This window comes from Pseudomonas sp. GM60 (assembly GCF_000282415.1).
Taxonomy (GTDB): domain Bacteria; phylum Pseudomonadota; class Gammaproteobacteria; order Pseudomonadales; family Pseudomonadaceae; genus Aquipseudomonas; species Aquipseudomonas migulae.
Genome location: NZ_AKJI01000030.1, coordinates 1 through 57,671, shown reverse-complemented (window position 1 = coordinate 57,671; position 57,671 = coordinate 1). Strand labels below are relative to the sequence as shown.

The 57,671-nt window shown below is 60.2% G+C and carries 42 protein-coding genes (1 of these 42 running past the window's edge); 20 read left to right on the top strand and 22 right to left on the bottom strand.

The genetic code is table 11. From position 1 onward, the window contains the following. From PMI32_RS22335 to PMI32_RS22345, 3 genes are all read right to left on the bottom strand, one after another. Positions 1-90: the 5' end (the start) of a zeta toxin family protein gene (locus PMI32_RS22335; RefSeq protein WP_008026333.1), read on the bottom strand. Its footprint begins 819 nt before the window's first position; the window shows 90 of its 909 coding nt (coding positions 1-90); the start codon lies at positions 88-90; its stop codon lies beyond the left edge, outside the window. A gap of 128 nt (positions 91-218) precedes the next feature. Beyond that, on the bottom strand, positions 219-2,498 hold the full coding sequence (locus PMI32_RS22340) for an ATP-dependent DNA helicase (RefSeq protein WP_008026332.1): 2,280 nt from the start codon (positions 2,496-2,498) through the stop codon (positions 219-221). Further along, positions 2,495-4,147: a VRR-NUC domain-containing protein gene (locus PMI32_RS22345; protein ID WP_008026330.1), complete on the bottom strand. Its 1,653-nt coding sequence runs from the start codon at positions 4,145-4,147 to the stop codon at positions 2,495-2,497. Before PMI32_RS22345 ends, PMI32_RS22340 begins: the two co-directional genes overlap by 4 nt. A gap of 221 nt (positions 4,148-4,368) precedes the next feature. On the opposite strand from PMI32_RS22345, the gene PMI32_RS22350 reads away from it, so the two are divergent. Beyond that, a complete protein-coding gene (locus PMI32_RS22350; protein ID WP_008026328.1) occupies positions 4,369-4,593 on the top strand; it encodes a YgdI/YgdR family lipoprotein in 225 nt (74 codons plus the stop codon). 99 nt (positions 4,594-4,692) lie between these two features. On the opposite strand, the gene PMI32_RS22355 is transcribed toward PMI32_RS22350, so the two are convergent. The 6 genes from PMI32_RS22355 to PMI32_RS22375 form a co-directional block, all read right to left on the bottom strand. After that, positions 4,693-6,540 carry a polyurethane esterase gene (locus tag PMI32_RS22355; protein ID WP_008026326.1) on the bottom strand — a complete coding sequence of 616 codons (1,848 nt, stop codon included), beginning with the start codon at positions 6,538-6,540 and terminating at the stop codon, positions 4,693-4,695. Positions 6,541-6,567: 27 nt separating this feature from the next. After that, the gene (locus PMI32_RS22360; protein ID WP_008026325.1) at positions 6,568-7,944 is read right to left on the bottom strand and encodes a TolC family outer membrane protein; all 1,377 of its coding nucleotides are present in this window, start codon (positions 7,942-7,944) and stop codon (positions 6,568-6,570) included. Positions 7,945-7,946: 2 nt separating this feature from the next. Beyond that, a complete protein-coding gene (locus PMI32_RS22365) occupies positions 7,947-9,281 on the bottom strand; it encodes an HlyD family type I secretion periplasmic adaptor subunit (RefSeq protein WP_008026322.1) in 1,335 nt (444 codons plus the stop codon). Then, positions 9,278-11,044: a type I secretion system permease/ATPase gene (locus PMI32_RS22370; protein ID WP_008026320.1), complete on the bottom strand. Its 1,767-nt coding sequence runs from the start codon at positions 11,042-11,044 to the stop codon at positions 9,278-9,280. Before PMI32_RS22370 ends, PMI32_RS22365 begins: the two co-directional genes overlap by 4 nt. An 80-nt stretch (positions 11,045-11,124) precedes the next feature. After that, positions 11,125-11,511 (bottom strand): AprI/Inh family metalloprotease inhibitor, encoded by a 387-nt coding sequence (locus tag PMI32_RS0128700; RefSeq protein ID WP_032828618.1) that lies wholly within the window; start codon positions 11,509-11,511, stop codon positions 11,125-11,127. 73 nt (positions 11,512-11,584) lie between these two features. Further along, the gene (locus tag PMI32_RS22375) at positions 11,585-13,042 is read right to left on the bottom strand and encodes a serralysin family metalloprotease (protein ID WP_008026316.1); all 1,458 of its coding nucleotides are present in this window, start codon (positions 13,040-13,042) and stop codon (positions 11,585-11,587) included. 410 nt (positions 13,043-13,452) lie between these two features. Here PMI32_RS22375 and PMI32_RS22380 point away from each other — a divergent pair, with 410 nt between their 5' ends. Continuing rightward, the gene (locus PMI32_RS22380) at positions 13,453-14,109 is read left to right on the top strand and encodes a lysozyme inhibitor LprI family protein (RefSeq protein ID WP_032828617.1); all 657 of its coding nucleotides are present in this window, start codon (positions 13,453-13,455) and stop codon (positions 14,107-14,109) included. A gap of 43 nt (positions 14,110-14,152) precedes the next feature. Here the strand turns inward: PMI32_RS22380 and PMI32_RS22385 are convergent, their stop codons facing one another. From PMI32_RS22385 to PMI32_RS22400, 4 genes are read right to left on the bottom strand one after another with little or no spacing between them, the layout of a single operon-like run. Further along, complete coding sequence (locus PMI32_RS22385; protein ID WP_008026313.1) at positions 14,153-15,238, bottom strand: polyamine ABC transporter substrate-binding protein; 1,086 nt, start codon at positions 15,236-15,238, stop codon at positions 14,153-14,155. Positions 15,239-15,282: 44 nt separating this feature from the next. Continuing rightward, positions 15,283-15,624: a cupin domain-containing protein gene (locus PMI32_RS22390; RefSeq protein WP_008026311.1), complete on the bottom strand. Its 342-nt coding sequence runs from the start codon at positions 15,622-15,624 to the stop codon at positions 15,283-15,285. Between the two features lie 30 nt (positions 15,625-15,654). Further along, entirely contained in the window at positions 15,655-17,061 is a 1,407-nt protein-coding gene (locus PMI32_RS22395) for an NAD(P)/FAD-dependent oxidoreductase (protein WP_008026308.1), read from the bottom strand. A gap of 50 nt (positions 17,062-17,111) precedes the next feature. After that, a complete protein-coding gene (locus PMI32_RS22400) occupies positions 17,112-17,927 on the bottom strand; it encodes a helix-turn-helix transcriptional regulator (protein WP_008026304.1) in 816 nt (271 codons plus the stop codon). 262 nt (positions 17,928-18,189) lie between these two features. Here PMI32_RS22400 and PMI32_RS22405 point away from each other — a divergent pair, with 262 nt between their 5' ends. Next, on the top strand, positions 18,190-18,462 hold the full coding sequence (locus tag PMI32_RS22405) for a DUF1652 domain-containing protein (protein ID WP_008026301.1): 273 nt from the start codon (positions 18,190-18,192) through the stop codon (positions 18,460-18,462). 64 nt (positions 18,463-18,526) lie between these two features. Here PMI32_RS22405 and PMI32_RS22410 read toward each other — a convergent pair whose 3' ends face one another. Beyond that, positions 18,527-20,998, bottom strand: coding sequence for a UvrD-helicase domain-containing protein (locus tag PMI32_RS22410; RefSeq protein WP_008026299.1), 2,472 nt, complete (start codon positions 20,996-20,998; stop codon positions 18,527-18,529). A 238-nt stretch (positions 20,999-21,236) separates the two neighbouring features. On the opposite strand from PMI32_RS22410, the gene PMI32_RS22415 reads away from it, so the two are divergent. Further along, the gene (locus PMI32_RS22415) at positions 21,237-21,932 is read left to right on the top strand and encodes a pirin family protein (protein WP_008026298.1); all 696 of its coding nucleotides are present in this window, start codon (positions 21,237-21,239) and stop codon (positions 21,930-21,932) included. Positions 21,933-22,075: 143 nt separating this feature from the next. Here the strand turns inward: PMI32_RS22415 and pgm are convergent, their stop codons facing one another. From pgm to PMI32_RS22435, 4 genes are all read right to left on the bottom strand, one after another. Beyond that, positions 22,076-23,722 carry a phosphoglucomutase (alpha-D-glucose-1,6-bisphosphate-dependent) gene (gene pgm, locus PMI32_RS22420; RefSeq protein ID WP_008026296.1) on the bottom strand — a complete coding sequence of 549 codons (1,647 nt, stop codon included), beginning with the start codon at positions 23,720-23,722 and terminating at the stop codon, positions 22,076-22,078. 110 nt (positions 23,723-23,832) lie between these two features. Continuing rightward, on the bottom strand, positions 23,833-25,233 hold the full coding sequence (locus tag PMI32_RS22425) for an aminotransferase-like domain-containing protein (RefSeq protein ID WP_008026294.1): 1,401 nt from the start codon (positions 25,231-25,233) through the stop codon (positions 23,833-23,835). Further along, positions 25,230-26,720, bottom strand: coding sequence for a hypothetical protein (locus tag PMI32_RS22430; protein WP_008026292.1), 1,491 nt, complete (start codon positions 26,718-26,720; stop codon positions 25,230-25,232). The genes PMI32_RS22425 and PMI32_RS22430 overlap by 4 nt, the downstream gene beginning before the upstream one ends. 563 nt (positions 26,721-27,283) lie before the next feature. Further along, on the bottom strand, positions 27,284-28,306 hold the full coding sequence (locus PMI32_RS22435) for a zinc-dependent alcohol dehydrogenase family protein (protein ID WP_008026289.1): 1,023 nt from the start codon (positions 28,304-28,306) through the stop codon (positions 27,284-27,286). Between the two features lie 269 nt (positions 28,307-28,575). Between PMI32_RS22435 and PMI32_RS22440 the strand changes: the two genes are divergently transcribed. The 5 genes from PMI32_RS22440 to PMI32_RS22460 all read left to right on the top strand — a co-directional run bounded on the left by PMI32_RS22440 (position 28,576) and on the right by PMI32_RS22460 (position 37,076). Then, positions 28,576-29,493, top strand: coding sequence for a LysR family transcriptional regulator (locus PMI32_RS22440; protein ID WP_008026287.1), 918 nt, complete (start codon positions 28,576-28,578; stop codon positions 29,491-29,493). 311 nt (positions 29,494-29,804) lie between these two features. After that, positions 29,805-31,058: a multidrug efflux RND transporter periplasmic adaptor subunit MexE gene (gene mexE / locus PMI32_RS22445; RefSeq protein ID WP_008026285.1), complete on the top strand. Its 1,254-nt coding sequence runs from the start codon at positions 29,805-29,807 to the stop codon at positions 31,056-31,058. A gap of 15 nt (positions 31,059-31,073) precedes the next feature. Beyond that, entirely contained in the window at positions 31,074-34,253 is a 3,180-nt protein-coding gene (locus PMI32_RS22450) for an efflux RND transporter permease subunit (protein WP_008026283.1), read from the top strand. Next, complete coding sequence (locus PMI32_RS22455; RefSeq protein WP_008026281.1) at positions 34,250-35,671, top strand: efflux transporter outer membrane subunit; 1,422 nt, start codon at positions 34,250-34,252, stop codon at positions 35,669-35,671. The genes PMI32_RS22450 and PMI32_RS22455 overlap by 4 nt, the downstream gene beginning before the upstream one ends. 226 nt (positions 35,672-35,897) lie before the next feature. Beyond that, the gene (locus PMI32_RS22460) at positions 35,898-37,076 is read left to right on the top strand and encodes an MFS transporter (RefSeq protein WP_008026279.1); all 1,179 of its coding nucleotides are present in this window, start codon (positions 35,898-35,900) and stop codon (positions 37,074-37,076) included. On the opposite strand, the gene pssA is transcribed toward PMI32_RS22460, so the two are convergent. After that, positions 37,071-38,414, bottom strand: a complete 1,344-nt coding sequence (gene pssA / locus PMI32_RS22465; protein ID WP_008026277.1) for a CDP-diacylglycerol--serine O-phosphatidyltransferase — start codon at positions 38,412-38,414, stop codon at positions 37,071-37,073. The two genes, PMI32_RS22460 and pssA, sit on opposite strands and share 6 nt — an antisense overlap. 217 nt (positions 38,415-38,631) lie before the next feature. Here pssA and PMI32_RS22470 point away from each other — a divergent pair, with 217 nt between their 5' ends. Both PMI32_RS22470 and PMI32_RS22475 read left to right on the top strand, forming a co-directional pair. Then, the gene (locus PMI32_RS22470; RefSeq protein ID WP_008026275.1) at positions 38,632-39,195 is read left to right on the top strand and encodes a TetR/AcrR family transcriptional regulator; all 564 of its coding nucleotides are present in this window, start codon (positions 38,632-38,634) and stop codon (positions 39,193-39,195) included. A gap of 56 nt (positions 39,196-39,251) precedes the next feature. Further along, positions 39,252-39,728: a nuclear transport factor 2 family protein gene (locus tag PMI32_RS22475; protein ID WP_008026274.1), complete on the top strand. Its 477-nt coding sequence runs from the start codon at positions 39,252-39,254 to the stop codon at positions 39,726-39,728. A gap of 117 nt (positions 39,729-39,845) precedes the next feature. Here PMI32_RS22475 and sfnG read toward each other — a convergent pair whose 3' ends face one another. Next, positions 39,846-40,937, bottom strand: a complete 1,092-nt coding sequence (sfnG, locus tag PMI32_RS22480) for a dimethylsulfone monooxygenase SfnG (protein WP_008026272.1) — start codon at positions 40,935-40,937, stop codon at positions 39,846-39,848. A gap of 346 nt (positions 40,938-41,283) precedes the next feature. On the opposite strand from sfnG, the gene PMI32_RS22485 reads away from it, so the two are divergent. Next, a complete protein-coding gene (locus PMI32_RS22485; protein WP_008026269.1) occupies positions 41,284-42,522 on the top strand; it encodes an acyl-CoA dehydrogenase family protein in 1,239 nt (412 codons plus the stop codon). 182 nt (positions 42,523-42,704) lie between these two features. After that, positions 42,705-43,484 carry a TSUP family transporter gene (locus PMI32_RS22490; protein ID WP_008026267.1) on the top strand — a complete coding sequence of 260 codons (780 nt, stop codon included), beginning with the start codon at positions 42,705-42,707 and terminating at the stop codon, positions 43,482-43,484. Here PMI32_RS22490 and nudC read toward each other — a convergent pair. Together nudC and PMI32_RS22500 are read right to left on the bottom strand one after the other, a co-directional pair. Further along, positions 43,452-44,282, bottom strand: coding sequence for an NAD(+) diphosphatase (gene nudC, locus PMI32_RS22495; protein WP_008026265.1), 831 nt, complete (start codon positions 44,280-44,282; stop codon positions 43,452-43,454). The genes PMI32_RS22490 and nudC overlap by 33 nt on opposite strands. Before the next feature lie 7 nt (positions 44,283-44,289). Continuing rightward, positions 44,290-45,102 (bottom strand): crotonase/enoyl-CoA hydratase family protein, encoded by an 813-nt coding sequence (locus tag PMI32_RS22500; protein WP_008026262.1) that lies wholly within the window; start codon positions 45,100-45,102, stop codon positions 44,290-44,292. A gap of 555 nt (positions 45,103-45,657) precedes the next feature. On the opposite strand from PMI32_RS22500, the gene glgA reads away from it, so the two are divergent. The 7 genes from glgA (at position 45,658) to PMI32_RS22535 (ending at position 57,587) form a co-directional block, all read left to right on the top strand. Continuing rightward, positions 45,658-47,244: a glycogen synthase GlgA gene (gene glgA, locus PMI32_RS22505; RefSeq protein WP_008026261.1), complete on the top strand. Its 1,587-nt coding sequence runs from the start codon at positions 45,658-45,660 to the stop codon at positions 47,242-47,244. A gap of 13 nt (positions 47,245-47,257) precedes the next feature. After that, positions 47,258-49,054, top strand: coding sequence for a malto-oligosyltrehalose trehalohydrolase (gene treZ / locus PMI32_RS22510; RefSeq protein ID WP_008026258.1), 1,797 nt, complete (start codon positions 47,258-47,260; stop codon positions 49,052-49,054). Next, entirely contained in the window at positions 49,051-51,129 is a 2,079-nt protein-coding gene (malQ, locus tag PMI32_RS22515) for a 4-alpha-glucanotransferase (RefSeq protein WP_008026256.1), read from the top strand. Before treZ ends, malQ begins: the two co-directional genes overlap by 4 nt. Continuing rightward, the gene (locus PMI32_RS22520) at positions 51,126-53,897 is read left to right on the top strand and encodes a malto-oligosyltrehalose synthase (RefSeq protein ID WP_008026254.1); all 2,772 of its coding nucleotides are present in this window, start codon (positions 51,126-51,128) and stop codon (positions 53,895-53,897) included. The genes malQ and PMI32_RS22520 overlap by 4 nt, the downstream gene beginning before the upstream one ends. Positions 53,898-53,899: 2 nt before the next feature. After that, complete coding sequence (locus tag PMI32_RS22525; RefSeq protein ID WP_008026252.1) at positions 53,900-54,226, top strand: DUF2934 domain-containing protein; 327 nt, start codon at positions 53,900-53,902, stop codon at positions 54,224-54,226. Positions 54,227-54,453: 227 nt separating this feature from the next. Next, on the top strand, positions 54,454-56,613 hold the full coding sequence (gene glgX / locus PMI32_RS22530) for a glycogen debranching protein GlgX (RefSeq protein WP_008026249.1): 2,160 nt from the start codon (positions 54,454-54,456) through the stop codon (positions 56,611-56,613). 215 nt (positions 56,614-56,828) lie between these two features. Then, positions 56,829-57,587, top strand: coding sequence for a PIG-L deacetylase family protein (locus PMI32_RS22535; RefSeq protein ID WP_008026247.1), 759 nt, complete (start codon positions 56,829-56,831; stop codon positions 57,585-57,587). Positions 57,588-57,671: the final 84 nt, after the last annotated feature.

The window sequence follows — 57,671 nt, the reverse complement described above, 5'->3', positions numbered from 1 at the left end:
CGTGATGCTGCTGAACAGCGTCGCTTTTATTTCATCGAATGCGGCCGTGACCTGCTCTTGGGTGTACGTATAGTTCGGTGCTGCTGACATACCTTGATTTCCTTATCAAAGACTGGCTTGAAAGTGATGATTGCCTCTATGAATAAAGCGGGCATTCGCCACTTGTTCAAATGGCTGTGTTTTTCAAGGTATGTCGATGTTTTTAAAGGTAAAAAATCCTACTCAGCCGAGAGCGAAATCGCCGGAGCAACCGACCACCAGCGCGGCAGCAGTTGCTTGACCTTGCTGTCGCCAAACCGGTCATCAATCAACATCACCACCCCCTCATCCTGCTGGGTGCGGATCACTCGCCCTGCGGCCTGCACCACTTTCTGCACGCCGGGAAACAGGTAGGTGTAGTCATAACCGGCACCGAAAATCGCGGCCATGCGATGTTTCAACTGTTCATTGACCGGGTTGAGTTGCGCCAGGCCCAAGGTGGCGATGAATGCACCGATCAACCGCGCGCCGGGCAAGTCGATGCCTTCGCCAAATGCCCCGCCCAGCACTGCGAAGCCAACTCCCTGGCTGTGGGCGGTGAATTGATCGAGAAAGTCCTGGCGCCGGGCTTCTCCCATACCCCGGGATTGCGCCCACACCGTGATGTGTGGGTGTTTTTCGGCGAGCAATTGCGCGACTTGCTGCAAGTAATCGAAGCTGCTGAAAAACGCCAGGTAGTTGCCGGGGCGTTGACTGAACTGCCGGGCAATCAGCTCGACGATCGGCGCCAGGGACGACTGTCGATGGACGAACCGCGTGGATATCTGACTGACGATATGGACCTTCAACTGGTCAGCGTGAAACGGTGATTCGACATCGATCCACACCGTGTTCGCCGGCGTCCCGAGGAGATCCCCATAGTAATGACGCGGGCTCAACGTCGCGGAAAACAGCACGGTACTGCGTGCAGCCGTCAGGCGCGGGCGGATGAAACCGGCAGGCACCACGTTGCGCAGGCACAGTAGCGAGAGCGGTTTTTTACGCTCGAGGTCCCGCTTGCTGATGTCGAACAGAAACTGTTCGTCGAAGAGTTCGGCAATGCGGCAGAATTGCAGCATGTCGAAATAAAACGTCTGCAAGGCGCTGTCCAGGCCCTGCGGGTGATCATTGAGGTAATCGCCGATGCTTGCACTGCACGAGGACAGCGCCTGAAGCAATTTTTCCGGAAGCTTGTCGTAGGCCTGATACGCACCAAGTTGCAGGTTATGCAGGGCGTTCCACTCACGATTGACCCGTTGCAGGGATTTCTTCAATGGCTCGGGCGCGGTTTTACGCACGCCGTTGAGGGCCGACTGGTCGAGACCGGCGCTGTACATCTGCCGGCCGCGCTCCACCAGGTTGTGGGCTTCGTCCACCAGCACCGCGACTTTCCAGTTATTGGCCTGGGCCAGCCCGAACAGCAGCGCACTGAAATCGAAATAGTAGTTGTAGTCGGCGACCACCACGTCTGACCAACGGGCCATTTCCTGGCTCAGGTAATACGGGCACACCGCATGTTTCACGGCCACCTCGCGCAAGGCATTCTGGTTCAACAGTGACAGCTCGCTGGCGGCCTGGCGCGCGGCCGGCAAGCGATCATAGAAGCCTTGGGCCAACGGGCAGGATTCGCCGTGGCAGGCTTTGTCCGGATGTTCGCAGGCCTTGTCCCGGGCGATCATCTCCAGAACCCGCAGCGGCGGCGCATCCGCGCTGTCGAGGATCACCTGCGCAGCATCGAGCGCCAGCTTGCGCCCCGGCGTTTTTGCCGTGAGGAAGAACACCTTGTCCAGTTGCTGCGGCGCCAGCGCCTTGAGCATCGGAAACAGCGTGCCGAGCGTCTTGCCGATGCCGGTCGGCGCCTGCGCCATCAGGCAGCGGCCGGTGCTGACCGCCTTGAACACCGACTCGGCCAAATGCCGTTGGCCTGGACGAAAACCGGCATGGGGAAACGCCAGTTGCTGCGCCGCGCCGTTGCGCGCCTCGCGATGGGCCATTTCCTGTTCGGCCCAATGCAGGAACAGTTGGCAATGGTGTTCAAAGAACACCTGCAGTTCCTCAGCGCTGAAGGCCTCGACCAGGCAGGTTTCCTTTTCGCTGACGATGTCGAAATACACCAGCGCCAAGTTGATCTGCGCCAGGCCCAGTTTCTGGCACATCAACCAGCCATAGACCTTGGCCTGCGCCCAATGCAGTTGACGATGGTTGGCCGGTTGTTTGCTCAAGTCCCCGCGATAGGTTTTGACTTCTTCCAGGCAGTTTTGCGCCGGGTCGTAGCCGTCCGCCCGGCCCTTGACCTTCAACGTCTGGTACAGACCTTCAAGCGCGACCTCACTCTGGTAACCCTCGCTACGCCGGGACGCCACCGTACGGTGGCCGACGATCCCTTCCAGTGCCGTCGGCGAGGGCGTGAAGCGCAGGTCGAGGTCCCCGACCTTGGCGGTGAATTCACACAACGCCCGCACCGCGATGCTGTAGCTCAAGCGTCCTGCTCCGCCCACTGCACGTAGCAAACAGCAATCGGCATCTGGTGTTCATGGCAGAACTCGAGCCAGCGCAACTGGTTGTCCTGCAGGCGATCACCGGGGCCTTTGACTTCGATCATGCGGTAGGTCTTGTGCTGCGGCCAGAACTGGATCAGGTCCGGCATGCCGGCGCGGTTGGCCTTGATGTCCAGCAGCAGGCGGTTGAACCAGTGTTTGAGGTGCTCGGCGGGCAGGCAATCGAGGGCCTGTTCAAGCAGTGGTTCGCTCAACGCGCCCCAGAACACGAAAGGCGACTGCACGCCCCACTTGGCGGCGTACCGCTCATGGATGGTCTGGCGGTAACGCCCGTCATCCAGTTCGGCGAGGCAGGCCTGAAACAGGTCGGCCCGGCGCGCCTGGAAGTCTTCATTGAGCAAATCCGCCGGCCCGCGCTGGAACGGGTGGAAAAACGCCCCCGGTAACGGCGCAAAGATTGCCGGCCAGCACAGCAACCCGAACAACGAGTTGATCAGGCTGTTTTCGACGTAATGCACCGGCGCCGACGCCTCCGCCAGATGCGCCTGAACGTAAAACTCCACCGACAGCGTCGGGTCGGTTCTGGGCAGTTGCAGATCGAGACGCTGCATTTCCCGTGGGGAGGATCGTTTCACTGCCGGCCCGCCGAGTTTGCGCCGCAGCCTGGGCACCACTCGCAGTAATTGCTGTTGTTCGGCGGCGCTTTCCGGCGATTGCCCGGCTGCAACGGCCAGGTCCATGGCCAATTGATACTCGCCGCAGCGCTCCAGCACACGAATCAATCGCGACCGTGCGCCAGGCCAGGCGCACTCGTGGTATATGCCCAGGGCATTGGCGAAATCCGCCACGCGTTCGCAGTGCTGACCGATCTGGAACAGCAATTTACTGCGCCGTTTTTGCAGCCAGGGATTGCTCAGCGCCAGCCCGTTGATCTGCTCGACAACCGTCGGCACCGCTTCACCGGCCTCGAACTGCTGCTGACAGTCATGGAGAAACAGGCAGGCATCCACGTCCTCGCGACTGCGCAAACCGCGTGATTCCGCGCAGAACTCGACTTTTTCATAGGTAAAGATGCCGAGGTCGGCAAGCACGAATTCCGACCAGTCCTGGTAAAGATTGCCGAAAAACATCAGGCGCAGGCGATCGCACAAGCCCATGATAGTCAGGCTGAACAACCGATCATTCAGTGGCGCGCACCACTGATTGAAGGGTTGTACCTCGGGAAACCGTTCGCTCAATGCAGGCAGCCAGTCGGACTTTTTCCCTTTGGGCTGATCGATGGCTGCGCCGAAACATTGAAGGATTTCGGCCTTGAGCAACGCCTCGAACACCACGTCGAGCGGCAGCGGCGCCTGCTCATCGATCCAACCCTGGGCCAACAATGGCTCAGCGGCCATGGCAATGTCGCCGATCTCGACGTAATGCAGTTTGCTCGCCCGGAAGTGAACGCCCTTGCGCATGACCATCCGGACCAGGAGCGCACGGGGTTCCCGGGGCAGTCGATTGAACTCACGGATGAAGCATTGCTCCTCGACACTCAATACATCGGCATAACGATGTTCAAGCCAATCAAGCACTTGCATGAAGTTATTCAAGTAATAGAACGGATCGTCGAGGGGATTTGTGGTCACAGGGAAACAGGGCCGTGGCGAACGAGTACTGGTTATGCGTACAGATACCAGCTACGACCCGTCCGGTGCAAACGGAAAAGGATAAGCGGCGGCGCGATCCGGTTTTTTTGGGTGGCCCGTCGAACTTTCCGGGGATCCGTCGCACCAACGGCGGTAGAAGTGCAGCGGCGATTGAAGGATTTGAAGCAGTCGCGCTGATTTTTGGAGGATGAGAGGTGGCTATGAATATCAAGACACTGGGTTTGCCACTGGTAGCGGCAGCCCTTCTGGCCCTGGCCGGTTGCTCGACGCCAACGGTGGTGACGCTGCAGAACGGCACTCAATATTTGACCAAGGACATGCCAAAAGCCAATACCAAAGAAGGCTTTTACGAGTTCGAAGATATTTCCGGGGCGAAAGTGAAGGTCAAGGTTAATGACGTGGCCACGGTTCGCAAGGAAGACTGAAGACCGCGTTATCGTTCATCGCCGGCAAGCCAGCTCCTACAGAAATCTTGTAGGAGCCGGCTTGCCGGCGAAGAGGCCCTTACAGGCGCCACATCACCTTCAGGCAATGACGACATTGGCCAGGCTATCCAGCCCAACCCCGACCAGCGTCACCGAATCACCACCAAACGTCAGCACCGTGTCTTGCCCCACAACCGTGGCATGGGCGCGTACGTCATCATTCGGCGCCCCCCCCTGAACCCCGAGAAACACCAGTTTGTCGTTCGCCTGATAACCGACGATCCGATCCTGGCCAAACGCGCCACTGAACAGGAACGTATCGATCCCGCCACCCGCCTCCATCAGGTCATTTCCTGCCCCGCCCACCAACACGTCGTTGCCTTGGCCGCCCACCAGATGGTCGTTGCCGTCCAGACCAAACACCCAATCACCGCCGGGATGCGCCTTCAACGTATCGGCCCCCGCTCCGCCCTTCAGCGTGGACGCGTACTGCGTCAGGTCATTGCCCGTCGCAAGGCCGTTGGCGGTGACCTTGTGGGTCACGTCATCCTTGAACAGCCCCCAGAGAAACCCCGGCTCCTTCGTGACAATGCTGCCGATATCGCGGGTGATGCTGATGCCGCCCTGCGCATCGCGGATGTACAAATTCCCCGCGCCGTCATTGGCGAAATCGAAGTTTTTCACTGACTGCTGCAGATCCAGCACGTTACTGCCCTTGCCACCCAGCACGATGTTGTAGCCGCCGCCGTCGCGGAAAGTGTCATTGCCGTCGCGGCCTTCCAGGTAATCGTTGCCCTTGCCGCCCTGAATCAGGTCGTTGCCGTCGCTGCCAATGATAAAGGTGCTGCCCTTGTGGGTTACGGCGTTGCGGTTGAGGTCCTGAACCCAGGTGGTGCTGCGCGCCGGGTCAGAGAGGTTGGCAACAATGACGGTCGAGTCCTTGCTGGTGAGGTCGTAGAACTTCGACTCCAGCACCCGCGTCATGCCATCGCCATACCCCGTGGGCAGGTGGGAAATCCAGGTCGGTATATTGAGAATGGAATACGGCAGCACATTCCACACCGTCGAGGCGTAATGATCGTTGAAGCTGACAATGTTGTTGGTCGCCGAGTCCTGATGCGCATCGTGCACGCCCAGCGACGACAGGTTGAAGGACGAGCCGTCGAGCGCGCGGAACACCGGGTCATTCTCATAACCGACGTTCAGCACTTTATCGGTGCTGCTTTGCGTCGGTGAGGCGTAGGCGATGTAGTTGGCATCCTTGTAGAACCCGGCCCACTTGTCGTTGCTCAGGTCCGCCAGGCTATTGACCGCCAGCCCGCCAAGGCTGTGGCCACTGACCAGCACGTCCTTGCCCGACAAGCCATTGGCCCGGGCAAACGCGGCAACATCGGCAAGCAAGTCGCCGAAGGCCTCACCTACGTAGTTTTTCGCGTAATCCTTGGGGCCCAATGCTGCCAGCACGTCGTTGATCACGTCGGCGATCGAATCGCTGATCAGGCTTTCCCGAGGTCCACTGGTGCCGCGAAAGGCCACGCCGATTTCACTGAGATGGCCCTGCGCATCGTACTTGCCGAGGATCTCCACTTGGGCGCTGGTGTACCCGGCCTTTTCGCCGAAGAACGTACCGCGCGCATCAACCTTGCCGTCGTAACCCAGCTGCGCAGCGGTGATCGGCGTCCAGCCGGCTTGCTGCACCGCCGCCAGCGCGGCTTTTTCCGAATCCGGGTTCCACGGCACGCCGGGAATCACCCCCTGGGAGTCAGTACCGCCAATCAACGCGGTCACCAGCGTCGCCGGCAAACCCAGGCCGAAGCCATTGTGCTGATAACCGGTGGCAAAGCCGTTATCGAGGTTGTGATAGGAGTACAGCGTGATTGCCATGGCGTCGGTGAACAACGCCTTTGAATCTGCTGTGCCGAAGTTTTTGTAGTCGTACACACCCATGGTAAAGCCTCTCTTTTGTTGGAATTGTCAGAGATCTTTCCGGCGTTCCTTCGGGCCTTGCCCAAATGCTTCGTCAACCTTGGCCAGGTCTTGCTCGTTCAAGGTGCCGGCGTAGTAATGCAACTTGGTCCATGCCATCAAATAGTCGTAGCGGCTCTGCGCGAGATCGCGGCGTGTGGTGTAGAGCTGCTGTTCGGCGTTCAGCGCGTCGAGGTTGACCCGCTCACCACCGAGAATGCTTTGCCGGGTCGACACCACCAGCGCTTCGGCGGACGTCAGTGCTTTCTGATAGGCCCGCAACTTATTCACCCCCGTCAGGCACGCGCTGAACTGGCGACGCAACTCGATCAGGGTTTCCCGTGTCTTGCCGTCCAGTTCGTATTCGGCCTGTTCCATGGCTCGGCTGGCCTGACGGGTCGACGCCGAGACACCGCCACCGGCGTACAGCGGGACGTTGACTTCGATGCCGATGGTGTTGGTGTCGTAGCGCTGGTTGTAGGTATTGCCGCTTTCCGATTCGTTCTGGCGCACCGTTGCGTAGGCGCTGACTTTGGGCAGGTGCCCGGCGCGATTGCGCTCCACCTCGTAGCGCGCCACTTCCAGCGCCTGACGTTGCGAGGCTAGGGCCGGATTGTTGGCGACCGCCATCTCATGCCAGGTGTCGTAATTGGCCGGTTGCAGGGTGAAGGTCTGAAACTGCTGATCCAGCGGCGCGAGATCACTGATATCGACGGCCGGCACGCCGATCAGCGCGCCCAGTTCTCGCAGGGACGCGTCCTGTTCGTTGCGGGCTTCGATTTCTTCGGCGATTGCCAGCTCGTAGCGTGACTCGGCTTCGAGGATGTCGGTGCGCGTGCCCTCGCCCTGACGGAACAATTGCTCGTTCTGCCTGAACTGTTGCTCGAAGGCTTTTTTCCTGGCCTGGGCGATGTCGATCTGGTCCTGGGCGAACAGCGCCTGGGTGTAGTTCTCCAGCACCCGCACCAGCAATTGCTGGCTCTTGCCGCGAAAGTTCTCATCGGCGAACAGCGACTGCGCCACGCCTTTGCGGTACGTCGCGTAGGCCTCGTAATCCAGCAGCGGTTGTTGCAGGGTCAACGACGAACCGTAACTGCTGTAGTTGCGGTCATCGCTCTGGTTTTGCCCGCGCTCGTTGAGGTAAGTGACCTTAGAGGTGTTGCGGCCCTTGTTGTAGTTGTAACCCAGTTTCGGCAGCAGCCCGGCGCGGCCGATCGCGCGGTTTTCAAGGCCGGCGTCGCGCTCCTTGATCGCGCCGAGGAACACCGGATCATTGCGCAACGCTTGCTCGTAGAGGTCGAACGGTCCCATGGCCATGGTCGGGTTACAGGTCAGCAGCACAAGGCTCGCCGCAAACACAGACAGCTTATTCATACAGCGCAACATCCTTATTCCTCGGTCAACGCGGAACCTGCCCGGTCGAGCAGCGGCTTGAACAGATAGTTGAGGAGCGAACGCTCGCCAGTGCGCACGAACATTTCCGCGGGCATGCCGGGCTTGATCACCAGGCCGTTGAGTTTTTCCATGGCGTGTTCGCTGACGCTGCTGCGCAGTACGTAATACGGAGCGCCGGTTTTCTCATCGACCATCTGGTCGGCGGAAATCAGGCTGACTTCGCCGGGAACCCGTGGCGTGCGGCTCTGGTTGAACGCGGTGAACAAAATGTCCACCGGCAAGTGCGTACCGACCTTGTCGATCAGGTTGATCGGCAGATGCCCTTCCACTTCCAGGCGAGTGCCCTGCGGAACGATTTCCAGCAGGGTTTCGCCCTGGCGCACCACCGCACCTTCGGTATGCACCCCGAGGTTGACCGCGATGCCGTCGGCGGTGGCGATGATTTCGCTGTGCTGCAAGTCGAAACCGGCGGAGGTCAGTTGCTCCTCCAGCGTCACGCTTTTGAGCTGTGCGTCGGCCAGCTGGGTGCGGACTTCTTTCTGGTACTCCTCGATGTGTTGTTGCAGTTTCAGCCGCGATTCGAGGATGCCCTGCTCCACCCGGCCGCTTTCGCCGGTGTTTTCTGCCAATTGTTGTTGCACCTGCGACAGTTGGCGCTGGTACTCCATCAGCCGATTGCGCGGGATGTAGCCGTTGTCCGCCAGCGGCTGAAGATTGCTCAGTTGCTGTTGCAGGGAACTGGCCTGGGCGGTCAAGTCCGAGCGTGCGCGGCGCATGCCGGCCAGTTGCGCGCCAGTGCCTTCGATGCTGGCGCGCAAGGCAGCCTGCTCGCGGGAAAACGCTTCACGGCGGCTGCTGAACAACTGCCGCTGGCCTTCCAGTACCAGCGCCAGACGCGGGTCGGGATGGTTGCTCAGTTCGGCGGGAAAACTCACTTGTTTGAGGTTGTCCCGTTCGCTTTGCCAGCGCGCCAGGCTGGCCCAGGCCATGCGGTATTGCGCTTGCAGGGATTGCACGTCGGCGGCGACTTGCGTCTGGTCGAGTTGAAACAGCGGCTGACCCAGCTTCACCGCTTGCCCCTCGCGCACCAGAATCCGGCTGACCACCCCGCTGCTCATCGATTGCACCGCTTTGCGCTTGCCCGAGACCACCACGGTGCCTTGCACCGGAATGCCTTGGTCGAGCGGCGCGAGACTGGCCCAAGTGAAGAAACTGCCGGCGCCGACGATGGCCAGAATCCAGCCCATGCGCGCAAAAAACCGCGCATCGCGCTCGGGGCGTTCGGCGATGTAGTCGTGTTCCATGTTGGCTTCGCTGAGGTTGCTCATACACCCGAATTCCTTGTCGAGGGCTGATACTGCCGGCTCATGCTCAGCCCACCCGGTGCCTGCGCAGGCTTTTGTTCCTGGGCGCCGGAAAGCGCCTTGAGCACGTCCTGGCTCGGGCCGAACGCTTGCAAACGACCGTCGTTGAGCACCAGCAACTTGTCTGCCTGGGCCAGCGCCGAAGAGCGGTGAGTCACCAGGATCACGCTGGTGCCCTGGGCCTTCATGTGCGCGATGGCACTGGCCAGCGCCGCTTCACCCACGGTGTCGAGGTTGGAGTTCGGTTCGTCCAGCACCACCAGGCTCGGCTTGCCGTACAAGGCACGTGCCAGTGCCACGCGCTGCTTCTGACCGCCGGACAAGCCACTGCCGTCCTCGCCGAGCAGCGTGTCGTAACCCTGAGGCATGCGCAGGATCAGTTCATGCACACCCGCCTGTTGCGCGGCGGCGACGACGGTTTGCGGATCAGCCTCACGGAACCGGGCGATGTTTTGCGCGATGCTGCCGCTGAACAGTTCGATGTCTTGCGGCAGATAACCGATGTAGGGACCGAGTTCGTCGCGATTCCAGCGATGGATATCGGCACCGTCGAGGCGCACCGTGCCACCAAGGGTCGGCCAGACGCCGACCAGCACTCGGGCCAGGGTCGACTTGCCGGAACCCGAAGCACCCAGCACGCCGAGCACTTCGCCGGCATCGAGACTGAAATTGACCAGGTGCAACGTCGCACCACGCTGCCCGGGAGGACCGGCGCTGACCTGTTCGAAACGGATGTGGCCCTTTGGTGCCGGCAGCGCCATGACGTCGTCGGCCGGCGGGAAGGCTTGCAGCAACGCATCGAGACGGCGGTAAGCGAGTTTGGCGCCGCTCCACTGTTTCCAGACCGCGATCAATTGATCGATGGGGCTCAGGACGCGGCCCATCAGGATCGAACCGGCAATCATCATCCCGGCGGTCATGTCGCCCTTGATCACCAGCAGCGCGCCCAGCCCCAATACGAGGGATTGCAGGCACAGACGCAAGGTTTTGCTCAGGGAGCTGATTACCGCGCCGGTGTCGCTGGCCTTGTTCTGCTGGCCGAGGAAACGCGAATGCACCTGGAACCAGCGATGACGCAAGGCGCTGAGCATGCCCATGGCTTGAATGGTTTCAGCGTTATGCAGGTGACTGGTGGCCATCTGGCTGGATTTTTGGGAGAAAACCGCCGCTTCTCCCAAAGGCTTTTTGGTCATGGCCTCATTGAGGCACGCCAGCCCGATCAGCACTACCGCGCCCGCCGTGGCAAACACGCCGAGCCAGACGTTGAACAGATAGATCACGAGCAAGTACACCGGGAACCAGGGGGCATCGAAGAAGGCGAACAGCGCCGGGCCGGTCACGAACTGGCGAATGTGAGTCAAATCCCCCAGCGACTGCCCGGCGGTGCCTTCGCCCCTGAACAAATTGCGCTCGAAAGCGGCCTGATAAACCCGCAGGTTGAAGCGGCGCTCCAGTTGGCTGCCGATACGAATGACGATAAAACTGCGAATAATCTCCAGCAAGCCGATAAACGCAAAGAACCCCACGACCATCAGCGACAACATGGCCAGCGTGGTTTCATTTTGCGATGACAGCACCCGATCATAGACCTGGAGCATATAAATAGAGGGCACTAACATCAGAATGTTGATTAGCGCCGTAAAACAACCGACGCTGATCAGAATGCTCTTGTAATCACCCAGCGCCCTTATTAACGGCGTGGAAACCGGGTTATTCGCCATCTTCATGGGCTCTTCCTGAGGTGTTATCCCTCGCCTGCCTGACGAGGTCGTTACTTACACTTTAATAACAACTTGGCGCCTCTCGATTAATCAAGCGGGTGCTCAAGTATTATGATCAGCCCGGACTTTGAAGTGCCTCGATACAGCCCGTCGCGCTGACGACTGAAAAACACAATCTTCGACCCTTCCTTGCCGGTGAGCGCGATGCCGTCGGGCTCAGGGAACCAGCCGACCGGTTGTTCCTCCAGCCATTCGACGAGGCACTCGGTGCCGTCGCCCAATGTCTGGTTGGCTTTGAATTCGAGGGGGCAAACGATCGACGAGTTGTCTTGCTGCGTCACCCGCCATTTTCCCGCCAGCTCCGACGGGTCTGCCAACTTCAGGCTGCTTGCCATGGCTACATCTCCAAAAAACATCATGAGCGCGGCTAACAGCCACACGTTTGTTTTGCAGGTAAAAGCGTTACAAATCATAGGCGTTTCACTCAGGTTCGTGGCTCAAGTGACAAAGGGCGGCGCATCGGCGCCGCCCTCCTTTTGCCTTGTATCAGGCCACGATGTCCGAGTACGCCGCCTGGCCGACGGTGCTGACCAGGAAGTCCGCCACGCCATGCCCGGAGAAATCCACCGACAGCAGGCTGTTACCACCGGAGGTCGTCAGCACGGCATCGCCCGCCGCACCCGTGAATGCGCTCACGAAATGCAGGCCTGCACCGTTGGTGATGCCGGTCAGGTCGATCTTGTCGAGGCCGCTGACAAAATCGAGGATCTGGTCGACTGCACCCGGTTTGGAGTCGCTGCTGGCGGCGAACACGAAGGTGTCCGAACCGGCGCCGCCCCACAACTTATCCGCACCGCCCGCGCCGTAAAGGATGTCGTTGCCGGCACCGCCCTTCAGCTCGTTGGAGACGCCGTTACCGATCAGCAAATCATTGCCCGAACCGCCAATGGCGTTTTCGACGGTGACGCCCTTGGCGATGGACACGTTACCCACCAGGCCGCCAACGTCGGAGAACGAGGTCTCATTGAGGTTGATCTTCTGGTTTTGGGTAAACCCGGAGAAATCCAGGGTGTCCTTGCCGCCCGCATCCCACACCGAAAACACGACCTTGTCCGCCGACGAAGATGCGCTCAGGAAATCGCGACCGGTGTTGGAGTTGAAGCCGTAAGTGGTGTCACCGGTGCGGGTGGTGGTGTTGGCGCCGTAGAGTTTCTGGATGGCCGCGATATCGTCGATCAACGGGCCCGACGCATAAGCTTCGACGCCGCCCTTGCTGAAGTTCTGGCTGGTGTTGCTTTCACTCCAGTAACTCATGACGCTGTAGCCGCGGGTGTCTTGCCCGTAGGACGCGTCGTTGTAGGTCGGTGCGCCTTCACCGGCGTTGTAGTCGCCGGGGTGAGCCAGACCAAGGGTGTGCCCGATTTCGTGGGTCAGGGTTTGCCGGCCGTAGTTGTTCAGGTCCGGGGTCTTGTTGGGCGTGTAGCTGCTGTTGATCAGGTACCAGGAAGTCCCGTCGTAACCTGCGCCCGTGCCAGGCAAATAAGCGAATGCCGCTGCGCCGTCCTGGCCGCCGCTGTAGTTGCCGAAGGTCATGTGGCCGTCGCCGCCGGTGGCCTTTTCCGTGAAGGTGACATTGGCGACGTCGGCCCAGGATTGCAGGGCGAGCACGGTCTGGCCTTTCTGCTGGGCACTGAACTGACTGAACCCGGTAATCCCGTGCTTGTTCATGGTGCTCGACGAGGCCGAGGTCAGGAACGTGTAGGTCAGTTCGATTTTGCCGCTGCCGTCCTTGTCCTGGTAGGCAGCTCCGTCGCGCAGCAATTGGGTGGCTGCCTGATCGACGGAAAACGAGGGTTTGCCATTGACCGTCAGATTGCCGCCACGGTCATATTGATGGCTGAAACTATTGATCTGGTTGAACGCAGAACTGGGAGCCGCCAAGGCTTGAAATGGCTGGAATGCCTGTTCAGCGGAATCAATAACGCTGTCTTTTACTTTCGACATAAACACACTTCCTTGTTTTGCTATGGAACAGTTTTTTTAGATAGCAACAATCTCTGGCGAGATCGTCCTATCACTCGCCCAATGAAGGCGAAAGAAAACTGACACAATTTGAAATCAATCGTCCACTACTTTTTTGGCGTCAAGTTTGCGCACTTCAGAATATGCCCGAAAACAATAGGCGCGATTAGACGTCGGTGTATTTAAAATAGTGAGCCAGCGTTATTGTCGGACAATCGACAATTTAAATATTAAATAAAGGTAAGTTGCCAGGATCAAAATTGTCCGACTATTGGCGTTTTGATTCGCGCACTTCCATGGGTAAAAATTAGACTTTTCGAAGAATGAGACCACACTGAATACCGGGTTAAGTTTCTTCGCGGGCCTTATGAAATGATCCGGGTGAAGCCGAGATGAAAAGGGTCACGCCCTTGTGGGTCAGGCTCATTACCGCCAGTGCATGTGCGGCAACGAGCCTGTGCGCGAATGCCGGGACTTCTACGGTCCTGGCAACCAGCTTCGACTGCGCCAGGGCCAGCGCTGCCATCGAGAAGCTGATCTGCCGCACCCCACAACTGAAGCAGATGGACATTGAGCTGACGCGCCTCTATCGCCTCGCGCTCACAGACGATCATTCCGTGCCGCGGCCTGACAAAGTCGAGATCGAACAACGGTTCTGGGTAGACGCCCGCAATCGCTGCTCTGCCGAGGCGGAACCCAAGGCCTGCACGATCCGCAGTTATGCCGAGCGTGCGCATCAGCTTCGCCAAGGCTCGGTGATTGCACGAACCAAGGACCCGAGCAGGCTCACCGACGGCCCGGTAGCCTTTCGTTGCACCGGGCTCAACGCGCTGATTGCCGTCACTTACTTCAATGTCGAGCCGCGTGTCGTGTACCTGAAATGGGCGAATACCTCTGCCACCCTTATCCAGGTGCCAAATGATTCCGCAACCCAATTCAACGGCAAGGATTACCGGGGGAGCTACAGCTTCTTGCAGAACGGCAGCGATGCCTTGTTCCAGATACCCGGCTCAGGGCAAATGAGTTGCACGGTCGAGCCGGTCGGCTGATTGCGCAACGGAACATCCTGTCCCGATGCGTTGGTGCAACCTGTCAGCTGCCCGTGCGAATCTTGTTCCACACCCGCGTCCGAATCCGGTCGATGTTCAGCGGCATCGCTTCCAGCGCGAACAGTTTTCCCATCATTTCCGGGCTCGGATAAACCTTGGTGTCGTTCTTGATTGCCGGGTCGATCAGGCTGTCAGCCTGTTCGTTGCCATTGGCGTAGTGCACGTAGTTACTGATGCTGGCCATGACGGCCGGGCGCAACAGGTAGTCCATGAAGGCGTAGCCGGCTTTTTCGTCCGGGGCGTCGGCGGGCATGGCGACCATGTCGAACCAGATGGCCGCGCCTTCCTTGGGAATCGCATAGCCGATGTCCACGCCGTTCTTGGCTTCCCTGGCGCGGTTTTCGGCCTGCAGGATATCGCCGGAGAAACCGACCGCCACGCAGATATCGCCGTTGGCGAGGTCGCTGGTGTACTTGGACGAGTGGAAATAGCTGACGTAAGGCCGGACTTTCATCAGCAGCGCTTCAGCCTTCTTGTAGTCTTCCGGGTTCTTGCTGTGATGCGGCAAGCCCAGGTAGTTCAGCGCGGCCGGCAGCAGTTCAGGCCCGTTGTCGAGGATGGCCACACCGCACTTCTGCAGTTTTTCCATGTTTTCGGGTTTGAAGATCAGGTCCCAGGAATCCACCGGCGCGTTATCACCCAACACCGCTTTGACCTTGGCAATGTTGTAGCCGATACCGGTGCTGCCCCACAGGTACGGGAAGCCGTGCTCGTTGCCCGGGTCGTTGGTTTGCAGGGCTTTGAGCAGTACCGGGTTGAGGTTCTTCCAGTTCGGCAACTGATTCTTGTCGAGCTTCTTCAGCGCCCCGCCCTCAATCTGCCGGGCCATGAAGTGGTTGGACGGGAACACCACGTCGTAACCGGATTTGCCGGTCATCAACTTGCCGTCGAGGGTTTCGTTGCTGTCGTACACGTCATAGCTGAAGCCGATGCCGGTTTCTTTCTGAAAGTCTTTGGTGGTGTCCGGGGCGATGTAGTCCGACCAGTTGTAGATCTTCACGGTGTCGGCGGCGTGACTGAGGCTCACGAAGAGCGCCAGGGGAGCGAGTGCCAGGGTCTTTCGGATCATGAGTGGATTCCTGTGTGAGTTTTTGTTGGCAGGCAATCAGAGGATCAAAAAATCAAAACGTAGGTCTTGCGTACGGTTTCCTGGATGTCCCAGATACCGAGGCTGTTGGCTGGCAACATCAGTGCGTCGCCGGCTTCTATGTGAAGGGTTTCACCGTCATCCGGAGTGAAGGTGCAGCGCCCCTGGATGAAATGACAGAATTCCTGGGCCACGATCTGCCGACGCCAACGGCCGGGGGTGCATTCCCAGACGCCGGTTTCGACACCGTCATCGCGTTCGACGCTGGTGGTGGACGCCACCGCCACGGGAGTTCCCAATGGCACGGCGACCGGGTTTGATTCGTCCAGCTTCAGGGTTGCGGTGTTCTTGAACTGCGTGATGCCCATGGGAGTACCTGTCTATGGAGAAAGCGCCGATTACTGCATGAAACCTTCCATGAACCCGGCGACCCCACTGGCCAGTTTGCGTCGCCAAGGCGCGGTAGCCGGGTTGGCCAGGGTCTGGTCTTCATGGACGAAGCTGCGGATGATCGCGTTGTAGCCGAGCCAGCGGCAGGGTTCCGGTTCCCAGGGCTTCAGTGCATCGAGACCGCCCTGAGGGATGACCCATGGCTGGCGAACCAGCTCGGTATCGCGTTGCAGGATCAAGTCGGCCAAGGTCCGTCCACCCAGGTTGCTGGCACCAACGCCCTCCCCGCCATAACCGCCGGAAATCGCAATGCCGCTCGCTTGATCGCACAACATGTGCGGCTTGAACCGCCGGGACATGCCGAGGTTGCCGCCCCAGCCATGGGTAATACGTACGTTCTTGAGTTGCGGGAAAAGTTCGCCGAACAGGTAACGCCGCAAGTCGACTTCACTGGCGGTCAGGTCGAAGTCATGGCGCAGCTTGCCGGCAAACTGATAGCCGCCCCGCGCGCCGAACACCAGGCGGTTATCCGCCGTACGCTGACCGTAAGTGACCTGGCGACTGCTTTCGCCGAACGCCTGCCCGTGGCTCAGGCCGATTTCGTCCCAAGTGGCGACGGACAGTGGTTCGGTGGCGACGATCAGGCTTTGCACCGGCAACTGATAGCGCCCCAGCGGAGGCAGCGTGGTCGCGTACCCTTCTACCGCCGGAACGATCCAGCGGCTGCTCACCATGGCCTTCGCCGTGCGCAGGCTGCCCGATTGCCAGTGGGTGACCGGACTGTTTTCGTAAATCCTGACGCCCATGCGTTCGACCGTCCGGGCCAGACCTCGCACCAACTTTGCCGGGTGCAGGGTCGCCACGTGCGGTGCATAGATACCGCCATAAGGCTTGGCGATTCGGATCTGTTGCGCCAACTGCTCGGGGCTGAGCCAGCGGTAATGGCTTTCCGTCAGGCCCTGGCGATACAGCTTGTCCAGATACTGTCGCAGGCTGGTTTCCTGTTCCGGATACCGCGCCGCGCAATACAGCGCCCCGCCTTTACGGTAATCGCAGGCGATGCCTTCACGTTCGAGGACAACTTCAACTTCATCGGGAATGCTGTGCAGCAGGTCATACGACGCCCGCCGCCGCTCGGCCGGTAAATCGGCGAGCAAGCGGTCTTCGCCCAGGAGGTTGCCCATCAACCAGCCGCCATTACGCCCGGAGGCGCCAAAACCGGCGGTTTGCGCTTCAACGATGGCAATGTTCAGGCCCGGTGCCAGGCGCTTGAGGTAGTACGCGGTCCAGAGCCCGGTGTACCCCGCGCCGATGATGGCGACGTCGACGTCAAGATCGTGTTCCAGCGCCGGACGCGCCAACAACGGCTCGTCGAGTTGATCCATCCACAAACTGATAGTGCGCCACGCCGGCATGCAAGACTCCGCCACTCAAACTTCGATGGCGTTGATCCTAGTGCGTGGGCTCAGAGGCTGTCTTGCGCGCGTGCACGCAAAGAAATTTGTTTGACGTAGGCCTTGGGCGACAGACCGGTGTGCTGGCGGAAACAGCTATAGAACGCCGAGAGCGAATTGAAGCCGGCGGCAAACGCCAGATCGTCGATACGCAGTGGCGGCGCGGCGTTTTCCAGCGCGGCGAGCACATGTTGCAAGCGCGCCTGGTTAACGTAGCGGTAGAAACTCTGGCCCAGCACCTGGTTCAGCAGATAGGACATCTGATTGCGGCTGTACCCGCACGCCTTCGCCACCCGTTGCAGGTCGAGCTCCGGGTCCAGATAGGGTTGCTGGTGCTGGAAGTACTGTTGCAGGTCTTGCGCCATGAAACTCAGCTGACGCGGCGACAACCCGAGCCGGCTGACGGCCGGGCGTGCACTGTTTGCGGTTTTGCTGACGGGCTGCTCATGCACCAGCGAGGCGTATTCGTTGACTCGCCAGATCAGACCGTCGCGCACGGTAATCGCCTCGCTGGCCCGAAATGACACCAACCCTTCACCGCCGCGCAGGGTAATGCGGTACTGAATGAACGCGGTGTTGCCGTCCAGACGGATGCGGTCCGAGTGTTCCAGTGCTTCATCCGGATCGCGCGGCATGCTGCTGCGCACGTACTCGCGCAATTCGTCCAGCCCCATCACGCGGTTCTGGAAGAAGTCGCTGTACTGGATGTCCGGGTGATACAACGCCATGACACCGTCCAGGTCGCGGTGCTTCCAGCGCAGGTGATAGCGCATGACCGTCTCGCTCGTGGCCTGGGTTTGCAGCGGACCATCATCATCGGCATGCATAAAGGACTCGACGAGAAAAAGGCGAGCTTGCCGAAATTCCGCACCGGCTTCAATGAGCAAGCAGTACTGGCCTTTTGCTGAAAGGTCACAGCGCTTTGACCCGAATCAAAAAAAAGCAACCAATTGCCAATCGGCCTGAAAAATCCACATTATTTTCACATGCGGATGCTACTTTTAAAGACAGTCAACGGTTGAGCCAATGAAGGCTCTTCCCTCCTAACATGAGCTAACGGAAGCGCTCGATGAATCAGGCGGGCAACATATGAATAAAGGGTTCAGTAAAGTCACCTTTCCAAACGCCTGCCAGCTGATGCGCTGGCATTTTCATCCCATGGGTTTTGAGGCGAGCATGGACGCGCCGGGCAGCATGATTGCCCGTCTTTTTGACCGTGCCACGGGCGAGACCATGATCGCCATTGCCGGCATTCCATGCGCCACTGTCATGAACGCAGCGGACGTAGAACGAATCATCGAAGCGGTGGAGGATGAGCTCGATTCTTTCATTCCTCCGGTGGCCCTCAGGAGTTATGCCTGAAGGTTGAAGCGCAATTGCCCTAATAAAAAGCCCACATCTTGTGGGCTTTTTTGTGAGTACGGGTTTACGCCGATGTCTTGCTCCGGTGATCGGCAAAAAACGCCTTGCCCTTGCCGATCCGGTCGGAAGCCTTGGGCATGTTCGCCGCCTGGGTGTCCTGGCCATCGACATACCAGTAGCAATGGCTGACCGCCCGGGTGATGCCGACATAGGCCAGTCGCAGAATCTCGTCTTTTTGCGCGTTATCGTAAGCTTCGTTGTCACCAGCCTTGCCCAGACCCGCCATGCGGTAAACCTGATTCTTGTAAGGCGAGCTGGTCAGGTGCTGGCAGTCTCCCAGCAGAAACACCGCGTCGGCCTGAAGGCCCTTGGCGCTGTGATAGGTCAACTGCTTCAGTCGTCGTGACTCGTACGGCAAGCTAGAATCCACATTAACCACAGACTGAATATGCTCTTCTATCAATGACTTATCGCTGCTTTTTCGATAAAGCATCAAGATTGTATCGCCCTGCCTGTAGTGCTCCATCAACCGCTTGGCCAAGCCTTGATCATCCCGATCGAGCACGTTGACTGGCAGCAGTGCTTTCGACTCGCCACTGGCCTTGGCCTTCTTGCCGGCGATGGCCGGCGCGGCGCGTACGATGTGTTCGGCGGCATCGATGATGTGTTGATGGCTGCGATAGTTGTCGCTGAGCATGACCTTGGTCGTGCTCGGCGAAGGGAACTCCTTGTTGAAGTCCATGAAATACGTCGGCGAACTGCCGCGCCATCCATAAATGGACTGCCAGTCATCGCCCACGCACAGCAGCGACGAACGCTGAGCGCCGCGCCCCACGTGCATGGCCGGGCCACGACTGCGAATCTCGGCGAGGCTGGCGCGAATCCAGGAAACAATCTGCGGCGATACGTCCTGAAACTCGTCGATCATCAGGTGCGACAGCGGTCGCAGCAGTTCATCGCTCAACAGCTTCTGGTTTTCCGGGGAATGCTCGCTGAACAAGGCGAACATGCGGTTGTAGGTCATCACCGGTGGCTTCTGATCCAGCAGATGATCTTCCAGGGCTCGCCAGAACAGGCTCAAGGCCTCGAAGAAAAACCGGTCCGGGTCGTCCTTGGCGAAGCTCATCTGGCCCACGGCATTCGGAACATCCAGGCCAAGGTTTTCGATGAACCCGGCTGCCGCGACAAAACAGTCCAGCAACGGCGCGGAACCGAGCTCGCCCTTGACCTTGTAATCGAACCCCGGCCCGGCGCTGGCATCGCCCGCAAGGGACGCCAAAACACGCTTTGAAGCGTCATAACTATCCAGCCATATCAAAGGCTTACGACAGAAAGCTTGAAACAGGGTTCGCTTTACCGCCCATTCCGCACGGACGCTGAGCTTGGCATTCGGGCGGCTGACCTGCGGGTTTTCCCGAGGATCGAAACCCAGCACGACCCACGCATCCAGACTCGGGATATAGCCATGGCAATGAAAGGTCGAGCCGTTGATATCAAACGACTGGCGATTGGGCTCGATGCCTTTGATGGGCCAGGCACCTGCGCGAAACCACAGATCTTCAATCAAGTCGCACAGCTCTTCATCACGCTTGGCGGCCAGCTCAGTCACGGCCATGCGTTTTTGCACGTCCGGGTGATCGCGCTCCAGCTCCTTGAGCTGCAAGGCATGGCGCGACAACGGCTTGATCAGTTCGCGAAAGCGCTCATCACGCGTGTGCAGGTTGTGATAGCAGGCGTTGAGCTGCTGACGCTGGGCGTCGTTGATGCGCAAATCGAAAGGATTGCTATCGGCCTCATCATCAGCGCCTTGTACACGGTTGCTGAGGTTTTCAAACGCTTGCAGCCGCTCGAAGCCCGGCAGGCTGCGCACCATGGGCAGGATTCGCGAATGGAAGGTGCGCACCAGGTCCCGCGCTTCCTTGAAACCGAGCGGCCGCCCCCAGAGCGCAAACATCTCGATCAGTTTGTTGATGAAGTCCTTGCGCGACTCCCGCGTAAAGGTCACGACGGTCATTGAGCTCAGCTCAAAGCCCAGATAGTGGGTAAGCAACAAAATGCGCAGCACCAGGGTGGTCGACTTGCCCGCCCCCGCGCCGGCGATGACCGACGTCGATGGCGTGTCGCTGAAGATCATTTTCCACTGCGCGGCGCTGGGTTGAGCGTGCGGCGCGAGCAAACGAGCGACATCGGCCTTCATGCGCTTCTTCAGCTCGGCGCTCAATGGCAGGCGCCAGTCGTCGAACAGGTTGTCATCGACGTTGGGGGGCCGGTGTTCGGTGGCGCGCGAGTCACGAATCAGCAACACCTGCCGACCTTCCTCCAACCCTTCGAGCTTGCCTTCCTTATAGCCGTAATCCACCCCGGCGCTGTGACCGCTGCGAAAACCGTCTGCCTGGCCATGCAGCCATGACGCCCGATGTTGTGCGCGCAGACGCGTCAGCCCATGGCCAAAAAATCGGGCGGCCAGGCGCTTGAGCAGCGGCATCTCGGCCAAGGGACGAAGTTCAGGAGGAAGATCGGGGGTGTGATGCGGCACGCGGGCTGACTCCAGGGTGTGAGGCTGTTGAGGGCTATGGTGTCTGCATTTGCCGTTCAGTTCTAGTGAAATGCTTACAGGTCATTGGCTTATGCGATGAAGTGAAGGCTGGATGAGAATGTTTCGAGGTGATTTGATATCAGTTTATTCGATTGTATTGAGGCATTTTTTACGCTTTTTATCGATCAGTGCCTGATAGATGATGCTCGCCATTCACCACCCTTTTCAGGAGACGATCATGCTCGAACTCAGACCCTTCAACTCCCTGGGCGGCGCCCACCATGGCTGGCTGGATGCTCATCACCACTTTTCGTTCGCCGAATACTACGACCCTGAACGCATGAACTGGGGCAACCTTCGGGTGTGGAACGACGACGTGATCGCCTCGGGTACCGGATTCCCGAAACACCCGCACCGGGACATGGAAATCATCACGTATGTCCGTGAAGGTGCGATTACCCACGAGGACAACCTCGGTAACAAGGGCCGCACCGAAGCAGGCGACGTGCAGGTCATGAGCGCCGGCACCGGGATCGCTCACAGTGAGTACAACCTGGAAGCGACTGAAACCAGGATCTTCCAGATCTGGATCATCCCGAACGAAACAGGCCTGGCACCGTCCTGGGGCGCAAAACCGTTCCCTAAAGGCCAACGTGAAGGCTTTGTGACCCTGGCCAGCGGCAAGGCCGGCGACGATCAAAGCCTGCGGATCCGTGCGGATGCACGCCTGGTTGCGGCAAACCTGAAGGCTGGCGAGTCTGCGGAGTATCGTCTGGACAATGGCCGCCGTGCTTACCTGGTTCCGGCGACGGGCGCGATTGAAGTCAATGGCTTGCGAGCACAAGCTCGAGATGGTGTTGCGGTGGCTGATGAGCAGGTGTTGCGCGTGACGGCCATTGAAGACAGTGAGATTGTTTTGGTGGACCTGGCGTGAATGGGTAAATGCCGGGCAAAAAAAGGGGCGACTGTCATAGTCGCCCCTTTTTTTTGCCGATGGCTTTACTGACGCCTTCGCGGGCAAGCCTCGCTCCTACAAGAACCTGTAGGAGCGAGGCTTGCCCGCGAAGGGGCCCTCACTTATTTCGCAGAAATAGCGCCATCCACCAATGTTTGAGCTTCAGCAACCAACTGCTTCAGATGCTCGTCACTGACGAAACTCTCGGCGTAGATCTTGTAGATGTCTTCGGTACCCGACGGACGCGCCGCGAACCAGCCGTTTTCGGTCATGACTTTCAAACCGCCGATCGCCTGGTCATTACCCGGCGCATGGCTGAGGATGCTCTGGATCGCTTCGCCCGCAAGCTGGGTCGACGTGACCTGCTCCGGTGACAACTTGCTCAGCAAGGCTTTCTGTTGCGGATTGGCCTTGGCATCGACCCGCACCGAGAACGGTTCACCCAGTTCATCGGTCAACGCGCGATACGCCTGGCTCGGGTCGCGGCCGGTGCGGGCGGTCATTTCCGCAGCCAGCAGGGCCGGGATCAAACCGTCCTTGTCAGTGCTCCACACACCACCGTCCTTGCGCAGGAACGAGGCGCCGGCGCTTTCTTCGCCGCCAAAACCCAGCGAGCCGTCGAACAGACCGTCCGCAAACCATTTGAAACCGACCGGCACTTCGTACAAACGACGGCCCAAACGCTTGGCCACGCGATCGATCAAGCCACTGCTGACCACGGTTTTACCCACGGCGGCATCGGCGCGCCATTGCGGACGGTTCTGGAACAGGTAGTCGATGGACACTGCCAGATAGCTGTTCGGCGCGAGCAAACCGCCGGACGGCGTCACGATGCCATGGCGATCGTGATCCGGGTCGCAGGCGAACGCGACGTCAAAACGCTCTTTCAGGCCGATCAGGCCTTGCATGGCGTGGCTGGACGATGGGTCCATGCGGATCTGGCCATCCCAGTCGACCGTCATGAAGCGGAAGGTCGGATCGACCTGCGTGTTCACCACGTCCAGATCCAGCTGGTAATGCTCGGCAATCGCCGACCAGTAACGCACCCCTGCTCCGCCCAGCGGATCGACGCCCAGACGCAGTTTGGCATCGCGGATGGCGTCAAAGTCGATCACGTTGATCAGGTCGGCGACATAGGTGTTGAGGTAATCGTGACGGTGCGTGGTGCTGGCCTTCAGCGCCTGCTCGTAGCTGATGCGCTTGACGCCGGCGAGCTTGTTGCCCAGCAGCTCGTTGGCCTTGGCTTCGATCCACTTGGTGATGTGGGTGTCGGCCGGGCCACCGTTGGTGGGGTTGTATTTGTAGCCACCGCTTTGCGGCGGGTTATGGGACGGCGTGATGACGATGCCGTCTGCCAGGCCCGAGGTGCGGCCACGGTTGTAGCAGAGAATCGCGTGGGAAATCGCTGGTGTCGGGGTGTACTCGTCACCCTCGGCAATCATCACCGTCACGCCGTTGGCGGCCAGCACTTCGAGGGCGCTGGCGCCCGCCGGGGTGGACAGCGCGTGGGTGTCGATGCCGACGAACAGCGGACCATCGATGCCCTGGGCTTCGCGGTACAGGCAGATCGCCTGGCTGATCGCCAGAACGTGCCATTCGTTGAAACTCAAGTCGAACGAGCTACCTCGGTGCCCGGACGTGCCGAAAGCGACACGCTGAGTGGAGATCGCGGCATCGGGCTGGCCGGTGTAATAAGCCGTTACCAGTCGCGGGATGTCGACCAACAACTCTGCCGGTGCCGGTTTGCCCGCAAAAGGACTGAGTGTCATGCAAAACCTCTGAATAGAGTGGTTCAGGAATAGGGACGCAGTTTACTGGCAGTTTGACCGCAACGCGATGGGATCGATCCACGGACGCAAAGGATGTTTTGCGGACATGCTCAGTCTACCGATTCCAGGCGCAAGGCATCGCCGAGCAGACTTAGTGCAGCGGCCAGATCATGATCACCGCCAAAGCTATGACTGAGGCGCAAGTGTTGCGTGTGCAGGCCCTGCAAACTGAACAGCTCGCCCGGCGCAATCACCACCTGATGCTTGAGCAGACGCTGAAACACCCGCCGCACATCGACCTGTCGCAGAGAGCGCACCCAAATCGTTGCCCCACCCTGAGGTTCGACAAAATGCAAGGCATCGCCCAGGCGCTCCTGCAACAACTGCGTCATCTGCACCTTGCGGTCCTTGAGCAACCTGCGCAGCACATGAAGGTGCTGGTCGATCCGTCCGTTACCGTACAAACGAGCGATGGCTTTCTGGCGAATCGGCGACAGGCGAAAGGCACGCAGCAAAAAGTGCCGCTGCAATTCGGAGCTGAAATGCCGTGACAACAGAAAGCCGTAGGGCGCTTCCGGGCCGATGATTTTTTCGAACGTGGAAAACACGATCAACCGGTCAGGGTCGAGCAGATCACGAAACCGCAAGCCGCCCGGTTCGAATTCGAGTTCGCCGTAGCAATCGTTTTCCAGCACCCAGCTGCCATGCTGTTCGAGGAGCTTCGCAATGGCTCGTCGGTTGTCGTCATCGGCGAGGCTGCCTCGCGGCATGTTCAAAGCGGAGGACAGCACGACCAACCTCACCGGGTGGGTCTCCAGCAGCTCCTTGAGCCGTTCGATGTCTAGCCCTCCATCGGTTTGCAGCGGCAACTCGATCACCTGGACATCGGCGGCCTGAAGCAAGCGCAGAATCGCCCAGTCACACGGAGACTCAAGGACCACCGCGGCGTCTTTGAGGCTCAACACGGCGATCAGTATTTCCAGGACGCCGCGCAAGTCGGCGCCAATGTAAACGTCATCGGCATGCCAGCAGCGTACCGGCGTTGTGGTGTAACGCGCGGCCAGGGCGGTACGCAGTTCCAGTTCGCCGCAGGGTTGCGAAGGCGGTTGCGGCTGACGCGGATACTGGCGCAACAGTTCCCGTTCCAGCAGCAATAACGGACTGTCGAGGGGCTGCAACAATGCCGGTTCATCGGCGCTCAACACCAGCATGCCTGGACACCTGGCACTGAAATAAACGCTTTCGAGCAGGTCATTGCCATTGCCGGGCGCATTGATGGCGGACACCGGCAACGCGTAATAACCGGACTTGGCGACCGAATACACGCGCCCTTCTTTCTCCAGCAACGAATACGCGTACTGAATCGTCGAGATCGACACGCTCAAACGATCCGCCAACTGACGCAACGACGGCAGGCGCACGCGCGTGTCGCTGACCGGTTCATTGATCAGGTGCGTCAGGTATCGGTACACCGCCTGATAAGCAAAGTCGGTCTCGCGTGGTCCTTTCAATGTCCCGCTGACCCTTCACCCGCCACCGCGGCATCATCGCCAAAGTTGGCGCCTTCCGATGGCAGGTCCACGCCATCAGCATCCGGGTCAACCACCCTGCCCTCGGCCCCCGGCACAGGCCCCATCCGGTAAAGTGTGCCGAGCAGGCCGACGGGTAACCCGCTGACGTCGACCATCCATTGCAGAATCTGCTCCGACACCGGATTGCCCTGCATTGCCCGGTGCAAGTCAGGCATCGCCACCAGCATTCCGGGATGGCACTGACGCAGGAAGCGCTCAAGGGCAGCACCGTTTTCGACAAAGGGTGCGAAGAGCAGGCAAACCAGCTGAGCCTCGGTCAAACCGAGGTTTTTTTGCGCCTCGGCCGCAGCCAGCCCACGCTGTTCGGACAGCCTCGCCGGGTTACCGAAGACCGCCACTGCCTGCTCGCACAAACGCTCCGGGAGTCGCTTGCGGCGCATCATCACCAACGCCCGTTGCAAGTATTCGGCGACACCCGCCTCATAGCTGCGACCGTGCACAAAGCACGCTTGCAGCCCCCGCACGTGTGCGGATATCGAAAGGCTGACGAATTCGTTGTCGCTGATCTGAGCCGCCAGTTCGTCAGGTTGAAAACCGAGAAACTCAGCGAGCAGCGGCCAGCGCTCTTCGAGGTTGCTGACCAGCATGTCTTGAATGTCGATGAACGTGGTACGGCGACAGGCCTCGAAGCGCTCGGCCGGCCGCCATGCCGCCTGCCCCTGTTCGGCATAAAACGCGCGATAGCAGTCACTGCCGATCTCATCGAGCAAGGCGAACAGTTCATCAAAGCCTGTTTCAACCGGACTGGAGGTCTTGAGCCCAGCCTTGGCCGCCGCCCGCTTCAAGCCTTCGAGAAACTGCTTTTGCTGACGTGACGTGTCACTGCTGACCAAGGCATCGACGCCACCGTCCCAGCGCGCGATCTGCCCATAGAACTCGCCGGTCGCCAGATAGCCGTCGTCCCACAGATCGATTGGCCCGTTCGAGGTTCGACGGTGGCCCACCATTAGCACATTGAGCCGATTGGCTTCTCGACCGGCATCGGAGATCGGTGCCGGGTGGCTGAACGGCAACACTTCGCGGTTATCTACCATCAGCACTTCGACCCGCGGATCGTCGTAGAGAAACAGCGAACTGTAGCTGCGATGGATGTTTTCCTGAGCCATTGCGCTCGCACCGTTCATTCGCAGGGAGGCCACACGCAACTGAAACGTGGCGGGCGCCCGGCCGGCAATGCTCAGTTGTGCGGCGCGCAGCAGCGCCAGGGTGTAACAACTGTCCCGCGAGCCGGACTGGATCGCCAGCACCTTGTAATCGCCAATGCGCTCCATGCCCCCCGCGGCGACCACCAGACGCTGGATCATCAGTTGCAATGCCGTGCGTTCGGCCCGAGAGAAAAAACTCAGCAAGCGTTGCAGCATTTGCTGATAGACATAGTTCATCGCCTGATCATGGATATGGGTCATCTTTATTTACCTGATGCTCGTAAGTTCAGTACTGCATAAACAGCGATATGCACTGCACAGCGGATTGTCTGACACGGATGAAGTGCTGGACATTATTGTCAAAGGCTAGCACTTATGCTTTTGGTAATTATTTGAAATAGTTGATCGCCGACGCTGCATACGCCGAAGCCGGATGGCGCAAAAGCCCCGTACCGCCTGCATCTGGCGACTTAACAGAACATCCTAGGAAATGTCCGACAACGTCCCACAGATAGGTAGCACAAGAAATAAAGATAGAAGCCGCACATGTCTTTTTGAAAGCAGCGCAAAGAATTACTGTTGGTCGGATATCTATTAACAATGTGCGTTGAAAAGTATCAGCCTGACACCCAGACATGACTCATTCCTTGAGATGAAAGTAATCATTCAATTATCAAGGCTTAGATGCTGATTAGAAGATACAGATCGAGAGCAAAAACCAGTTCAGTTGCTGAACTGACCCATCGACAGATCGATGAGACGTCTCGATTTTTTGCGAGGGGCAATAAAAAAGTCCGTGCAGGCACGGACTTTTTCAGGGGCTGTTACGCAGGTTCGACCTGAAGGGCGACCCGCTCGCGGCATGGGCATTCGTCCATGTAGCGGTGTGCTTCGACAAACTCGGAAAACGGGAAGACCCGAGTCTTGAGCGGCAGCAGCACGCGATCGGCGGTCATCTGGTTGATGTCGCGCAAGGCCCGTTGCAGTGCGGCCTGGTCCTGGATGATGCCCAACTCCGGCTTGCCGGTGAAATTGCCGATGCAGTGTACAAAGAACTGAATGTTCTTCTGGAACGCTGCGCAGGCCGGGAATGGCGTCTGGTTACCCCCTTGCAGGCCATACAGCACCAGGCTGCCGCGAGGCGCGAGCACATCGCCGAGCAGCGACATCTGCGGGCCGCCCAGGCCATCGAACACCACATCGACACCGCGGTTATCGGTGATCTTGTTGATCCGCATGAGCAGATCTTCTTCCTCAGTGACGATGACTTTCTCGGCGCCCAGCGACAGCAGGTATTCACGCTCTTCGGCCGTTTTCGTGGCGGCAATCACCCGTACACCCAAGGCTTTACCCAATTGGACGAATGAAGGCCCGGCGCAGTGGCTCGCGTCAGTCACCAGGGCAAATTGCCCAGGCTTGACCCGTGCCAGATCGGCATAACCAAAGTAAGCAATCAACAGCGGCGTGTAATGCACCGCCGCTTCAATCGGGCTCAGCACGTCCGGATAACGGGTCAGTGCCGAGCGCGGCAGAACGATTTGCTCGCCATAGACGGGATAGTCGTTCGGACTTTCAGCCGGGAAACTGGCGACCTTGTCGCCAACCGCCAGGTCATCGACGCCATCGCCAACCGCCGTCACGACGCCGGACATTTCATGGCCAAGGCCTGAAGGCAAACGAGCATGGGAGGACGCCAGGTTCTGGCGCCAGAGTATGTCGTACCAGCTGATGCCAATCGCCTCGACGCGCACCTGCACTTCGCCCGGTGCAGGCAGAGCGGCCGCATGCTCTTCGCATTTGAGCACCTCGGCTGGACCAAACTTGTGAAAACGGATCGTGCGGGACATCGCAAACCTCGTCAAAGAAACCTCTAATGCCCTGAACTCTATCTGGGCTTTCTACCCAAGACTATCAGTGGCTATTAATAGTCGACATGCCTGTCATTGATTCCGCAGCGCCGGCGACATCTTCAAATGTCGTAAGAAACCGAAGCAGCCTTTGTAGGAAAACTGAATTACTCGGTGCAGAGTAGCAGCCTTTCCCCGTAATATTCATGCCGGCCATTGTTCTCATATGGCTGCTCCCGTCAAGCTTGATGACTCTGCCAGGACTCCAGATGAATCGTAATGACCTGCGTCGTGTCGACCTGAACCTGTTGATCGTTTTCGAAACACTGATGCACGAACGCAGTGTGACCCGCGCTGCGGAGAAATTGTTCCTCGGTCAGCCGGCGATCAGTGCGGCGCTCTCGCGCCTGCGCGGGCTGTTCGATGATCCATTGTTCGTGCGAACCGGGCGCAGCATGGAACCGTCCGCGCGGGCGGTGGAGATCTTCGCCCTGCTCTCCCCGGCCCTGGATTCGATTTCCACGGCTGTCAGCCGCGCAGCAGAATTCGATCCGGCGACCAGTACGGCGGTGTTCCGTATCGGCCTGTCGGACGATGTCGAGTTCGCTTTGTTGCCGATGCTGCTCAAACGCCTGCGCGCCGAATCGCCCGGGATTGTGCTGGTGGTGCGGCGGGCCAACTACATCCTGATGCCGAGCCTGCTGGCCTCGGGCGAGATTTCAATCGGCGTCAGCTACACCGCCGACCTGCCGGCCAACGCCAAGCGTAAAGTGCTGCGCCGCAGCATGCCCAAACTGTTGCGTGCCGATACAGTGCCGGGCCCGTTAAGCCTCGATGATTTCTGCGCCCGCCCCCATGCGCTGGTGTCGTTCGCCGGTGACTTGAGCGGCTTTATAGATGAAGAACTGGAAAAACTCGGGCGCAAACGTCACGTGGTACTCGCGGTGCCGCAATTCAACGGACTCAGCACGCTCCTCAGCGGGACCGATATCGTCGCGACGGTGCCGGATTACACGGCTGACGCGTTGACGGCAGCAGGTGGTGTGCGAGCGGAAGATCCGCCGTTGCCGGTGCGCAGCTTTGAATTGCACATGGCCTGGCGTGGGTCGCAGGACAATGATCCGGGGGAGCGTTGGTTAAGGTCGCGGATTCAGATGTTCTTTGGGGATCCGGATAGCCTGGCCTGATCCTGATCTTCTGTTGGTGCCGATGGCCTCTTCGCGGGCAAGCCTCGCTCCTACAGGAGTATGCGATCAACTGTAGGAGCGAGGCTTGCCCGCGAAGGGAGCGACTCGGTCCCACGCCGATTCCTTGCATTCCCCGCAACACAGAATTGCCGTCAAACACATTGATCGCGTTCCAACCCGAGGTGCATGCTAGAGGGCTCGCCCGGCGCTTATATCATTCCGAATGATAGTTACCTTCGCTTCATTCGATTCGTGCGACACCAACCCGCCGAGCATCATCCGCCCATCTCAATACATTGGCGGATGCATCCATGGAACAGTCACTCAAACATTTGCGCTTCCCGTTGGCCCTGCTGGCCGTAGTGGTGATGAGCGCTTGCGGCAAGGCTCCGGAGTCTGCCGCGACCATGCCTGCGGCGAAAGTCAGTGTCGCCAAGGTGCTGGAACAACCGGTCAATGAGTGGGACGAATTCACCGGGCGCCTTGAAGCGCCGGAAACGGTAGAGATTCGTCCACGGGTCTCCGGTCAGATCGATGACGTTGCCTTCACCGAAGGCGCGCTGGTCAAGAAAGGCGACTTGCTGTTCCAGATCGACCCGCGTCCCTTCCAGGCCGAGGTCCGCCGTCTCGAAGCGCTGGTCGCTCAGTCGCGCGCCAATGCGACCCGCAGCGAAAACGAAGCCCAGCGCGGTGAGCGCCTGCGTACCAGCAACGCGATTTCCGCCGAGCTGGCCGATTCGCGCACGAGTGCCGCACAAGAAGCCCGCGCTGCGGTCGGTGCCCTTCAGGCACAACTGGACCTGGCGAAACTGAACCTGAGCTTCACCCGCGTTACCGCACCGATCAGCGGCCGTGTCAGCCGTGCCGAAATCACCGCCGGCAACCTGGTGACCGCCGATACCACCGCGCTGACCAGCGTCGTGTCTACCGACAAGGTCTACGCCTACTTCGACGCTGACGAGCGTGTGTTCCTCAAGTACACCCAACTCGCTCGCCAGGGCAAACGTGGTGCAACCACTCCGGTTTACCTCGGCCTGTCCAACGAAGACGGCAACCCGCACCAGGGCGTGATGAACTTCGTCGACAACCAGGTCAACCCGAAAACCGGCACCATCCGTGGCCGCGCCGTGTTCGACAACAGCGACGGCGCTTACACCCCGGGCCTTTATGCGCGTCTGAAACTGGTCGGCAGCGGCACCTACTCCGCCGTGTTGATCAACGATGAAGCGGTCGGTACCGACCTCGGTAAAAAGTTCGTGCTGGTGATGGACGCGGACAACAAAACCGCCTACCGCGCGGTCGAGCTGGGTCCGAAAATCGAAGGGCTGCGCATCGTGCGCAACGGCCTGAACAAGGACGACACGATCATCGTCAAGGGCCTGCAACGGGTACGCCCCGGTTCGCCAGTCACCCCTGAAGTGATCCCGATGGCCAGCGAGCAAACCCTCGCGGCACTCGCACAACAACGACAAGCGCTGGAAGCCAGCAACCTGCCCCAAGTCGCACCTGCCAAGGTCGCGCCGGGTTCGGTTGTGAAACTGGCTGCTGCAACCCCACGCGGTTAAGGGATAACGACTCCGATGAATTTTTCCCAATTCTTCATTTCACGGCCGATCTTTGCAGCGGTGCTGTCGCTGCTGATCCTGATCGCCGGTGCCATCTCGCTGTTCCAGTTGCCGATCAGCGAATACCCGGAAGTCGTGCCACCGACCGTTGTGGTCCGTGCCAACTTCCCGGGTGCCAACCCAAAAGTCATCGGTGAAACCGTGGCCGCTCCTCTGGAGCAAGCCATCACCGGCGTCGAGAACATGTTGTACATGTCCTCGCAGTCCACCGCTGACGGCAAGATCACCCTGACCATCACCTTCGCGCTGGGCACCGACCTGGACAACGCCCAGGTGCAGGTACAGAACCGCGTGACCCGGACCGAACCGAAACTTCCAGAAGAAGTGACGCGCATCGGTATCACCGTGGACAAGGCATCGCCCGACCTGACCATGGTCGTGCACTTGACCTCGCCGGACAAACGCTACGACATGCTCTACCTGTCCAACTACGCCTTGCTCAACATCAAGGATGAGCTGGCGCGTCTGGGCGGTGTCGGTGATGTGCAGCTGTTTGGTATGGGCGACTACTCGCTGCGGGTATGGCTCGATCCGAACAAGACCGCTTCGCGCAATCTGACCGCGACCGATGTGGTAACCGCGATCCGCGAACAAAACCGTCAAGTCGCTGCCGGTGCATTGGGTGCCCCGCCTGCGCCGAATGCCACCGCGTTCCAGCTGTCGGTCAACACTCAGGGTCGTCTGGTTTCCGAAGAAGAGTTCGAGAACATCATCATTCGCTCCGGCGACAACGGTGAAATCACCCGTCTGAAAGACATCGCGCGCGTCGAGCTGGGTTCCAGCCAATACGCCCTGCGTTCCTTGCTGAACAACCAGCCGGCTGTGGCGATCCCGATCTTCCAGCGTCCTGGTTCCAACGCGATCGAAATCTCCAACGAAGTGCGCGACAAGATGGCGGAGCTGAAGAAGAGCTTCCCGGAAGGCATGGATTTCAGCATCGTTTATGACCCTACGATCTTCGTGCGCGGCTCCATCGAAGCGGTGGTTCACACCCTCTTCGAAGCACTGATCCTCGTGGTTCTGGTCGTGATCCTGTTCCTGCAAACCTGGCGTGCCTCGATCATACCGCTGGTGGCGGTTCCGGTTTCGTTGATCGGTACATTTGCAGTGATGCACTTGTTCGGCTTCTCGCTGAACGCCTTGTCGCTGTTCGGCCTGGTATTGGCCATCGGTATCGTGGTGGACGACGCCATCGTGGTAGTGGAAAACGTCGAGCGAAACATCGGACTCGGGCTGACGCCGGTCGAAGCGACCAAGCGCGCCATGCGTGAAGTAACGGGCCCGATCATCGCCACGGCGCTGGTGTTGTGTGCGGTGTTTATCCCGGCGGCGTTCATCTCCGGGTTGACCGGGCAGTTCTACAAACAGTTCGCCCTGACCATCGCGATCTCGACAGTGATCTCGGCCTTCAACTCGCTGACCCTGTCGCCGGCACTGGCCGCCGTGTTGCTCAAAAGCCATGACGCGCCGAAAGACCGTTTCTCCAAGGTGCTGGACAAGATCTTCGGTGGCTGGCTGTTCCGTCCGTTCAACCGCTTCTTCGACAAGGCCAGCCACAGCTATGTCGGCACCGTCGGCCGGGTTATCCGCAGCAGCGGTATTGCCCTGCTGCTGTATGCGGGCTTGATGGTACTGACGTTCTTCGGTTTCTCCAGCACCCCGACCGGTTTCGTACCTGGCCAGGACAAGCAATACCTGGTGGCTTTCGCGCAATTGCCGGACGCTTCCAGCCTGGACCGTACCGAAGACGTGATCAAACGCATGTCCGACCTGGCCCTGAAACAGCCTGGCGTGGAAAGTGCGGTAGCGTTCCCGGGCCTGTCCATCAATGGTTTCACCAACAGCCCTAACGCCGGCATCGTGTTTGTGACCCTGAAACCGTTCGACGAGCGTAAAGACCCGAGCATGTCCGCCGGTGCGATTGCCGGTGCATTGAACGGCCAGTTCGCCGGGATTCAGGAAGCCTACATGGCGATCTTCCCGCCGCCGCCGGTACAAGGCCTTGGCACCATCGGTGGTTTCCGCCTGCAGATCGAAGACCGGGGCAACCTGGGCTACGACGAGCTGTACAAAGAAACCATGAACATCATCACCAAGAGCCATGGTGTGCCGGAACTGGCAGGCCTGTTCACCAGCTACACGGTGAACGTGCCGCAAGTCGATGCCGCCATCGACCGGGAAAAAGCCAAGACTCACGGTGTGGCCGTCAGCGACATCTTCGACACCCTGCAGATCTACCTGGGTTCGCTGTATGCCAACGACTTCAACCGCTTCGGTCGTACCTATCAGGTCAACGTCCAGGCCGAGCAGCAGTTCCGCCTCGAACCGGACCAGATCGGTCAGCTGAAAGTGCGTAACAACAAAGGCGAGATGATCCCGCTGGCGACCTTCATCAAGGTCAGTGACACCTCGGGCCCGGATCGCGTCATGCACTACAACGGCTTTATCACCGCTGAAATCAACGGTGCGGCAGCCCCAGGCTACAGCTCCGGCCAGGCCGAAAAAGCCATCGAAAAACTGCTCAAGGAAGAACTTCCGAACGGCATGACCTACGAATGGACCGACCTGACCTACCAGCAGATTCTGTCCGGCAACACCGCACTGTTCGTGTTCCCGCTCTGCGTATTGCTGGCGTTCCTGGTACTCGCGGCGCAGTACGAAAGCTGGAGCCTGCCACTGGCGGTAATCCTGATCGTACCGATGACCCTGCTGTCGGCCATCACCGGTGTGATTGCTTCGGGAGGCGACAACAACATCTTCACCCAGATCGGCTTGATCGTACTGGTGGGACTTGCCTGTAAGAACGCGATTCTGATCGTCGAGTTCGCCAAGGACAAACAGGAAGAAGGCATGAACCCACTGGCTGCGGTGCTCGAAGCCTGCCGCCTGCGTCTGCGGCCGATCCTGATGACCTCCTTCGCGTTCATCATGGGTGTGGTGCCATTGGTGTTCTCCAGCGGTGCCGGTGCCGAAATGCGTCACGCCATGGGTGTGGCGGTGTTCTCCGGGATGCTCGGGGTGACCTTCTTTGGCCTGTTGCTGACGCCGGTGTTCTACGTGTTGATCCGTAATTTCGTGGAACGCGGCGAGCAGCGCAAAGCGGCCAAAGCCCTGAAACTGGAGGCGCAACAATGAGCCTGAAAGCCTTCCTGCCGAGCCTGCTGGTACTGGCCCTGAGCGCCTGTGCCGTCGGCCCGGACTACAAGACCCCGGCCACTGAACCGGCCAACATCACCACCGCCACCGATGGCGCTGCCGGTCAGAAAAACTTCGACCGCTCACGTTTCGAAGGCATCTGGTGGCAGCAGTTTGAAGACCCGACCCTCAACCAGTTGGTGACGCAATCGCTGCAAGGCAACCGTGACTTGCGCGTCGCCTTCGCTCGCTGGAAGGCGGCCCGGGCGATCCGCGATGACGTCAGCAATGACGCCATGCCGACCATCACCAGCCGCGTCAGCAGTGATCTTGGCAAAGGCCAGATTCCGGGCGAGACCAGCAAACGGGTCAATAGCGAACGCTATGACCTGGGTCTGGACATGGCCTGGGAACTGGACCTGTTTGGTCGCATCCAGCGCAACCTGGAATCCAGCGACGCCGAACAGCAAGCGGCCGAAGCGGATCTGTACCAACTGCAAGTCACCATGATTGCCGAGTTGGTGGATGCCTACGGTCAACTGCGCGGTGCGCAACTGCGGGAAAAAATTGCCCTGGCCAACCTCAACAACCAGCAGGAGTCGCGCAAGATCACCGAAAGCCTGCGCGATGCCGGCGTCGGCGATCAGCTCGATGTGGTCCGCGCCGACGCACGCCTGGCGTCTGTCGAAGCCAGCGTGCCGCAATTGCAGGCCGAGCAGGTTCGGCAGAAAAACCGTATCGCCACCTTGTTGGGTGAGCGTCCGGACAAATTGACCGTGGACCTGAGCCCGAAAGACTTGCCGGCGATTGCCAAGGCACTGCCGATCGGTGATCCGGGCGAACTGCTGCAACGTCGTCCGGACGTTCTCAGCGCCGAGCGCAAACTGGCTTCGGCCACGGCACGTATCGGCGTGGCCAAGGCGGACCTGTTCCCGCGGGTCAGCCTCAGCGGCTTCCTCGGCTGGACCGCCGGACGTGGTTCGCAGATCGGTTCCTCGGCGGCCAACGCCTGGGCGCTGGGCCCAAGTATCACTTGGGCGGCGTTTGACCTGGGCAGTGTTCGAGCCCGTATCCGCGGTGCCGACGCGGATGCCGAAGGCGCCTTGGCGACCTACGAGCAACAAGTGCTGCTGGCCCTGGAAGAATCGGAAAACGCTTTCAGTGATTACGGCAAACGCCAGCAACGCCTGATTTCGCTGATTCGTCAGAGTGAATCAAGCCGCGCGGCAGCCGACCTGGCTGAAATTCGCTACCGCGAAGGTACGGCGGACTTCCTTGTCCTGCTCGATGCCCAACGCGAACGTCTGGCGGCGGAAGACACTCAGGCCCAGGCCGAAGTCGATCTGTATCGCGGCATCGTCGCGATCTACAAGGCCCTGGGTGGCGGTTGGCAACCAGAGACGGTCGCCAGCAAGTAACACGTTATAGAGCTCTTTTGGCTGGTCGCAACCAACCAGTTTTTTAGCCCTGCGCCTCATTCGGTCGCGGGGCTTTTTTTGTCTGCACGATTAGTGAAGTCACCACACTCCCTGTGGGAGCGGGCTTGCGCGATGGCATTTTCAGTGACGATATATTTTCCTGATGGATCGCACAGGCCGCGCTAACATCCCCCGCCAATAATAAAAGCTCACGGAAGACTCACCCATGTCCGCTTCAACCTTCGACCTGCGCCCGCTCATGGTCGCCAACATGGCCTGCACCATGGCAATGATGGCGTTCGTTTCTTTGATCGGGCCCATCGCCCGGGTCTTGGGCCTGGCTACCTGGCAGGCCGGTGCGGCGGTGACGGTATCCGGGGTGATCTGGATGGTGCTGGCGCGTCCATGGGGTCAGGCCAGCGACCGCTTTGGACGACGACGCATTCTGTTGCTCGGCACTGCGGGATTCACCCTCGCCTATTGGGCCTTGTGCCTGTTCATCGACACGTCTTTGCGATTCCTGCCTTCAGCGGCGCTGGCGTTTATCGGGCTGATGCTCGGACGCGGCCTGATCGGCGTGTTTTATGCGGCGATCCCGGTCGGCTGCAATGCGTTGATTGCCGACAACGTCGAGCCGCAACACCGCGCCAAAGCCATGGCCGCATTGGGCGCTGCTAACGCCTGCGGGCTGGTGGTCGGCCCGGCGATAGCGGCGTTGCTGTCCCGATACAGCCTGAGCCTGCCCTTCTACGCCATGGCGTTTCTACCGCTGATGGCATTCCTCGTGCTGCGTTACAAGCTCAAGGCTCAGGAATTGCACTTGCGTCAGGCGCCGCGCAAGGTGCACCTCAACGATCCACGGTTGCGCCGGCCCATGGCGGTCGCGTTCGTGGCGATGCTGTGCGTTTCTGTCGCGCAGATCACCGTCGGCTTCTTCGCCATCGATCGACTGGGCATGAGCCCGGCCGACGCCGCGCAAACGGCCGGTATCGCCCTGACCATGGTCGGCTTCGCGTTGATCTGTTCGCAGCTGGTTGTGCGTCGACTGGAATGGCCGCCGCTACGGCTGATCCGGGTCGGCGCGATGGTCGCTGCGCTGGGGTTTTCCGGCAGCATCATGGTCGATTCGGCGTGGGGGTTGTGGCTGGGGTTCTTTGTCTCGGCGAGCGGCATGGGCCTGATTTTCCCGTCCTTCGCCGCGCTTGCCGCCAATGCGGTCGAGGCCTCGGAGCAAGGCGCGACCGCAGGCTCCATCGGCGCCGCCCAAGGGTTCGGCGTGGTGATCGGACCGTTGACCGCCACGCTGATCTACGGCATCGAACCGCGCTTGCCGTATCTGGTAGCGGCTGCGTTGTTGCTGCTGGTGGCCCTGTGGCCAGGGCCCCGGCAGCGTCAGGCTTTATAGGATGCGATAGAGCAAGCGTTCAATGCGCACGCGACTGACACGCTTGAGGAACTTGGCCACGCCCGCCGGGTAATCCGGCAGGGTTTGCAGGTCCTGATAACGCTCGATGCGCGTGGTGTGTTGGAAGATCTCCGCCAGCTCACTGCGACGCGGCTCCAGCAATTCACCTTTGGGGTCATCAATCAGCAGCGCGTTTTCCAGGTCGAGACGGAATGCGCGCGGATTGAGGTTGTTGCCGGTCAGCAAGGTGTAACGCTGATCGACCCACATGCCTTTAAGGTGATAGGTGTTATCGCCGTCCTTCCACAGGTGCAGGTTCAACTGACCGCTGTCGACGTTGCGTTGATGACGTTTGGCGAAACGCCGCAGGCTGATCTCGTAGAGGTACGGCAACGCCGAGATCACCTTGAACGGCTCGCTCGGCGGGATGTAGAAGTCGTTGGCGGTTTTGTCGCCGACCACGATGTCGATCTTCACACCCCGGGCCAATGCCCGGTTGATCTCCCGGGTCACCGCCAACGGCAGGTTGAAATACGGCGTGCAAATCGTCAGTTGGTGCCGGGCGCTGGCGATCAACTCGCAGATCACCCGGCTCAACGGGTTGTTCTTGCCGACACCAAGCAATGGGCTGACAGACAAACCGTCTTTAACCGTGCTGCCCGTCGTGGTGTCGTACGCCGCATGTTTCAGGCGGCTGCGCAGGTCGCCGATGTCGTGGCGCAAGCTGCGGGTGGTCGGCAGGTTCGGCAAATCGAGGCGATGCACCGCTTTCGAGGCGACCAGGCCGTGCTGAACCAGGTGCTGCATCGAATCGGCCAGGGCGCCGTTGTGCAGCAGGTGATAACGGTCGTAGCGGTATTTGTCGAATTTGTGCAGATAAACGTTGTTCAGGCTCGCACCGCTGTAGATCACGCAGTCATCGATCACGAAGCCTTTCAAATGCAGCACGCCGAACAGCTCGCGGGTCTGCACCGGCACACCGTACACCGGGACCACGCTGGCATGGGTTCGGGTGGTTTCCTGATACCACGCCGAATTGCCCGGCTGTTTGCCGGCACCGATCAAGCCACGCTGGGCGCGCAGCCAGTCGACGACCACCACCACGTCCAGTTCCGGACGCGCCAGTTTGGCGGCGTGCAAGGCATCGAGAATTTCCTGGCCGGCTTCATCCTGTTGCAGGTACAGCGCGACGATATAGATGCGCCGGGTCGCCTGGGCAATTTTTTCCAACAGGCAACGACGGAATTCGGCAGCGCCAGAGAGGATGGTGACGGCATCGGCGGTCAGCGGAAAACTGCGCAGTTTGGGCAGCAGAGAGCGTTTGAAAAGCGACGGCATAGGGCTCGCAATGGGTCGAATCCGGAGAGGTTGAGAGCTTACACCATGGAGGGGTTTGGGTCTTGTTACGGTCTGTAATGACCCCTTCGCGGGCAAGCCTCGCTCCTACAGAGGTATGCGATCCCCTGTAGGAGCGAGGCTTGCCCGCGAAGGCGATTTAATGGGCAACACAAAATAATAATTGACCAAGGAGAACGATCGTTCTACTGTACGCCACATGAACGAAATCACTAGCAACGACACACGCGACATCATTCTGGATGTCACCGAAAAGTTGATCTACAAAAGTGGCATCGCTGCCACGGGCATGGATCTTCTGGTGAAAACCGCCGGCGTCTCCAGAAAAAGCATCTACCGCTACTTCGCCAACAAGGATGAGTTGACCGTCGCCGCCCTGCAACGCCGCGACGTGCGCTGGATGCTCTGGTACAGAAGTGCCGTCGACCAGGCCGAAACCCCGGCCGACCGGCTGCTCAACCTGTTTACCGTGCTCAAGGCCTGGTTTGCCTCCGAAGGCTTCCGTGGCTGCGCTTTCATCAACACCAGCGGTGAAACCGGCGACCCGCAAGACCCGGTCCGACTGGTCGCCAAAGAACACAAACAGAAGCTGCTCGACTACGTGCGCGAGCTCTGCACCGAACATGGCGCAACCGACCCGGAGACGCTGGCCAAACAGCTGCTGATCCTGATCGATGGTGCCATTACCGTGGCGCTTGTCATGGGTGATCACAGTGCCGCCGATAATGCGCAATGCATGGCGCGAAAGTTATTGGACCTGTAACACTTTAAACAAGCCCGACAACTTGCTTGAACTTTAATTTTATAGGGAGACTTTAAATGTCTAACGCCGAAGTTCGTCCGCCATTGCCGCCGTTTACCCGTGAATCGGCCATCGAAAAAGTTCGCCTGGCCGAAGATGGCTGGAACTCCCGTGATGCAGAGCGTGTGTCTCTGGCCTACACACTGGACACCAAATGGCGCAACCGCGCCGAATTCGCCTACAACCGTAAAGAAGCCAAAGGTTTCCTGACGCGCAAATGGGCCAAGGAACTGGACTATAGACTGATCAAGGAACTCTGGGCGTTCACCGGCAACCGCATCGCCGTGCGCTACGCCTATGAATGGCACGACGACTCGGGCAACTGGTTCCGTTCCTACGGCAACGAAAACTGGGAGTTCGACGAGAACGGCCTGATGGCCAACCGGTTCGCCTGCATCAACGACATGCCGATCAAGGAAAGCGACCGCAAGTTCCACTGGCCGCTGGGGCGTCGCCCGGATGATCATCCGGGCCTGTCCGACCTCGGCCTGTAAGCACACATCCCCCTTGTAGGAGCCGGCTTGCTGGCGATGGCGTCATAACATTCAACGATGATGTTGATTGTGAAATCGCTATCGCCAGCAAGCCGGCTCCTACAGGGTTTGTGGTGGTCAGGCGACTTCGGCTTGTTTCACGCTGGCCTCGGCCTCCAGCTCCCGCACCAACGGCAGCACTCGCTTGCCGAAATACTCGACCTCTTCCTGAAAGTGCAGAAACCCCGCCAGCACCAAATCCACGCCCACCGCTTTCAACGCCACAATCCGCTCGGCAATTTGCCGGGGCGTGCCGATCAGGTTGGTCTTGAAACCGTCGTTGTACTGCACCAGATCCTCGAACGTCGATTTGGCCCAATTGCCCTCGCCTTCCGGTGATGCCCTGCCCGCCTGTTTCGCCGCATCGCCAAAGGCATTCACCGCTTCCGGATCAGCCTGATCGATGATCTGCGCCAGCACTGCGCGAGCCTCTTCTTCGGTGTCGCGGGCGATGACAAACGCGTTGACCCCGACCTTCACCGAGTGATTGTTCGCGGCGGCCTTGCTGCGGATATCGTCGACTTGCGCCTTGATGCCTTCCGGTGTGTTGCCGTTGGTGAAGTACCAGTCCGAAACTCGCGCCGCCATGTCCCGTGCAGCACGGGAGCTGCCGCCCTGAAAAACTTCCGGTTGGCCCAGCGGCTTGGGTTTGAGGCTGTAATTGTCGAAGCGGTAAAAGTCGCCGCGAAAGGTGAAGTTGTCCTGGCTCCAGATGCCTTTGAGCGAGCGAATGAATTCTTCGGAGCGGCGATAGCGCTCGTCGTGCTCCAGCCAATGCTCGCCGATGGCCTGGAATTCACCCTTGAACCAACCGCTGACGATGTTCACCGCGATGCGGCCGTTGGTCAGTTGATCGATGGTCGCCAGTTGCTTGGCTGCCAGCGCGGGTTGCCAAGGGCCGGGCAGGATCGCCGCGATGACTTTCAATGTGGTGGTGGCGGCGAGCAGCGCGTGGCTGAAGGCAACCGATTCATGCTGGTACTCGGCGCCGTAACCGGCGGTGAAGCGAATCTGCGTCAGGGCGTATTCGAACCCCGCCTCTTCAGCCAGTTGCGCCAGTTTGCGGTTGTAGTCGATGCCCCAGTGGGTGCGTTGTTCGATCTTGCTGACCACCAGCCCGCCGCTGACGTTCGGCACCCAGTAGGCAAATTTGACGGCTTGCTGACTCATTGACGTGTCCTCGGGACGTTAGGAAGTCCTGGGGTGAGAGCAGCAACCGTGCCAGTGCTTTCCTGTAGCGACCGAAGCCCCCTGTGGGAGGCCCCCTGTGGGAGCGAGCCTGCTCGCGATGGCGGTGTGTCAGCCAACAAAAGTGTTGTATGTGCAACCGCCATCGCGAGCAGGCTCGCTCCCACAGGGTTCTGGGTGTGACAGGGCAATTTGCTACGGCGCTGTTGCTGCAGCAACAGTTCAGGCCACATTGAGGCACGTACGCCCCGCAGATCATGGCTGTTCCTGGTCGGCATGGACCATGCAATCCCCCATGGCATCCACTGCCGATCCAAGGAGCTGTCCCATGACCGAACACCAGGTAATCAATCCGCTGTCCATTGGCATTGACTATGAAGCGCTGGCCGCGAGATTCCGCCCGATTTTCCAGCGCATCGCCGCCGGTGCCGTTGAGCGTGAACAGTCGCGCAGCCTGCCTTACGAACCCATCCAGTGGCTGAAGGAAGCCGGTTTCGGCGCGGTGCGCGTGCCGGTGGAATATGGGGGTGGCGGCGCCTCCCTGCCGCAGCTGTTTGAGTTGCTGATCGAACTGGCCGAAGCCGACTCCAACGTGCCCCAGGCACTGCGCGGGCATTTCGCGTTTGCCGAGGACCGCTTGAACGCCACGCCAGGGCCGGCACGGGATCTGTGGTTCAAACGCTTTGTCGACGGCGACATTGTCGGCTGTGCCTGGACTGAAATCGGCAATGTGGCGATTGGCGATGTGATCACCAAAGTCTCGCCCAACGGCGACGGCTGGCGACTCAACGGTGAAAAGTTCTACAGCACCGGCAGCCTGTTTTCCGACTGGATCGACGTCTACGCCCAGCGCAGTGATACCGGCGGCGATGTCATCGCAGCGGTGCGCACCCGGCAACCGGGGATCGTGCAAAGCGATGACTGGGACGGTTTCGGTCAGCGCACCACGGGCAGCGGCACGTCGCGGTTTATCGACGCCGAGGTGGACGCCGAAAACATCATCGACTTCGCCACCCGTTTCAAATACCAGACGGCGTTCTATCAGCTCGTGTTGTTGGCCACGCTGAGCGGGATCGGTCGCGCCGCGTTGCGCGACGTGGCGCATCAGGTACGTGAGCGCAAACGTATTTACAGCCATGGCAATGCCCAGCGCGTCAGTGAGGACTCGCAAGTTCAACAAGTCGTCGGTGAAGTGGCTGCGCTGGTGTACGCCGCCGAAGCGAGCGCGTTGAAGGCCGCGCAACCGGCGCAGCGGGCGTATCTGGCGCGGTTTTCGGGGGATGACGCGCGGGAGCGGGCGGCGAATGTTGCGGCGGAACTCGAGTCGGCAAAAGCACAGGTTGTGGTGTCCGAGCTGATTCAGCGGGCGACCACCGAGCTGTTCAATGCGCTGGGGGCTTCGGATGTGCGTCAGGGCAAATCGCTCGACCGGCATTGGCGTAATGCGCGGACCGTGTCTTCGCATAATCCGGTGATCTACAAGGCGCGGATTGTCGGGGATTGGAAGATTAACGGGACTGAACCGCCGTTTGTGTGGCAGATCGGGAATGGGCCGGCCGCCAAGTGATGTAGCGCCTGCAAGTCAGTCTTCGCGGGCAAGCCTCGCTCCTACGGTTAAGCGCATTCCCCTGTAGGAGCGAGGCTTGCCCGCGAAGAGGCCAGACCAGTCGCCGCAGAAGTTGGATATAGGTAAGATACCGGCCCTTCCCCGCAGCCCTTTGCTGCACCCCGCCGAATAAGCCCATTTCCATGCCTTTCGAACTCAGCGTTGACCTCACCACCCTCGCCATCCTGGCCGTCGTCGCCTTCATTGCCGGTTTCATCGACGCCATTGCCGGTGGCGGCGGTCTGTTGACCACGCCGGCGCTGTTGACCGCTGGCCTGCCGCCGCACCTGGTGCTGGGCACCAACAAACTCAGTTCGACCTTCGGCTCGGCCACCGCCAGTTTCACCTTCTATCGGCGCAAACTGTTCCATCCCCGGCAGTGGGTGCACGCCATCGTCGGCACCTTGGTCGGCGCGCTGGCCGGTGCCGTAGTCGCGCATTACCTGCCCGCCGAATGGCTGAACAAAATGCTGCCGGTGATCGTGTTCGCCTGCGGCCTCTACCTGTTGTTCGGTGGCACGCCGAAAGCGCCGCTGGACAGCGAGGCACCGATCAAGAAAAAGTGGCAATCGACCCAAGGCTTCAGCCTCGGCTTCTACGACGGCGTGGCCGGCCCTGGCACTGGCGCGTTCTGGACCGTGAGCAGCCTGCTGATGTACCCCATCGACCTGGTGAAGGCCAGCGGCGTGGCGCGCAGCATGAACTTCGTCAGCAACATTGCGGCGCTGTCGGTGTTCATCTTTTCCGGGCAAGTGGACTGGATCATCGGCCTGAGCATGGGCCTGTCGGTGATGGTCGGTGCGTTCTTCGGTGCGCGCTCCGCCATCAGCGGCGGAGCCAAGTTCATTCGTCCGGTGTTCATCACCGTGGTGCTGGGTCTGACCGTGCGCCTAGCCTGGCAGCACTGGTTCAGCGTGGCCTAAGCGCCGCGCCACATAGACGTCGATCAGGTAACGGGCAATCGAGCGTGACGCCGGCAACGGCGGCAGCTCGTGCACGTTGAACCACTGGGCGTCTTCGATCTCGTCCTCCTGGCAAACAATCTCGCCGCCGGCGTACTCGGCGTGGAAGCCGAGCATCATCGAGTGCGGGAACGGCCAGCACTGGCTGCCCATGTACTGGATGTTCTTGACCTCGATCTGCACCTCTTCACGCACCTCGCGAATCAGGCAATCTTCAGCCGATTCGCCCGGTTCGGCAAAACCCGCCAGCGTGCTATAGACCCCGGTGACAAACCGTGGCGAGCGCGCCAGCAAGACTTCATCGCCACGGGTGATCAGCACGATCATGCTCGGCGAAATCCGCGGGTAATAGCGCAAATTGCACGGCTCGCAGTACATCGCCCGCTCACGCGGCACCTGCAAGGTCGCCTGCCCGCAGTTGCCGCAAAAACGGTGTTCGCGGGCCCAGGTGCCGATCTGCGCGGCATAACCCAGCACTTTGTAAACCGCGTGATCGCCATCGAGCATGAACGCCCGCAAGCCTTTCCAGTTGCAGCCCGGTACTTCGCTGTGACTGCGCAGCTCCAGCAGGTAGACCGGTTCGCCATCCAGATGACCAATGCCGTGTTCGGCCAGAACCGGCAGGTCCTGACGCTTGAGCCATTCACGCGGGAACAGCGCGCCATTGTCGTCGAACAGGAAGCCTTCGGGGCTGCGCGCGACGGCCCAGCCGCCCGGTTGATCGGTGTCCAGTACTGCAGTGGTCCAGCGTGAAGTCATTTTTCAATCAATCCAGAAATTCGGGTTTCTGTTTGCTCATATGGGCGGCCATGGCCACGCGCAAGTCAGTGGATTGCAGCATGGCGGCGTTCCAGGTAGCGACGTATTCAAGGCCGTCGTCAATGCGATGGTCGCGCATGTAGCTGATCATCTCCTTGGTGCCGGTGATCGCAATCGGCGACTTGCCGGCGATGTCCCGGGCAATGCCCATGACACCGTCGAGCAGGCTGGCGGCGTCGCTGTAGACGCGATTGACCAGGCCGATACTGCGCGCTTCCTCGGCGCCAAACGAGCGACCAGTGTAAGCCAGTTCACGCAGCATGCCGTCACCGATGATCCGCGGCAAGCGTTGCAAGGTGCCAACGTCGGCGGCCATGCCGATGTCGATTTCCTTGATCGAGAATTGAGCGTCTTCGGCGGCATAACGCATGTCGCAGGCGGCAATCAGATCGATCGCGCCACCCAGGCAATAACCCTGGATTGCTGCCAGCACCGGCTTGCGGCAGTTGTCGACGGCATTGAAGGACGCTTGCAGCGCGAGGATCTTGCGGCGCAGCAGGCGCGCATTGCGGCCGACGTCCTTGCCCAGCTCATTGGCCACGCCGGCCAGCATCATCAGGTCGATACCGGAGGAAAAATGTTTGCCGGCGCCGCTGAGCACCACCACCCGGACTTCGTCGGTGTCATCGATCCACTGGAAGATCTCGATGATCTCGCTCCAGAACGCGGCGTTCATCGAGTTGATCTTTTCCGGACGATTGATCTGCACATGGGCAATTTTATCGGCCAGTTCGACGGTGAACGCAGTGTACTGAGACATGGCAGTGATCCTTTACCGGGCAAAAAATGAGGCCCGAACTATAACAAGGCAACCCGCGCCGCAGTAAGGCAGCGGTTCGGCCAAAAGCGGGACCTGCGAGCGCACCACAACAGTGCGCAGTCGTAATCGCCCTCGCACATTCATGTGACTGACAGGTTACTTTTTGGGGCCGAATCGCGAAAAAACATGCCCTTCGTCGGGGCGTTTGGCTGCCTATCCGGTACGTCCGTACCGCTTTGAACCGATTGTCGAACAATTTTGCCAACTGGCCTTCACCGCTCTAAGTTCTGGCCTAGACTCCTTTTCGCGGGGCAAAACCGGTCGGTCACAAAGTGTCAAAAAAATCGAAACTTTTGCCATTTGTGGCCGGTCCTCTGAAAGGTAGGTGCGTTGCGACTGGTGCAATCCTTGCAACGGCCACTCCAGCCATTCTGCTTTAACGCATGGGCAGCGTTTGCTCACCGATGCGTAGCGCGTTTGCGCCCGGCCACAGGATTTGGCCACGAAACACCGTTTGCCAGACCTAGAACTAGATCAACAACACGGGAGATTCATATGATCAGTACGGCATTAGATATCCAGGGAGAACGTGCTCATCAGCAGGTCGGCGAAACAAGCGCCGTGAGTGCCCCAAGTGCCCAATCGATCAACGTCACGGGTACCAAGACGTTGACGCCGGTGGTCAGTCAGAATCCCAACAGAAAGAAAGTGTTGTTTGTGACCTCGGAAATCGCCGACCTGGTGAAGACCGGCGGTCTGGGTGACGTTTCCGCGGCGCTGCCCCGGGCCATGGCGAAATTGCACGATGTGCGTGTGCTGATCCCCGGTTACCCGCAAGTGCTGCACAGCGAAAACCCGATCCACATTATTGGTGAGCTTGGCGGTCATGCCGCGCTGCCTGCCTGCAAGATCGGGCGCATGGACATGCCTGACGGCCTGGTCATTTACGTGTTGATCTGCCCTGAACTCTACGAGCGCGAAGGTTCACCTTACGGCGCCAATAACGGCCGCGACTGGCCGGACAACCATATTCGTTTCGCCCGCCTGGGCCTGGCTGCTGCCGACATCGCCGCCAACCTCGCACAAATCCACTGGTGCCCGGACCTGGTGCACGCCCATGACTGGCCCGCCGGCCTGGCCCCCGCCTATATGCACTGGCGCGGTCAACGCACGCCGACGCTGTTCACCATTCACAACCTCGCTTATCAAGGCGTGACCAGCCTGGGGTCGTGCCCCGAGCTGGGCATTCCCGCGCATGCCCTGCAACAGGAAGGCATGGAGTTTTACGGCAAGATGTCGTTCCTCAAGGCCGGCATGGCTTATTCGAGCCACATCACCACCGTCAGCGCCACCTACGCCCAGGAAATCACCACGCCGGCCTTCGGCTGCGGCCTCGACGGCTTTCTCGCCGCCAAGACCCAGCAAGGCCTGCTCAGCGGGATTCCCAATGGCATCGATGAGAGCTGGGACGCCGCCACGGACACCCACCTGTTCCGTCCGTTCAGCATCGGTGACTGGGAAGGCAAAGCGGTCAACGCGGCGCACGTGCGCGAACTGTTCGGGCTGGACGACTCCGAAGGTCCGCTGTTCGCCGTGGTCTCGCGCCTGGTCTATCAGAAAGGCCTGGACCTGACGGAAGCCGTGTCCGAGTACATCGTCAAATCCGGTGGCCAGATCGCGATCATCGGGCGCGGCGAGCCGGAAGAAGAACAGGCAATGCGTGAACTGGCCCTGCGCTTTCCAGGGCAGATCGGTGTGCGCATCGGCTTCAACGAAACCGACGCCCGTCGCATGTTCGCCGGCAGCGATTTCCTGCTGATGCCCTCGCGTTATGAACCGTGCGGCTTGAGCCAGATGTACGCCCAGCGTTTCGGTTCGTTGCCGGTGGCACGCAACACCGGCGGCCTGGCCGACACCATCGAAAATGGCGTGACCGGTTTTCTGTTCGACGAATCCACGGTCGAGAGCTATCAGGAAGCCCTGAGCCGAGCCTTCAAAGTGTTCGCCTTTCCTGGCTTGCTCAATGCCATGCGCTGCCGGGCCATGGCCGCACCGTTCAACTGGTGCAAAGCCGTCGAACCCTACGCCGAACTCTACGAACAGCTGGTGGCTAAAGCGCTGGGGAAATCGAACAAACAGTAAGAGGTTTTCAACGATGCCGTTACGGACCCTTGAGACCTGGCCCCACGGCGCAATCATGCTGGACGCAGAGCACACGCGTTTTGCCTTGTGGGCGCCGGATGCGTTTTTTGTCAGTGTCGAACTGGAAGATGGACAGTCCTTGCCGTTGCTGCCTCAGGCCGATGGCTGGTTCGTGATCAAGACGCGCTGTCCTGCGGGCACGCGTTACCGCTACAACATTGATGGCGAACTCGAGGTGCCCGACCCGGCCTCCCGCGCTCAGGCCGGTGACATTCATCGGCACAGCGTGGTGGTCGATCCCCTCGCCTACACCTGGCGACACCGCGACTGGCTGGGGCGGCCCTGGAACGAGGCAGTGATCTACGAGTTGCACGTCGGTGCGCTCGGCGGTTACGTCGAGGTCGAGCAGCACCTGGCGCGGCTTGCCGGACTGGGCGTTACCGCCATCGAACTGATGCCGCTGGCGCAATTCCCCGGCGATCGCAATTGGGGCTACGACGGGGTTCTGCCCTACGCACCCCAGGCGTCCTACGGCACGCCCGAGCAACTCAAGCACCTGATCGACAGCGCCCACGGCCATGGTCTGGCGGTGATGCTCGACGTGGTCTACAACCACTTCGGCCCGGACGGCAATTACCTGCATCGCTACGCCAAGGCGTTCTTCAATGAAGACAAACACACGCCTTGGGGCGCGGCCATCGACTTCCGGCGACGCGAGGTGCGCGACTTCTTTATCGACAATGCGTTGATGTGGTTGCTGGAATACCGTTTTGACGGTTTGCGCTTCGACGCGGTGCACGCGATCAAAAGCCCGGACTTTCTACAGGAATTGGCGCAACGCATCCGGCAGCAAATCGACCCGGCGCGCCACGTGTGGCTGACAGTCGAAAACGAACACAACCAGGCCAGCCTGCTGCAAGAAGGCTACGACGCACAGTGGAACGACGACGGCCACAACGCCTTGCACGTGCTGCTGACCGGTGAAACCGAGGCCTATTACGCCGACTATGCCGACAACCCTACCGAACAGTTGGCACGCTGCCTGAGCCAGGGCTTTGTGTTCCAGGGCCACACCAACCGCCACGGCGAAGCTCGCGGCGAGCCCAGCGGTCATTTGCCGCCCACGGCGTTCGTGCTGTTCTTGCAGAACCATGACCAGATCGGCAATCGCGCATTCGGCGAACGGCTGCACCAACTCGCCCACCCTGACGCCTTGAAAGCCGCGACGGCGTTGTTGCTGTTATCGCCGATGATCCCGCTGATGTTCATGGGCGACGAGTTTGCCGCCGAGCAACCGTTCCTGTTTTTCACCAGCCATCACGGCGAACTGGCGGAACTCGTTCGCGAAGGTCGGCGTAACGAATTTTCTGCATTCGACGCATTTTCCGATCCGGCCAAGCGTGAACAGATTCCCGACCCGAACGCGCAGCAGACCTTCGAAGACTCACGGCCGAATCTGACGGCGAGCGGGCAATCGGCCATTTACGCGCTGTATCGCCAACTGCTGAAAATCCGCCACGAGCAGATCATCGCGCGCCTGCCCGGTGCACACCCGTTGGGTGCCGAGGTACTGGCGCCAGGCGCGGTGAGCGCACGCTGGCAACTGGGCGATGGCAGCCTGCTGCGCATTGACCTGAACCTCAGCGACAAGCCGGTGGTCCACTCCCCACAGGCCGGCACTTCGTTGTTGTTCGAACACCCGCCGAAGTCCGCCGACCTGCTGAATCAGGGCACCCTTGCCCCGTATTGCGCGCTAGTCAGCCTCACGACCGCAGCCCCTTTGCTACCCCCGGATGGAGAGCGCCCATGAGCGATGCGCAATTGGAAATACTGGCTAGCCGAGCTGGCCTGGCCGTCGACTGGATCGATGCCAACGGCCGCCCACAAAAAGTCGCGCCATCGGTGTTACGCAATGTCCTGACCGGGCTCGGCCATCCGGCCGGCAGCGCCCAGGAGATCGATGCCAGCCTGCAAGAATTGCAGCAAGTGCAACAAACCCGGCATCTGCCGCCGCTGCTGACCGCGGACGTTGGCGTGGGCCTCAGCCTCGCGCATTATTTCGAGCCGCAGACCCCCTGCGAGATCCACCTTGAGGACGGATCGCGGCTCAACCTGAAACTGGATGCCCAGGCGATGTTGCCGGGCCTGATTCCTGTCGGTTATCAGCACGTCACGATCGACGGCCAATCCTTTACGCTGGCCGTGGCGCCGACACGCTGCTACAGCGTCAGCGATGCGGTCGACAGCCCGATCCCTCGCGCCTGGGGGCTGAGCGTGCAGCTGTACTCGCTGCGTCGTCCCGGCGATGGCGGTTTTGGCGACACCCAGGCGCTGGAAGATCTGGCCCGCGTCGCCGGTGAGCGTGGCGCCGAAGCGCTGGCGATCAGTCCGCTGCACGCGATGTTCAGCAGCGACACCCAACGCTATAGCCCTTATTCGCCGTCCAGCCGCCTGTTCCTCAACAGCCTGTACGCGGCGCCCGGCGCGATCCTTGGCGAACGAGCGATGCGCACGGCGATTGATGCCACCGGGCTCGCCGCCGAGCTCAAGCATCTGGAACAACAGCCGCTGGTTGACTGGCCTGTGGCGGCCGACGCCAAGCACCGTCTGTTGCAGGCGTTGTACGAAGGCTTTGTCCAGGGCGAACACCCGTTGCATGCCGATTTCAGCAGTTTCCGCCACGCGGCAGGCGAAGCGCTGGAGAACCACTGCCGTTTCGAAGCCATTCAGGAAGCCCGTGCCGCCAAAGGTGAAAACCTCGACTGGCGCGAGTGGCCCGAGCAATGGCGCGACCCGCGCAGTGCTGCGCTGGCTGAATTTGCCGAAGAGAACGCCGGGCGCATCGGCTTCTTCGCCTTCTGCCAGTGGTTGATTACCCGTTGCCTGGAGCGCGCACAAACCGCTGCGCGCAGTAGCGGCATGAGCATTGGCCTGATCGCTGACCTCGCGGTCGGTGCCGACGGCGGCGGCAGCCAGGCCTGGAGTCGCCAGGACGAATTGCTCGCCTCGCTGACAGTGGGTGCGCCGCCGGACATTCTCAATCGCACCGGGCAAGGCTGGGGGATTTCCGCGTTCTCGCCTGAAGGCCTGGTGCGTCACGGATTTCGTGCGTTCATCGAAATGCTCCGGGCCAACTTCGCCCATGCCGGTGGCCTGCGCATCGATCACGTCATGGGCCTGCAACGGCTGTGGGTGATTCCCAACGGCTCATCACCCGCCGATGGCGCTTATCTTTATTACCCGGTGGACGATCTTCTGCGCCTGTTGACCCTGGAATCCCATCGGCATCAAGCCATCGTCCTCGGCGAAGATCTCGGGACAGTGGAAGACGGCCTGCGGGAAAAACTTATCGCCCGTTCGATTCTCGGCATGCGCGTGTTGCTGTTCGAGCAGGACAACACACACTTCAAGCCGATCCTCGACTGGCCGGACAACGCACTGGCCACCACCAGCACCCACGATTTGCCGACGCTCAACGGCTGGTGGCATGGTCACGATATCGACTGGAATGCCCGATTGGGCCTGGTCGACGCCACGGGTGAAATCGAGTGGCGCCGTCACCGCGAACGCGAGCGTGAAGGCCTGCGCCGGGCGTTGAGCCAGGACCCGCAGAACTTCCGCGAAGAGTCCCATGAGACCGATCAGATACTCGACGCAGCCATTCGCTTCCTCGGCCATACCCGCGCGCCGCTGGTGTTGCTGCCGCTGGAGGATGCCCTGGGCATCGAACAGCAGGCCAACCTGCCCGGCACCATCGACACCCATCCGAATTGGTCGCGCCGCTTGCCCGGCGCCAGCGAAGCCCTGCTCGATGACCTGGACGCTGCCCGACGTCTGGAATTGCTTGCCTGCGCGCGGCTTCAGGCGGCCGAGCGTGACCGATGAATCAACCACGCGCGACCCTGCGTTTGCAGTTTCATAAAGGCTTCACGCTGGACGATGCGGTGCCGCTGGTGCCCTATTTCTCGCGCCTCGGCATCAGTCATGTCTACGCCTCGCCGCTGCTGAGCGCACGCGCAGGTTCCATACACGGCTATGACGTGGTGGACCCGGGCACGGTCAACCCGGAACTGGGCGGCGAAGCGGCGTTGCGGCGTTTGGTCAGCGCGTTGCGTGAGCAGAACATGGGGCTGATCCTCGACATTGTCTCCAACCACATGGCCGTGGGTGGCGGCGATAATCCCTGGTGGCTGGACTTGCTGGAATGGGGCCGGCTGAGCCCGTACGGCGAATTTTTCGACATCCAATGGCATTCGCCCGATCCGTTGATGGAGGGTCAGCTCTTGCTGCCATTCCTCGGCAGCGACTATGGCGTGGCGTTGCAGGACGGCACCCTGCCCTTGCGCTTCGATGCGCAGCACGGTGTTTTTTACGTCGAACACTACGATCATCAGTTCCCGATTTGCCCGATGGACTACGGCGAATTGCTCAAAGACGATACCGAGCGATTCAAGTCACTGGCCGACCGTTTCAGCACCTTGAGTTACCAGACTGACGCCCACCGCCTGGCCGAACCGTTGAAAGACGAGCTGCGCGAACTGGCCAGCGACCCGGCCCTGCTTCAAGTCATCGAGCAGAACCTGCAAGCCTACGATTCGCTCACGCCGGACGGTTTCCAGCGCCTGCACCAGTTGCTGGAACGTCAGAGCTATCGCCTCGCCAGTTGGCGCACGGCGGCGGATGACATCAATTGGCGGCGCTTTTTCGATGTCAACGAACTGGGCGGTCTGCGTGTGGAGCGCCCGGCGGTGTTCGAAGCCACTCACGCAAAAATCTTCGAGCTGGTCGCCGAGGGCCTGATCGACGGCCTACGCATTGACCATATCGATGGCCTCGCCGACCCGCGCGCTTATTGCCGCAAACTGCGGCGCCGGGTCGACAGCCTGACGCCGGGCCGACACCTGCCGATCTACGTCGAGAAGATTCTCGGTGAAGGTGAAACCCTGCACCGTGACTGGTCGGTGGATGGCACCACCGGTTATGAATTCATGAACCAGGTGTCGTTGCTGCAACATGATCCCGCCGGGGAGAAAACCCTCGGCGAATTGTGGAACCGCTACAGCGAACGGCCTGCCGATTTCCGTCAGGAAGCACACCTTGCCCGTCAGCAAATAATCAACGGTTCGCTTGCCGGCGACTTCGAAAGTGTCGCCCAGGCGCTGCTGCAAGTGGCCCGGGATGATGTGATGACCCGCGACCTGACCCTCGGCGCGATTCGTCGGGCGTTGCAGGAACTGATCGTGCACTTCCCGGTGTATCGCACCTACATCAGCCCTTGTGGGCGTTCCGCTGAGGACGATGGTTTTTTTCAGCAAGCCATGGACGGCGCGCGGCAAAACCTCAGCGAAGCCGATTGGCCGGTACTCGATTGCCTGGCTCGATGGCTGGGCGGCGAACCCTGGCGCAAACGCCCGGTGGGCCGCCCGCGCAAGATGCTCAAGCATGCCTGCGTGCGTTTTCAGCAACTGACGTCACCGGCAGCGGCAAAGGCTGTCGAGGACACCGCGTTTTATCGCTCGGCGGTTTTGCTGTCGCGTAATGACGTGGGGTTCAACACGGAACAATTCAGTGCACCGGTGGCTGACTTCCATGCCACGTGCCTCAATCGTCTCGAAGAATTCCCCGACAACCTGCTGGCCACCGCGACCCACGACCACAAACGCGGCGAAGACACCCGCGCCAGGCTGGCGGTGTTGAGCGAGCGCAGCGCATGGTTCGCCGAGCAGGTGCCGCTCTGGCAGACACTGGCCCGGCCGGTGCGCGACGACGATGCGATGCCGTCGGCGGGCGATGAATTGATTCTGTATCAGACGATTCTCGGCAGTTGGCCGCTGGAACTGCGCGTCGACGATCGGCCGGCGCTCGAGGACTACGTCAAACGTCTCTGGCAGTGGCAGCAGAAAGCCTTGCGTGAAGCCAAGCTGCAAAGCAGCTGGAGCGCGCCGAACGATGCGTATGAACGTGCGACCCAGGCGTTCATTGAACGTCTGCTGCTAAGCCCCGAAGCCGAGCTGCTGCGCGCAGCCCTGAGCAAAGCCGTGACGTCCATCGCCGCCCCCGGCGCACTCAACGGATTGGCGCAAACCTTGCTGCGCATGACCGTGCCGGGCATTGCGGACCTTTACCAAGGCAACGAGTACTGGGACTTCTCGCTGGTCGATCCGGACAACCGTCGCCCGGTGGATTACGCGAGTCGCCAACACACCCTGCAACGTCCGCCGGAACTGCCGGAACTGCTGGCCAACTGGCGTGACGGACGCATCAAACAAACCCTGATCGCGCGCACATTAGGCCTGCGCGCCCAACAGGCCGAGCTGTTTCAACGCGGGACGTATCAAGCGCTGGAAGTGGTCGGCCGCGAGTCACACCGGGTGCTGGCATTTGCGCGCTCGTACAACCAGAAGCAGGCCATCGTGATCGTCCCGATACGCTGTGCAGACCTGCTGAAAAACAGTGCCATACCCCATGTCGGCGCGCCGCAGTGGGGCGATACGCGAGTCAAATTACCGTTTACCACCCCTGCCGAAAATCTGAAGGGACTTTTTTCCAGCGTCGCAGTCACAGAACACAAGGAGCTGATAATTGGCGCCGCGCTGGGGGATTTCCCGGTCAATCTCTTTATCCAAAACTTTGAGTTCAGTTCAGGAGCATAGCGATGAGTACCGACGATAAACGCATCCGCGAATTTGCCTATCAGATCTGGGAATCGGAAGGAAAACCCGAGGGCCATGAAGCCCGGCACTGGGAGATGGCTCGAAAACTGGCAGAAGCCGAAGCCCTGGCCCCCAGCAAAGCGCCCAAGGCGGCCAGCAGCAAAGCGGCAGGCACCAAGCCTGCCGTCAGCAAAACCGCCAACGGCAAGGCTGGCGAGCCGAAAACCAAAGCCAAGGCGAAACCGGCCGCTGCGGCAAAGGTGATCCCGCCCGGGGAAATATCCACCGAGAAGAAACCTCGCGCAGCGCGTAAACCGCCTGCGGTCTGACGCTTCCCGGCATTGTCCTGACTGACCTTGTGGCGAGCGACCTCTCGCCACCGTGGGCACGTTCGCCCCCGATAAACCACTGAACACTGTGGGAGCGAGCCTGCTCGCGATGAACGTTAACGATTACGCGCATTGTCTGGAAAAACGCGTCGTTCTGGAGTCCATCGCGAGCAGGCTCGCTCCTACAGTGAATCGGTGTGTGAGCCCCCTTTTTTGCAGGAGCACCTATGACCAGTCCAAAAAAAGCCGCGCCAGAACCTCAGACCGAGGCTTCGCGAATCCGGGAAGGCCTGCCCTTCCCGCTAGGCGCCACCTGGGATGGTCTGGGGGTCAACTTCGCCTTGTTCTCCGCCAATGCGACCAGGGTCGAACTGTGCATCTTCGATGACGCCGGCGAAGTTGAACTGGAGCGCATCGAACTGCCGGAATACACCGACGAGATCTACCACGGCTACCTCCCCGACGCTCATCCGGGGCTGATCTATGGCTACCGTGTTTATGGCCCGTATGATCCGGCCAACGGGCATCGCTTCAATCACAACAAACTGTTGATCGACCCCTACGCCAAACAACTGCTCGGCCAGTTGAAATGGTCCGAGGCGCTGTTCGGCTACACCATCGGCCACCCCGACGCCGACCTCAGTTTTGACGAACGCGACAGCGCGCCGTTCGTACCGAAATGCAAGGTGATCGACCCGGCGCACACCTGGGGCCACGACCATCGCGTCAGCGTGCCGTGGGACAAAACGATCATTTACGAAACTCACGTGCGCGGCTTCAGCATGCGTCACCCGTCCGTCCCCGAGAACGTGCGTGGCACCTTCGCCGGGTTGATGGTCGATGACATGCTGGAACACATCCGCAAGCTCGGCGTGTCGACCGTGGAATTGCTGCCGATTCACGCGTTCGTGAATGACCAGCACTTGTTGCACAAAGGCATGACCAATTACTGGGGCTACAACAGCATCGCGTTTTTCGCCCCGGACCCGCGCTACCTGGCCAGCGGCAAGATCGCCGAGTTCAAGGAAATGGTCGCGCACCTGCACGAAGCCAATCTGGAGGTGATTCTCGACGTGGTGTACAACCACACCGCCGAGGGCAACGAACAGGGCCCGACCCTGTCCATGCGCGGCATCGACAACGCCTCGTATTACCGCTTGATGCCCGACGACAAGCGCTTCTACATCAACGATTCCGGCACCGGCAATACCCTGGACCTGAGTCACCCGTGCGTGCTGCAAATGGTCACCGACTCCCTGCGTTACTGGGCCTCGGAAATGCACGTGGACGGGTTCCGTTTCGACCTGGCGACCATTCTCGGGCGCTACCACGACGGTTTCGATGAACGTCACAGCTTCCTCGTTGCCTGCCGCCAGGACCCTGTACTGCGCCAGGTAAAAATGATTGCCGAGCCGTGGGACATTGGTCCCGGTGGTTATCAGGTCGGTCGCTTTCCACCGGGCTGGGTCGAATGGAACGACAAATTCCGCGACACCGTGCGCGCGTTCTGGAAAGGCGACGACGGCCAACTCGCTGACTTCGCCAGCCGGATGACTGCCTCCGGTGAAATGTTCAATCAGCGTGGTCGGCGGCCCTACGCGTCAGTGAACTTCGTCACCGCTCACGATGGCTTCACCCTCAACGACCTGGTGTCGTACAACGAAAAACACAACGAAGCCAACGACGAGAACAACCAGGACGGCAGCAACAACAACCTGTCCTGGAACCACGGCGTCGAAGGCCCGACTGGCGACCCGGAAATCAATGCGCTCCGCCAGCGGCAGATGCGCAACTTCTTCGCCACACTGCTGCTATCCCAGGGCACGCCGATGCTGGTGGCCGGTGACGAGTTCGCCCGCACCCAGGACGGCAACAACAATGCCTATTGCCAGGACAGTGAAATCGGCTGGGTCAATTGGGACCTGAGCGAAGATGGCAAGGCGTTGCTGAAGTTCGTCAAACGCCTGATCAAGTTACGCCTGGCCTACCCGATCCTGCGACGCGGGCGCTTCCTGGTGGGCAATTACAACGAGGACATCGGCGTCAAGGACGTCACCTGGCTGGCACCGGATGGCAGCGAGATGAGCACAGAACAATGGGAGGAATCCCACGGCAAATGCCTCGGCATGTTGCTCGATGGCCGAGCCCAGGAAACCGGGATTCGCCGCAAGGGCGGTGACGCCACCTTGCTACTGGTGGTCAACGCGCACCACGACATCGTCAACTTCACCTTGCCGCAAGTGCCGGATGGCAGGTTCTGGACCTGCATGGTCGACACCAATCAGCCATCGATCCGCGGTCAGGAGCGCTTTGAGTTCGGCCACGAATATTCGGTCACCGGCCGTTCGCTGCTGCTGTTCGAATTGCAGCGTGAGGAAGAAGAGTGAAATGAAACTACGGGGGTTTCTACATGGCCAGACAGCGGCCGGACACTGGAGCGACTCCAGCGAAAATTGCGCGACCTGGCACAGCCCGGAGAAAAATATGCACCGGTGGGAACATCGACGCGACGAATAGCGTGACTTGAGCAATACTCTGCTCGCGGCAATCCAGGGTTCGGAGAGCGGCACATTGCTATCAATTAGAACAAGGACGTAGCCCGATGAAATCCGTTTCCATCAGCGACAGCAGCCTTACTGCACAGATCTGGAACAACGCGCCTCAGCTCGACAACATTCCCGTCATCAACACCCAGACCCTGGTCCCGCCCGGCGCCCGCGCCGTGGTGATCGCGCCGCATCCCGGCGATGAAGTCGTGACCTGCGGCGGACTGCTGCAATTACTCAGCGCCCTGGGCCATCCCCTGCAATTGATCTCGATCACCGACGGCAGCGCCAGCCATCCGGGGTCACAGCAATGGTCGGAGAAACGCCTCAGCGTGTTTCGTCCCCAGGAAAGCGTCGAAGCCTTGCGCCGCCTCGGTTTGCCGATGCACAGCCTGAAGTGGATTCGCGGTGGGTTCACCGACAACGCCCTGGCCGAGCGCGAGCTTCAGTTGACTCAATTCATCGCGCGGTACTTGCGGCCTGGTGATGTGGTGTTCAGCACCTGGAGCGAGGACGGCAATGTCGACCACGACGTCGTCGGCCGCGCCAGTGCCAAGGCCGCCGCCTCGGTCGGTGCAGCGTTCAACGAAGTACCCGTCTGGGCGTGGCATTGGCCCTCGCGTGATCGAGGAATGATCCCGTGGCACCGCGCCCGCAAGGTTCGCCTCGACACCTGGACCGTTGCGCGCAAAAGCCACGCCACCCACGCCTACGCCAGCCAGCTCGACGGCGAACCCGCCATCGGCATCGCCCCGCTGCTGCCCCGGGTACTGCTGGAGCGCATGCGGTTGCCCTATGAAATCGTCTTCGTCTAAACCAACACCCCCTGCAGGAGCCAGCTTGCCGGCGATGAAGCCCTTGAACCGTGCGCTAATCTTGCGGACGCCATCGCCGGCAAG

What these genes read in the sequence shown, in the direction of transcription:
- PMI32_RS22350 (WP_008026328.1), top strand. Translation starts at nt 4,369, where the DNA reads ATGAATATCAAGACACTGGGTTTGCCACTGGTAGCGGCAGCCCTTCTG.
- PMI32_RS22355 (WP_008026326.1), bottom strand. Translation starts at nt 6,540, where the DNA reads ATGGGTGTGTACGACTACAAAAACTTCGGCACAGCAGATTCAAAGGCG.
- PMI32_RS22360 (WP_008026325.1), bottom strand. Translation starts at nt 7,944, where the DNA reads ATGTTGCGCTGTATGAATAAGCTGTCTGTGTTTGCGGCGAGCCTTGTG.
- PMI32_RS22365 (WP_008026322.1), bottom strand. Translation starts at nt 9,281, where the DNA reads ATGAGCAACCTCAGCGAAGCCAACATGGAACACGACTACATCGCCGAA.
- PMI32_RS22370 (WP_008026320.1), bottom strand. Translation starts at nt 11,044, where the DNA reads ATGAAGATGGCGAATAACCCGGTTTCCACGCCGTTAATAAGGGCGCTG.
- PMI32_RS0128700 (WP_032828618.1), bottom strand. Translation starts at nt 11,511, where the DNA reads ATGATTTGTAACGCTTTTACCTGCAAAACAAACGTGTGGCTGTTAGCC.
- PMI32_RS22375 (WP_008026316.1), bottom strand. Translation starts at nt 13,042, where the DNA reads ATGTCGAAAGTAAAAGACAGCGTTATTGATTCCGCTGAACAGGCATTC.
- PMI32_RS22380 (WP_032828617.1), top strand. Translation starts at nt 13,453, where the DNA reads ATGAAAAGGGTCACGCCCTTGTGGGTCAGGCTCATTACCGCCAGTGCA.
- PMI32_RS22385 (WP_008026313.1), bottom strand. Translation starts at nt 15,238, where the DNA reads ATGATCCGAAAGACCCTGGCACTCGCTCCCCTGGCGCTCTTCGTGAGC.
- PMI32_RS22390 (WP_008026311.1), bottom strand. Translation starts at nt 15,624, where the DNA reads ATGGGCATCACGCAGTTCAAGAACACCGCAACCCTGAAGCTGGACGAA.
- PMI32_RS22395 (WP_008026308.1), bottom strand. Translation starts at nt 17,061, where the DNA reads ATGCCGGCGTGGCGCACTATCAGTTTGTGGATGGATCAACTCGACGAG.
- PMI32_RS22400 (WP_008026304.1), bottom strand. Translation starts at nt 17,927, where the DNA reads ATGCATGCCGATGATGATGGTCCGCTGCAAACCCAGGCCACGAGCGAG.
- PMI32_RS22405 (WP_008026301.1), top strand. Translation starts at nt 18,190, where the DNA reads ATGAATAAAGGGTTCAGTAAAGTCACCTTTCCAAACGCCTGCCAGCTG.
- PMI32_RS22415 (WP_008026298.1), top strand. Translation starts at nt 21,237, where the DNA reads ATGCTCGAACTCAGACCCTTCAACTCCCTGGGCGGCGCCCACCATGGC.
- pgm (WP_008026296.1), bottom strand. Translation starts at nt 23,722, where the DNA reads ATGACACTCAGTCCTTTTGCGGGCAAACCGGCACCGGCAGAGTTGTTG.
- PMI32_RS22430 (WP_008026292.1), bottom strand. Translation starts at nt 26,720, where the DNA reads ATGACCCATATCCATGATCAGGCGATGAACTATGTCTATCAGCAAATG.
- PMI32_RS22435 (WP_008026289.1), bottom strand. Translation starts at nt 28,306, where the DNA reads ATGTCCCGCACGATCCGTTTTCACAAGTTTGGTCCAGCCGAGGTGCTC.
- PMI32_RS22440 (WP_008026287.1), top strand. Translation starts at nt 28,576, where the DNA reads ATGAATCGTAATGACCTGCGTCGTGTCGACCTGAACCTGTTGATCGTT.
- mexE (WP_008026285.1), top strand. Translation starts at nt 29,805, where the DNA reads ATGGAACAGTCACTCAAACATTTGCGCTTCCCGTTGGCCCTGCTGGCC.
- PMI32_RS22450 (WP_008026283.1), top strand. Translation starts at nt 31,074, where the DNA reads ATGAATTTTTCCCAATTCTTCATTTCACGGCCGATCTTTGCAGCGGTG.
- PMI32_RS22455 (WP_008026281.1), top strand. Translation starts at nt 34,250, where the DNA reads ATGAGCCTGAAAGCCTTCCTGCCGAGCCTGCTGGTACTGGCCCTGAGC.
- PMI32_RS22460 (WP_008026279.1), top strand. Translation starts at nt 35,898, where the DNA reads ATGTCCGCTTCAACCTTCGACCTGCGCCCGCTCATGGTCGCCAACATG.
- pssA (WP_008026277.1), bottom strand. Translation starts at nt 38,414, where the DNA reads ATGCCGTCGCTTTTCAAACGCTCTCTGCTGCCCAAACTGCGCAGTTTT.
- PMI32_RS22470 (WP_008026275.1), top strand. Translation starts at nt 38,632, where the DNA reads ATGAACGAAATCACTAGCAACGACACACGCGACATCATTCTGGATGTC.
- PMI32_RS22475 (WP_008026274.1), top strand. Translation starts at nt 39,252, where the DNA reads ATGTCTAACGCCGAAGTTCGTCCGCCATTGCCGCCGTTTACCCGTGAA.
- sfnG (WP_008026272.1), bottom strand. Translation starts at nt 40,937, where the DNA reads ATGAGTCAGCAAGCCGTCAAATTTGCCTACTGGGTGCCGAACGTCAGC.
- PMI32_RS22485 (WP_008026269.1), top strand. Translation starts at nt 41,284, where the DNA reads ATGACCGAACACCAGGTAATCAATCCGCTGTCCATTGGCATTGACTAT.
- PMI32_RS22490 (WP_008026267.1), top strand. Translation starts at nt 42,705, where the DNA reads ATGCCTTTCGAACTCAGCGTTGACCTCACCACCCTCGCCATCCTGGCC.
- nudC (WP_008026265.1), bottom strand. Translation starts at nt 44,282, where the DNA reads ATGACTTCACGCTGGACCACTGCAGTACTGGACACCGATCAACCGGGC.
- PMI32_RS22500 (WP_008026262.1), bottom strand. Translation starts at nt 45,102, where the DNA reads ATGTCTCAGTACACTGCGTTCACCGTCGAACTGGCCGATAAAATTGCC.
- glgA (WP_008026261.1), top strand. Translation starts at nt 45,658, where the DNA reads ATGATCAGTACGGCATTAGATATCCAGGGAGAACGTGCTCATCAGCAG.
- treZ (WP_008026258.1), top strand. Translation starts at nt 47,258, where the DNA reads ATGCCGTTACGGACCCTTGAGACCTGGCCCCACGGCGCAATCATGCTG.
- malQ (WP_008026256.1), top strand. Translation starts at nt 49,051, where the DNA reads ATGAGCGATGCGCAATTGGAAATACTGGCTAGCCGAGCTGGCCTGGCC.
- PMI32_RS22520 (WP_008026254.1), top strand. Translation starts at nt 51,126, where the DNA reads ATGAATCAACCACGCGCGACCCTGCGTTTGCAGTTTCATAAAGGCTTC.
- PMI32_RS22525 (WP_008026252.1), top strand. Translation starts at nt 53,900, where the DNA reads ATGAGTACCGACGATAAACGCATCCGCGAATTTGCCTATCAGATCTGG.
- glgX (WP_008026249.1), top strand. Translation starts at nt 54,454, where the DNA reads ATGACCAGTCCAAAAAAAGCCGCGCCAGAACCTCAGACCGAGGCTTCG.
- PMI32_RS22535 (WP_008026247.1), top strand. Translation starts at nt 56,829, where the DNA reads ATGAAATCCGTTTCCATCAGCGACAGCAGCCTTACTGCACAGATCTGG.